Here is a 57,671-nt window from a genome sequence, read left to right on the forward strand (position 1 = left end):
CCACCTCTTCCCATTCCGAACAGAGAAGTTAAGCCCAATCGTGCCGATGGTACTGCAATTATGTGGGAGAGTAGGTTACCGCCGTCTTTAAGCAAGAGCGCCTCTAGTAGAAATACTACAGGCGCTTATTCGTTATATACAATACACTACTCACGAAAACATAAAACTAATACATAACAAAAGAACCTAAACACCATACACTACATACGAAAATATAATACTAATACCCCTCATACAACGCAAACTAAAGTGAAACTGAAATTTTAGACTATAGATAGGGATAGATAAAAAGCGTGAATAAGCATATCAGTATTTTTTATCATAATTTACACTCTTAAATAATGCTCTTTCATTATTGTATTATATCTTTGTTAAATCATCAAAGTATTTTCTGATAGTATGTTTTGTGAGAAAACGATGTCAGATTAGAGAGTATTAACAAGAATTGTAAAACAAAATAAATATCATTATTATGTTAAGTAAGAAATTAGAAGATGCATTAAATGCGCAAATCAATGCTGAATTATGGTCAGCATACCTATATTTATCAATGTCAGCTCACTTTGCAGCAGAGGGAAAACCAGGATTTGCAAATTGGTTCGAGATTCAATTCAAAGAGGAACAAGATCATGCGATGAAATTTTTCAAATATATTATAGAAAGAGGTGGCAAGGTTGAATTAAAACCTGTGGCAGAAGTTCCATTGTCATGGAAATCGCCGTTAGATGCTTTTGAAGATACCTTGAAACATGAAAAAGTCGTAACAGGTCTTATTAATGATCTTGTATCTTTGGCTAAGGAAGAAAAAGATTATGCTACCGAAAGTCTATTGAAATGGTTTATAGACGAGCAAGTAGAAGAAGAAGCTACTGCTACAAGTTTTATAGATTCTTTGAAATTGATCAAGGATAATGGCTTTGGTATTTATACCCTTGATAAAGAATTACAAGGTCGTGCTTATTCTCCAATTGCTGAGTAATTGGATATACTATACTAGAATCACTCCAGAAGTTTTCCGGAGTGATTTTTTATATAATAAATAATCAAAAGCAGAAGAACATTGCTGAAAGTCGATAACATATCAAAATCATACGGCAGTATTAAAGCATTATCTGATGTGAGTTTTACATTAGATAGGGGGAATATTGTCGGGCTATTAGGTGTAAATGGTGCAGGAAAATCGACTTTAATGAAGATTTTGGCAGCAATCATTCATCCTGATAAAGGTGAGATAACCTATAAAGGAAAAGATGTATTTATCGATACTTTTGAAATAAGAAAACATATAGGCTATCTTTCTGAAGATAATCCTTTATATGAAGATATGTATGTGAGGGAATACCTCCAATACGTCGCTGATATTTATAAAGTAGAGAAAGATAAAGTATCTTCCGTTATAGAGCAAACCGGCTTACAGAAAGAATATAAGAAGAAGATAAAAACTTTGTCGAAAGGTAATAGACAACGTGTAGGCATTGCACAGGTTTTGGTGCATGACCCCATGTTTCTCATTCTTGACGAAGCAACAAGCGGATTAGATCCTAATCAGCGAGAAAGTCTGAATAATTTATTTGTCGAATTATCAAAAGAGAAAATGATCATTTTTTCGACTCATATATTACAAGAAGTAAAAGATATCTGCTCACGCTTTATACTTATGGATAAAGGCCTAGTTGTTGCGGATCAGGATATCGATACGATAGAATCTATACAAGAAACTTTTCACCAGTTGATCAATGAAAATAATAGCAGATAAAAATATTCCTTTCTTAAAAGGCGTAGCAGAGAATTATGGCACAGTAGAATACCTTGCCGGCTCTGATTTTACACATGATAGTATCAAAGATGCTGATGTACTTATAGTACGAACTGTTACTCATTTCGATGAAAAAATGTTGAAAGGTACCAATGTGAAATTAATCTGTTCGGCGACTATCGGTTACGATCACATTGATACAGATTATTGCGATGCTCATGATATTATATGGAAGAATGCACCGGGATGTAATTCAGGCTCGGTACAGCAATATATTGTTTCGTCGTTGATCACTATTTCACGCAAGAAAGGATTCGATCTGAGAGACAAAACAATCGGTATAGTAGGTGTCGGTAATGTGGGCAAGAAGGTTGCAAAAGCTTGTCGTTTATTAGGTATGAAAGTTTTACTTAATGACCCACTAAGACAAGCAATAGAAAATGATAATAGTTTTGTAAGTCTCGAAACTATTCAGCAGGAAGCAGATATAATAACCTTCCATACTCCGCTAACTAAGAATGGAAGCTATAAAACGTATCATTTAGCAGATAAAGACTTTTTCGTATCTCTAAGGAAAAAACCTATTATAATTAACTCAGCACGTGGCGGTATAATTGATACAGAGGCTATCAAAAATGCAATTAAGCTGGGTGAGATATCGGGTGCTATAATAGATTGCTGGGAAAAGGAACCGACTATTGATCTTGAATATATGAATTCAGTAGATATTGCCACTCCCCATATAGCAGGCTATTCTGCCGATGGAAAGGCAAATGCCACACGTATGTCGTTAGAATCTATAGCCGATTTCTATCAGTTAAGTAAAGAGCCGATTTCAGCAATAAAAGAACCTGAACCAATAAATCTGCTTATAGACTTAGCTACTTATCCAACTTCTGACAATCGAGTTTACGATGCGATATTGGAAACATATACACCAATGGGTGATTTCGGGCGTTTAATTGCTGCACCGGACGCTTTTAAACAATTAAGGAACGAATACCCACTTCGACGCGAATATAAAGCATACGCTGTTGTAAACGCGTCAGAAGATGAGCGGATATTGTTAAAGGAATTAGGATTCAGATAATGATGCCTTTTCAATATTTTTATTCTGGATCGATCAGACTCCAGTTATTCAGTTGTTTCGCACTATTCTGAACCTTGGTAGTATAACCTGTATTCCCGAAAAGCTTCAATTCTCTTTTCGGACCTGATAGTGGCGTGTCATCCAGTTTATTTATAAAGTCTATTAGGGTACTTTCTCCCATATTATTATGATAGAGTGATACCTCGTGAAGCTGATGATTGTTTCCTGATGTAATTGTAGTCAGATTTGTACCGGAGATACGTAAAATCTCCAAATTAGTAGCGTTTTCTATATTTAATGATTCTAAAGCATCTTGCTTATTTCTGGCTATATAGCTTAGAAGGAATAGATCTGATAAGTCTTGGCAATCAAGTGATTTTAGTTTGTCACATAAACCTATTTCAACAATAATTAGATTTTTTATACCTCCAAATTTAATGCTCTTAAGAGCTTGTAGGTTACCTAGTTTTAATGTTGATAAATTTTTACATTTGCTGATATCTAGAGAAGTAATGCGATTTTGAATTTGGTTGAATTCTGTTATTGCCATATCCTGTGCACCTTCTCCTAAATTTATAGGTTCTTTGGTTTCAATATTAGTTAAGGATAATGTGTATAATGATGTAATGGTACTTAAATCTAGTTTTTCTATTGTTATATTTATTATTTTCAATGTTTTAAGGCTAGATAACTCCTGTAATTGGATGTCTTTTATTTCAGCTCTTTTAGTATTTTGTATATCGATCGGATTGTAATTTGATATATGTAAATAATTAAGGTTTTTGCATGCTTTCAAGTCTAATTTTTCAATAGTTATCAGATCAATAAATCTTACAGTTAGACCCAGTATGTTGTTATTATTCAGGTTTATACTTCCAATATTAGTCCACAAATCAAGGCTTACGGATGATAACAGGCAGTTGTTGAGTTGTTCAAAATTAAATTCGCTGTTGACATCCATTCTTAAATATCGGATTTTAGAGTTAGATGGTATTTGTATTTTTTCTAATCCATTACTGATGAGTTTAACGTCTCCTATTTCTATGCTTTCACCGATATACAAGCCTTTGATAGTCGAAAGTTCTGATAAATCACTATAAACATCTCCATTATCAGCTAGGGATTGGATATCTATAGCTTTAATTGAGATCGTATACGTTTTGGAGTTTTTATATTCATGAGTCAGTTCTGTCGAAGAAGTGGATCCCGGTAGCTGTTGTATTTCCCCGTCACCCCAATCGATTGTTATATCCTTGGCTTGTATACTGAAGCCGGAAAAAGTCGAAAATGAGCTTGCATCATAAATGAGTTGTATTTCTCCATTTTTGGGTTGCCCCGGGATTATAAGATCTTCCTGATCGTTATCGCTGGAACACGATATTGTGAATATTAGTGCGAAAATGCACAATAAATGTATTTTTTTCATGGTTTCATAGATTTAAATATTTGATAAAAATATGAATATTTATATATATTGTGTTTGGTTTAAGGTTAATTAAAGTTAATTAAATATTGTGTACTAACTTGTAAAATAAAAAAAGCTCCAAAACTTGGAGCTTTTTTTATTTATAGAAAACTGTTTCTTAGCAAGACGTACAATTAGTCGGTTTTATTTGTTGAAAGAAATCATTCCCTTTATCATCTACCAGAATGAATGCAGGGAAATCTTCTACCTCTATTTTCCAGATAGCCTCCATACCCAATTCAGGATATTCCAGACATTCAAGGCTTTTGATATTAGTCTGTGCCAGAATAGCAGCAGGCCCACCGATGCTACCTAAATAGAATCCGCCATGCTTATGACAAGCATCCGTAACTTGTTGGCTTCGGTTTCCTTTGGCGATCATAATTAAACTGCCACCATGCGATTGAAATGAGTCTACATAAGAGTCCATGCGCCCCGCAGTAGTCGGTCCCATCGATCCGCTGGCATATCCTTTCGGAGTCTTAGCAGGACCTGCATAATAGATAGGATGATCCTTTATATATTGTGGAAGACCTTCGCCATTGTCTATTCTTTCTTGAAGTTTAGCATGGGCTATATCGCGACCTACAATGATTGTTCCGGTAAGAGACAAACGAGTCGATACCGGATATTTTGTAAGTTCGGCTAAAATCTCGTCCATTGGTCGGTTAAGGTCGATTTTTACACCGCCTCCTTCTCCTGCTTCACGCAGTTCTGCAGGGATAAGACGTGTCGGATTATCTTCCATTTTTTCTAACCAAACACCATCTTTGTTGATTTTTCCTTTGATATTACGGTCAGCCGAACAAGATACTCCCATGCCTACAGGGCAAGAAGCACCATGGCGAGGCAAACGTACAACGCGTACATCGTGAGCAAAGAACTTACCTCCAAATTGAGCTCCAAGACCAAGTTCTTGAGCAGCTTTTAGTAATTTGTTTTCCATTTCTATATCACGGAATGCTTGTCCGCCTTCGTTGCCTTCGGTTGGCAGATTGTCATAATATTTGGTAGAAGCAAGTTTCACCACCTTAAGATTCGATTCGGCAGAAGTGCCACCGATAGCGAATGCAATATGATAAGGAGGGCAGGCAGCTGTGCCTAACGATTTCATTTTCTCGATCAGAAATTTCTCTAGTTTTCCCGGAGTAAGCAATGCTTTAGTTTCTTGGTACAGATATGTTTTGTTCGCAGAACCGCCTCCTTTAGCTACAAAAAGAAATTTATATTCGTTTCCGTTTATTGCATAAAGGTCTATTTGCGCAGGAAGATTTGTTCCTGTGTTTACTTCCTTATACATATCTAACGGTGCATTCTGCGAATAGCGCAGATTGTCTTCGGTAAAAGTGTTGTATACGCCTTTAGATAGAGCTTCTTCGTCATTGCCACCTGTCCAAACGTTTTGTCCTTTCTTACCCATGATGATTGCTGTACCTGTGTCTTGGCAGAAAGGTAAAATACCTTTAGCCGAAATCTCAGAATTGCGAAGGAAAGTAAGTGCCACAAATTTGTCATTGTCGCTGGCTTCAGGGTCTGATAAGATTTTCGCTACTTGTGCCTGATGTTCGGGGCGAAGAAGAAATTCAACATTATGAAAAGCATGTTGCGATAATAATGTTAAAGCTTCCGGTTCTACTTTCAGAATTTCTTGTCCTTCGAAACGACTTGTTGATACATAATCTTTCGATAATAAGTAATACTCGGTCGTGTCTTTTCCCATCGGGAACGTGTCCTGATACTTGAATGGAGGTGTTGCCATGATGTTGTTTTAGTTGATATTTTATACCACAAATGTAATGAAAATATCCCTTTGAGTCAATATACCTCACTTATTTAAAAAGTAGTAAATCGCTGTTTCTTATACTAATTTTGGTTATGAGTAAATGTCTTTACTAAAAAACTTGTATATTTGCGTTGTATATAGCGACCATACGTGTTGGTGGCAAATGAATATAAAAGAATTAAGCACAAATGAATACAAGCAGAAACATATTTTTAGTATGCATAATGCTTTTGATTCCGGTCTGGGCTATGGCTCAGATAGGGAAAACGAAGATCATCCTTAGTACGGGTGATACAACCGTTCTTGTGAATAACCTAAGTAGTGGTTTACAAGGAGAAAAGGCCAGGTTTCTAAATAGAGATAAAAGATTTAAAGAAGAGCAAGTATTCTTAGAAATGGATACTAAATATCAATCTCTTGAAGAAGCAGCCCTGGATGTTAATAAACTATTGGATAAAGTAGCTAGAGAGCATACCGCAAATATAACAGTAAATGAATCTTTAGGTTTTCGAGCATCACAAGTAGAAAGGATGAAGCGAAAAAAAGAAGTTGTGGCTACTAGTCTTGCCGATAGTATATTGGCGGAATCCACGGCTCTTAAATTAGCTGAATTGTATGCTAAGTTTGGCGACAGGCCAACTTACTATATAAACGGGATAGAGGTTGATCCTGTTTTTATCGATTTCTTGCGTCCTGCCGATGTGTTAAGCCGTACAGTAAAGGCAACTAATACGCTTTCGGGTAATCCCAATGGTGAAATTTGGGTTCAAGTCCTGCCTGAAGTTGCTGAAAGTTTATTTGTCGGAGCTGAATATTACCCATCAGAAGAGGAAATGTCTCCAATTGAGGAGCCGGTACTAATTGACGATTTGATAAAGGTTTCGCCTTCCAACAAAAATAAATCTAAAGAGATAGATTCTGCCCCTCGGAAAATAGGTCAAGATGGTGAGACGATCAAACCGGCTCAAAGAACCGAAATTAAGGTAGAAGAAGTAAAAAGCGATAAAGGCGAAAAGATAAAAATAGAAGTAGAGAAGAAGGACGAGCCTAAAAAGTCTGTCCGGAGAATCAAAGAAAATAGAAAACAGAAAGCTGAACAGGATAAAAACGATTAACCGTTTTTATCCTTAAGAATGCTTTCGATAATAATAGGGAAGTGCGTATATTCTAATATATGCACTTTTTTTGCGACATCTTCATAAGTGTCATCCTTGCCCACTTGGCATTTTGCCTGGAAGATAACACCACCTTCGTCATAGTTTTCATTTATATAATGTATAGTTATTCCCGATTCTGTGTCGCCTGCCTGAACAACGGCTTTGTGTACATTATCTCCATACATACCTTTACCTCCGTGCTTGGGTAGTAGAGCAGGGTGTATATTCACAATTTTGTTAGGATAAGCCTTAAGTATATTATCCGGTACTTTTAACAAAAATCCGGCAAGAACAATGAAGTCGATATGCTTATCTCTTAGATAATTAACTACTTCATTTGTGTTCTCAAATTCATTTTTAGAGAATGTAACGGATTCTATACCAAGCGTTTTGGCTCGCTCGTGTACGAATGCATCTTTTTTATTAGATACAATAAGAGAGATTTCTATATTACTGTTTCCTTCGAAATATTTAGCAATATTCTCAGCGTTAGTTCCTGATCCTGAGGCGAAAATGGCTATTTTTGTCATAAACGTGTTTAATGTTGTCTGCACAGAAATAAAAATAATGTGCAGTTTTAACTATTTTATCAATGAAATATTTGTTTCGTATGTATAAAAAACTGTTACTTTGCATCGACAAAATTAGAAATAAAAAATTTATTATTAATTAAAACTAAGAATTATGTCGGAAGTAGCATCAAAAGTGAAAGCAATTATTGTTGATAAGTTAGGCGTAGAAGAATCTGAAGTAACAAATACTGCCAGCTTTACAAATGATTTAGGAGCTGATTCACTTGACACAGTAGAATTAATCATGGAATTTGAAAAAGAATTTGGTATTTCTATTCCAGATGATCAAACTGAAAAAATCGCTACAGTAGGAGACGCTGTCTCTTATATTGAAGCAAATGCAAAATAATCTTTTTTCCAATAATTACTTATGGAGTTAAAAAGAGTAGTAGTAACAGGTCTGGGGTCGATAAGCCCTATTGGTAACAATGTAGCCACTACGTGGAACAATGCTATCAATGGAGTGAGTGGTGCCGGACCTATTACTCATTTTGATGCGTCTAAATTTAAAACGCAATTCGCTTGTGAAGTTAAAGATTTCGATCCGTCTGTTTATTTGGATAGAAAAGAAGCTCGCAAGTGTGATAGATATACATTACTTGCAATCGCAGCATCAGAGGAAGCGATAGCCGATTCGAATTTCGATTTTGAAAAGGTGAACAAAGATAGAGTCGGAGTTATATTCTCGGCAGGTATCGGTGGTATTAAAACTTTCGAAGAGGAAGTTGCATACTACTATACTCACGAAGATATGGGTCCTAAATTCAATCCGTTCTTTATTCCTAAGATGATTTCTGATATTGCAGCAGGACATATTTCTATTAGACATGGTTTACGTGGACCTAATTTCGGAACAGTATCTGCATGTGCCTCGTCGACCAACAGTGCTATTACAGCATTCGATCTTATCCGTTTGGGTAAAGCCGATGCTATGGTAGTGGGTGGTGCCGAAGCTGCAATTACTCCGGCCGGAGTTGGTGGTTTTAATGCAATGACTGCATTATCGACCCGTAACGAATCTCCCGAATCAGCATCACGTCCGTTTAGCGCTAGTCGCGATGGGTTCGTAATGGGTGAAGGAGCTGCTTGTTTAATCCTTGAAGAAATGGAGCATGCAATTGCTCGTGGTGCTAAAATTTATGCGGAAGTAGTTGGAGGTGGAATGTCTGCCGACGCTTACCATTTAACAGCATCGCACCCCGAAGGATTAGGAGCTAAACTTGTTATGAGAAATGCACTTGAAGATGCTAATATGAAGCCCGAAGAGCTTGACTATGTAAATGTACACGGTACATCTACACCGGTAGGAGACCCTTCTGAAATCAAAGCAATTAAAGATGTATTTGGTGATCACGCCTACAAACTAAACATTAGTTCTACAAAATCAATGACCGGTCACTTGTTAGGTGCTGCCGGAGCAATAGAAGCTATGTTCTGCGTACTAGCTGTACAGAACGACATAGTTCCTCCTACAATCAACTACACAGAAGGTGATGAAGATGCTGACATTGATTATAAGTTAAACCTTACATTCAACAAAGCTCAGAAGAGAGTTGTTAATGCTGCTCTTTCTAACACGTTTGGTTTTGGTGGACATAATGCTTGCGTAATCATTAAGAAGTTTAAAAAATAAGTAGAAGTGCTTAAAAAACTATATCGAAGTATGAGGCTTCTTCCTAAAAGAGGGAAGGAGCCTTATGTTTCTTTTTATAGGATACTAAACTTTACCCCGTACAATATAACGCTCTATGAACAAGCGCTTTTGCATAAGTCTTCTTCGATAAAGATGAAGGATGGGCGTTGGATAAATAATGAACGCCTTGAGTTCTTAGGTGATGCGATTCTCGATGCTATAGTGGCTGATATTGTATTCAAAGAATTTGAGTATAAGAAAGAAGGCTTTCTTACCAACATGCGCTCTAAAATAGTTCAGCGTGAAACTTTAAACAAACTTGCACTCGAATTGGGTATCGATAAACTCATCAAGACATCTGCCCGTAGTACTACACCCAATACACACATGTATGGAAATGCTCTGGAAGCATTGATTGGTGCTATTTATCTTGATCAGGGATATAGGATGGCTAAACAGTTTGTTTATGAACGTTTGATCCAGCAATTTCTAAATATAGATACTGTCGCCGAATCGGAAGGTAACTTTAAATCACGATTGATAGAGTGGAGTCAGAAAGAAAAGATTGCCGTGAGTTTCGACTTAGTTGATAGCTTCGTAGATGAGAACAATACGCCGATCTTCAAGACGGTGGTCAGGATACTTCACGAGACAGTTGGTGAGGGAACAGGCTATTCAAAAAAAGAATCACAGCAGAAGGCCGCTCAAATGGCTATGGCGCGATTGAAAAATGATTCTGAATTCATACACTACATAATGAATAAACATAAAAGTCATGTAGAAAGCTTGATGGAATCTAAAAATGTAGAAGTTGAAGAGTCATAGAGGATTCTATGATAGATGAAATAAAAAAGGAGGAAAGCTAAAACTTTCCTCCTTTTCGTTTAATCAATATTTAAAACTACTTCCTCCTAAAAACTCTCTCAAAAGAGATGTTGGGGGCAGTTCTCTATCGCTGATGTAATTGAAATACCCTAAAAATTTCAATAGACGATGTGCTTCTGCATATTCGGGGGCATTGTTTGGTACTTGTGTAAGTATAGGCTCGGCATAGCGGCGTAAAGCTGCAAGCTCGTATATCATAGCCGAGTTGAACATCACATCGGCATTCTCCTGATAAGGGAAAATCCATTTCTCCTCACCTTTGCGAACACTTTGCCAGCGTGATAGTGTATCGATAGCCGAATAGTTGCGGTAACGGTAGTCGCGTATCAAACGGCGAAGCAATCTGTTATCAGTAGTTGGTATCCAGTTATGATTATCCAGTGAAATGGTGGTCAGAGCCGAAACATAAACTTTGAATTTTTGTTCGTCCGGTATATTTACAGTCAAGTCCGGATTTAAGCCGTGTATTCCTTCTATAACCAGAATGTTGTCTTCCTCCAATTGTAGTTCATCACCTTTGTATTCTCTTTTTCCTGTTGTGAAATTGTAAGTAGGTAGTTTAACTTTTTCACCTGTTAATAAACGCTCCAAATCTTCATTAAATTGGGCAATGTCAAGGGCATGCAGCGATTCGTAGTCGTAGCCTCCATCTTCGTCAAGAGGTGTTTTTTCTCTATTTACAAAATAGTTGTCGAGAGATAAGCCAACCGGTTTTAATAAATTGACCATCAGTTGTACTTCCAGACGCATGCGGAAAGTTGTTTTACCGGACGATGACGGTCCCGAAATAAGAACGATACGTAGGCCGCTATCTACTCTTGCTGCTATTTTTCCTGCAATATTTGCAATTGTTTTTTCTTGTAACGCCTCAGATACTTTTATAATATCCGGCATTCTATGCTTTTGGTTAGCTTGGTTGAGATCACCGACATTGCTTAGCCCTATTATGTTGAGAAACTTTAATTGCTCCCCATATACATTAAACATTTTGGCTTGGTCAATAACCGGTTCTAATTCTACGGGGTTACTTCTGTTTGGTACACGAAGTAGCAATCCGTCATGATAAAGTTCGAGATCGAATATATTTATATACTTTGTCGATGGAGCCAGGCAACCATAGAAATAATCTATAGAATCTCCCAGTCTGTAATATTTAGAATAGAGTGCTCCTGATGTTTCCAGAAGTAGTGCCTTATCTTCAAATCCTTGTGCCCTGAATAATTCTACAACTCTGGATGTTTCTTCCTCCACACCTTCGAATGGTAGATCGGCAGCAACATATTCTTTCATTTTGGCTTTTATGGCCTCTATATCTTTAATTCCTAAAATGCCATTACCTATGATCTTACAGAAATATCCTAACGAAATCGGATGTTCTATATTTAGCTCGGCATTAGGTAATACTTCGGATACCGCTTTGGCTAATAAGAAGCATAGTGAGCGTACATATGTTCTCATGCCCGATGATTCATTGATACTAATGAATTTTACGGTTTTGTTATTATAAGCTTTATAATCGAGAGGTTCTGTCTTGTTGTTTACTTTCGCGTTTATTATCGGATATTTTGATTCGATATTAAGTTCTTTAAGAATCTCAAGAAGACTGATTCCTGCCGGGAAATCGGTACGAGTGTTGTTGTTTGTACAGTAAATCGTAATTCTGTCATTCATAAATTCAGTGTCTTAGTTTTAGTGAAAAAAGAGGATGTTGCTTTAGGCAGACATCCTCCAATTAGTTTTTTTATTTAAAGTTCATGAGTACATTACTCCATGAAGCTTACTTTTCCAGTTGTCATGTCATAAACACCACCTACAATTTTAACTTCACCTTTGCTCTCCATTTCTTTAATGATAGGGCTCTTAGTTCTGATTTGGTTGATTGCAAGTTCTACGTTGTGATCACAAACTGCTTCTACGAAAGCTGGGTTTGCAGATGTTTTGTCACCGTCGAATTTTGCTTTAGCACCATCTACAGCAGGTTTGATTTTGTTAAGTAATCCTGTGATGTTACCTAGTTCTACACCGTCGATAGCTGCCATTACAGCTCCACAATGTTCGTGACCTAATACAACGATTAGTTTAGCACCAGATACTTTAGTTGCAAACTCAAGACTACCGATAAGGTCGTCGTTTGCGATGTTACCGGCAACTCTACCAACGAAAGCATCACCAATACCAAGATGGAAAACATCTTCTACCGGTACACGAGAGTCAAGACATGATAGGATAGCTACTTTAGGGAATTGACCTAATGAAGCTTCTCTTACTCTAACTGAATTGTTTCTCACAGTTAGATTGTCAGATGTAAACTCTTCGTTTCCTTTTTTAAGACTATTCAATACATCTTGTGGAGTAAGTTTGTCTTGATCAGCTTTTGTCAATACAGTGCTTGTTAAGATCTGGTCATTTGCGATCTCAGTTGCAGTTGCAGTTGTATCTACAGGTGTTGCAACTACTTCCTTTTCTTTGCTATTACATGAGCTAAAAAGTAGTGATAGGGATAGCAAACTTGCTGCTCCTGTCAATAAAATAACATTTCTTTTCATAAATTTCTCTGTTGTTTATTTGTTTATTAATCTGCGAATCGTAACTATTTTTATAAAGAAGCTTTGAACATTAAGATTGTAAATAACTTATTTCCTTAAAACATACTTATCTGCTAAGTTTCCTACTATCCTATTCCCTTCCATGTCTAGTTGAATAAGAGTGTTTTCTCCAACGAAGTATTGATTAGGAGAATCAATACCATCGAGTGTAATTGTATTACCTTCGACATTCCAGCTGAAATTACCTTTCTCTTCACTAGTGCTATCTTTTTTTCCTATGTATGTAGTAGTTTTCGTAAATGCATTGTCGTTAAGAGTTATTACAACTTGCATTCCTTCGCCACTAGCTGTAGGCAATGTCCCTTTGTACGTTCCTATAATGTCAAGTGAATTCTTGGCATTATGTTCATCATTCATGTTTTTAGCAATTTTCGAAAATTCATCTACTGATGCTACTTCCTGCTCTGATGTTTTGGAGGAGTTTCCACAGCTATATAAAACTAGCATAGCTAAGGGTAAAATTAATAGCTTCTTCATCTTCATTCTGTTTCTTCGTTGTTATGTACAGTGACTTCATAGCCCAATTTCTCAATAGCTGTCTGAAGTTTTTCTACCGATGTCTTGTCTTTCTTGTATTCAATCTCTACTGTTTTATTCGGTAAATCAACACTCATATCTGTTACCCCTTTTTCGTAAGCAATATTTTTTTCGATACGCTTTTTACAATTATCGCAATGCATAGAGACATCGAAAAGAACGATCTCCTTATCGTCTTTCTTATTCTTTTTGTCTTGGGCAAAAGATACTCCTCCGATTGTTAATAAGAGGGTGAGAACTAATGAAAAAATCTTAATATTCATAACTTAACTTTAAATTTAATAGTTATCGTTCCATAGTAAACGATTTACAACGCTATTCTGTTTAGATTAAAATGTTAATTTTAAGAAAAAATTATCCCATATCGCAAAGGCAACTGATCAAATTGCGGTCGCCATACGCATTATCGATGCGGGCAACATTTATCCAAAATTTGTTATTCTTCACAAAATCAAGTGGATACGCTGCTTTTGAGCGTGGGTATGCATGTTTCCATTCATCTGCGCATATCTCATATTCGGGATGTGGTGCATTTATTAAAACATTGTCTTCTTTGCTGTAAACGCCATTTTCCACCTCTTTTATTTCCTCCCAAATCTGATTCATAGTTTCGATGAAGCGATTTAGCTCTGCAAGGCTTTCACTTTCGGTTGGTTCTATCATCAGTGTACCATGTACCGGAAACGAAAGGGTAGGAGCATGGTAGCCGTAGTCCATAAGGCGTTTTGCGATGTCACTCTCTGTGATGCCCGATGTTTCTTTTACGTTTCGGCATTCCAGTATCAGTTCGTGACCGACTCTGCCCGTTGTTCCTCTATAAACAATACCATAAGTATCTTTTAAGGCTTCAGCCAGATAATTAGCATTTAGTATTGCTGTTTTTGTTGCATTTGTCAGTCCGTCAGCTCCCATCATGCGAATATAACCGTATGTGATAGGGAGGATGCCTGCGCTGCCATAAGGGGCAGAAGCAACAGTATTGAGCGTGCTGCCGTCTGTCTGTGGATGGTGTGGCAGGAACGGAACTAAATGTTCTGCAACGCAGATAGGACCTTCGCCCGGACCACCGCCACCATGTGGTATGGCAAATGTTTTGTGTAGATTAAGATGGCATACATCTGCTCCTATAAAGCCCGGATTGGTAAGACCTACCTGAGCATTCATATTTGCACCGTCCATATATACTTGTCCGCCATTGTCGTGTACAACCTTGCACATTTCTTTTATTTCTTTCTCGAAAATTCCATGTGTAGACGGGTATGTAATCATACAGCCGGCAAGATCGGATTTGTGTAACTCTGCTTTCGAAACAAGATCTTCCATATTGACATTGCCCAGTTCGTCGCAGGCAATTGTTACAGTCTCGTATCCTGCTTGAATTGCTGATGCCGGATTGGTTCCATGTGCCGAAGCCGGTATCAATATAATACTGCGATGTCCTTCTCCTATACTTTCAAGGTATGTGCGGATGGTCATTAGCCCTGCATATTCTCCGGCTGCGCCCGAATTAGGCTGGAAGCTTACATCAGCAAATCCTGTTATTTCTTTGAGATATTCTTTCAGTTCGCCTATTAGTTCGGTGTACCCCTGTGTTTGAGACTCGGGTGCAAAAGGATGGATGTTTTGAAATCCACCTAACGACAATGGCAATAGCTCCGATGCTGCATTCAGTTTCATTGTACATGAGCCTAACGAAATCATGGAATGTGCCAGAGATATATCTTTTCTGTCGAGGCGTTTTATATAGCGCATCAGTTCAGTTTCGGTATGGTATAAATTATACACCTCGTGTTGCAGATAACTGCTTTTACGGATAAATTGCTCCTTTATAATACATTTTTCAGGAAGATCGTCTATCATAAATACTTCCATTCTGCCTTTTGCCATAGCGAAAACAGCAAGAAGTTCGTGCGCTTTATATTCGGTGATAGTTTCGTCTATGCTGATTCCTATTTCGCCTGTTGTAAAATATCTTAGATTGATATCGCGCATTTCGGCCATATCATGAATCATGTCCTGTGTTATTCCATCAGGAAGTGCAACTTTCAATGTGTCGAAGTATTGCTCGTTCTCGCAAATATAACCCAACTCTTTTAGTTCATCGCTGATAAGAGCGGTTGCAGAATGGATACGTTTTGCAATATTTTCTAAGCCTTTCGGTCCGTGATATACTGCATAAAATCCTGCCATTGTTGCTAGTAATGCTTGTGCAGTACATATATTAGATGTCGCTTTCTCTCTTTTGATATGTTGTTCGCGGGTTTGAAGAGCCATGCGATAGGCTGCTTTTCCATAAGCATCTTTCGATACACCTATGATACGTCCCGGAATGTTACGTTTATATTCTTCTTTCGTAGCGAAAAATCCTGCCGATGGTCCACCGTAAAACATTGGTATACCAAATCGTTGGCTGCTACCGAATGCGATATCTGCTCCCCAATCTCCCGGAGGTGTAAGTAGGGCTAATGCCATAAGATCTGTGGCAACAGCAACTTTACAATCGGCACTGTGTGCTTTTTCGGTGAAAGCGGCATAATCTTCAACGCTTCCATTCGAGTTAGGATATTGTATTACGGCAGCGAAATAACTATTGTCTAATGCTATTTCTCTGTAACTACCTATTACCACCTCTATTCCTTGCGGTTTCATGCGTGTTTCTATAACAGCAAGAGTTTGAGGGAAAATATATTGGTCTACAAATACTTTGTTTGCTCCGTTTTTAATCTGATCGCGGCTGCGTAATGCATACATCATTGTTACGGCTTCAGCTCCTGCTGTCGATTCGTCTAGCAACGAGCTGTTCGATAACGGTAATCCTGTCAGATCACTCACCATTGTTTGAAAGTTCATCAAAGCTTCCAGCCGTCCTTGCGATATTTCGGCTTGGTATGGTGTGTATGATGTGTACCATACCGGATTCTCAAATACATTGCGGATGATAGGAGCAGGAGCAACGGTATCGTACCAGCCCATTCCTATATATGATGCACTTATTCTGTTTTTAGATGCCATGAGCGCCATTTCTTCGGCATATTCATGCTCACTTAGTGCTTCCGGCAAATTCAATTTTCCTTGTAACCTGATGTTTTGAGGAATGGTTTGGTCTATCAGTTCGTCAATCGATTTTACACCGATTTTAGCCAACATTAGCTTTTGATCTTCGGCATTGATACCAATGTGACGATACTGGAATTTTTCGGTCTCCATAATTTTTTGTGTTTTTATTTATTGTAGATATGGGTTATTCTTCGCTTCGTATCCTATTGTAGTTGTCGGTCCATGTCCGGGATATACAATAGTCTCGTAGGGTAACGTTAATAGTTTTTGTTTGATGCCTGTAATCAACTGAATATGGCTACCTCCGGCCAGATCGGTTCGTCCGACACTGCCTCTGAATAGTACATCTCCCACAAATATACATCCTGCATCCTGATTGTAGAATACTACACTACCGGGAGAATGTCCGGGTACTTCTAATACAATCATTCGTTGTTTTCCGAATGTGATTACATCATTTTCTTTAAGATATTTTCCTATTTGAGGGGCTTTGGTATTCGCATCTTTAAAGCCAAACATTTGCAATTGTTTTGGCATTTGCTCCAATAAGAATTCATCATTTTTGTTGGCTTCCGTTTTTATCTGAAATTGCTCTTCTACAAAACTGCTGCCGAATACATGATCGAAATGAAGATGTGTATTAATGAGATGTTTTACTATAAGCTCTTTATCGGTAATGAAATTGAATAGCTCTGCTTTTTCATCGGGATAGAAACATCCCGGATCGATTACCACGCACTCGTTGGTTTCGTCGTAAGCTATGTATGTATTTTCGCTTATTGGATTGAATTCGAATGTTCTTACAATCATATTTATTATTCTATTTTTATCGGGTTTGAAATATAAGATTAAAGATACAATTTTTTCTATCCGAGGCTATTTCTTTTAAATGATTTTATAGAAAAAGAGAGAGTGTCACAAGTAATTCTTCGTGTGATTTTATCATTCTGAACGAAGTGAAGAATCTCTTATCAAGAGTGGGGATTCTTCACTTCGTTCAGAATGACAAAAGAGAGTAACACTTAGATAATGTGCATTTGCTTATGAAAGACCCACTTATATGTTGCTACGAATTTTTCGGTCTTAATATCCGGCAGTAAATCTTTGACGAGAAAACTTATGGTTTTCTATTTCGTCTACTACTGCCACCGCTAAATCTTCTACTGATAATTTAGAATGTCCGTTGCTGTCGAAAACGGGGCTTTCTGTTTCAGTGCGGTATTTGCCTGTGCGACCTGTTTTAATACCAGAATGCATCTCAATTGCAGGAGAGAATACTGTCCAGTCCAGTTCAGTTTCTTTTTTCAGTAAGTTCAGATAATCCCTCGCAGCTGTAGCTCCGCCTTTTATTTCGGCCGGAAAGTCTTTACCATCTACTATTTGATTGCCGTTTATGAATAAACTGCCTGCACCGCCGATAACAAGATAGCGTTTTACTCCCGCTGCTTTTACTGCTGCTTGTATCGCCTGCGATCCTTTCATGAAATCGTCATAAATATTCGGGTTTGACCATCCTGCGTTGAATGCGCTAAGTACAATGTCATTTCCTTTTATTGCCTTGGCTAAAGCCTTCGGATCGGTAACATCTGCGCTTATTGTTTTTGGCTTTCCGTCTTTTACGGGAATCTTTTCTGCCGAACGGGCAATTGCAGTTACCTCATAACCTCTCGATAATAGTTCTTGTAATAGGTGTGAACCTACGAATCCTGTTGCTCCTAGTAATGCTACTTTCATAATCTTTATTACTTAAATTTGTAATCTATATTTTATTTTGTTACTGTTTTGGCGAAAAATATTATTGAAACTTATTACTTAAATCAGCTAAAACTGCACAGCTTATCTGATTGGGAGCCGCTAGTATATTACCGAGTATTGTTTCTGAATTTACCCTCTTTGTTTATAACAATTCCATGTCGGCGAAGGTTCGGTAGTTCTTTTCTCATCAACAGGTGCTTTAATAATAAAATAATATCTTTGCAGATCTTATTTATAATTGACTTCTTGATGAGCACAAGGATATACTTATTTTTACTATTTACTTTTTATTTTTGTGGGTATATCTATTCACAGCCGAAGCCCAAAGCAAATTACAATTATCTGCTGTATCTGCCTAAAGACTATTCTGAACAAACCAAAAATTACCCTCTCGTAATCTACCTTCATGGAGGTTCGCAGAAAGGAAACGATTTAAATAAGCTGAAAGAGTATGGATTGCCTTATTTGGTGGATCAGGGAAACGATTTCGATTTTATTATAGTTTCACCTCAATGCCCTGATAATAAATATTGGTCATCAGAAGATTGGTTTGAGCCACTATATACAAAAATACTAGCCGAGTATCGCATTGATATTAACAGAGTTTATCTCACTGGTATAAGCATGGGAGGATATGGCACTTATATAGTTGCGATGGATTATCCTGATAAATTTGCTGCAATAGTGCCGTTGTGTGGAGGTTGTAATGATAGTGATATGCCCCGTGTTTGTAATCTTAAAGACACTCCAATATGGACATTTCATGGAACAGCCGACGATAAAATACCTATCTCTGAAACAGAACGTATTGTAGATGCTCTGTCTGAATGTAAAGGGGAGATTAAGTTTACAAAATTAAAAGGCGAAGGGCATGGGATACAGTATCTTTATGAGAAATATCCTCAGATGTATGAGTGGATGCTTAAGCAAAGTCGATCGGACAAACCACAAATAAATGCGGCAAGTTCTGACTAAAGTTTTCAGATCGAGTTGTTACCCATCCAAGTAAGTAGCCCTTCTGGGAGGGATTAGAGCGGCTTAAAATGAGTTGCTATATACGATGTTTAATTAAATGAGGACGTAAACGATTTTCTTAGTCTCGAAGTATTCTTCTTCAAAATACATTGTGAGATCGTCTGCTTCGGCACTTTTCTTAAACGGCTTCATTTCTGCGTCGAGGTTGCCGCCTTTCAAACAGATCAATCCATTTGGGATGGCATTCTTCTGCTCTTTCGAAATGTTTTTGCGGATAATTTTCACTAAATCAGGCAAAGGCATTACAGCACGGCTGACTACAAAGTCGAACAGTCCTTTTTCTTCTTCGGCACGGCAATGACGGAATTGTATGTTTTTCAATCCGATGGCTTCCGATACTTCGGTAGCTACTCGTATTTTCTTACCAATACTATCTACTAACAAAAACTGACACTTAGGAAACAGTATAGCTAAAGGTACTCCGGGGAAGCCTCCGCCTGTACCAACATCCATTATTTTTGTACCATCGGTAAACTTAATGAGTTTAGCTATAGCCAAAGAATGTAGAACATGGTGAGTATATAAATTCTCAATATCTTTTCGCGAGATTACATTGATTTTAGAATTCCAGTCAACATACAAATCGTATAGTGCCGCAAACTGTCTTTTTTGTTCCTCGCTGATATGAGGAAAGTATTTTAAGATTATATCCATAGTTATTTTCCGGAAAGGACTGATATCGGTGAATTTTCGCTCAATAGATTTTCTATTTCGTTGTAAGAAATAAATATACGGATTTCGCCCAAAGATGGAGCTGCTATTTCTCTCTGATTGTATATATAGGTAATACCTTTATTATCTACATAGAAATTGCCATTGGATGTAAGATCTTCTATACCATAGTATCCAAATTCAAGCAAGTCTTCCGGTTTTTGTACTTTGTTTTGAGCGACTATCTTGTTAATAAGTAATGTATTCAGTAATTTTTTGTAGTTGGGAGAAAATATATCCTGTTCTTTAATAACATTTCCTGTATTGAGATCGAATACTATATTTTGATATAAAGTAGATGAGTTAGCACCACCTTTATAATCCATCATTTTTATCTGATAAGAAAGAATGTTTGCTTCATTAAACAGTATCTCGCTGCTAAGCGTCTTGTAGAATGAAAAGTAATCTTCAGTTTCTCCCGATTCTTCCCAGTTCCCAAATTGAGACTCTACTTCTTCTTTGTAGTTTGTTATATAGTCGTTGACGTATTTATTAACAGCATCTATAGGCGTAAGTGTTTCGTAAACATCTCCTTCCATAAATACAAAGTTCAATTCTTGCTGAATTTTGGCAAGTACATCTGCATTCTCAAACTGATTGGGGTAGATATAGTCAATCTTCAACGAGCAAGATGGTTTTGTAGAATCATTGTCAAGATGGTATACCCTCGCCACGTTAATCGTGTCGAACGCTATCAGATTGGCTTCGTGATTTCCCTTTTTTGTACAAGAAGAAAGTAGGAGAATAACTCCCAAAATAGAAAAAGTAGAATTAAGAAATAAATTTTTCATGACCATCTTAATAGTTTTGGAGGTACAAATATACTATAAAAACAAGAATACCCCCCTTGAGGTTTAGGGAATTCAAACCTTTTTTTTTGAAAGGGTGTGGTAATTATTTAGATTTTATATAAATAGTATGGTTTGATTGCTGTGTAACTTATTGTTATGCTCTATTTTATAAATAATTACAGGCTGTTGTCGCAGTAGAAAACAGCCTGTAATTATATATCCAATTTTGAGTGGTTTTATTTAATACACTGTAATTTCATCGAGGAAGTACCAGGCAGGATTTCCTACTCCGTAATGCCATGGCGGACATAATCCGATTGTTCCGATTTTTACTTTTATATAGCGGGTACTTATGGCTTTTTCCGATTTTACTGCAATATTTACATATTTTACTTCAATATCCCGATCTTCGGGTATATCTACATGCCCCATTAAAGTGAAATCTTTATTGTTGGTAGATGTATAAGCTGTCATGCTCTTAGGTAGCAGAATCCATGCACCTAGCTTATGAAGAAAATCTCCTTCAACACTTGTTATCTGTTTTGTTTCTCCCAGATCGATAATAAATTCTGCATCTTTCAACCAGCCTACCCAAGCCTCGTTGAAAGTGGCGCCACCATATAAACCATCGGTTAATGCTGTGCCGGCAATTTTATCGTAAGGGGCATTTGCCGGAACAATGAAATCTATCTTAGCCCCTTGTGCCAGACTTTTTTTATCGTGAGACAAATTGCGTTGTATGTATAAATCGCAATATTCTTCGACTGTATTATTACGTTCATTAAGGCTGGTTACGCCGAAATCTGCTGCCCGTTTACGAAATAGAGCCAGTTTCGTTTTTAAACTTTCAGTGTCTTCAATCGGTTTGGTACGAGCTATTTCTAATTCTGCATATTGGATCGGCAGACGCGCCATTCTCACTCTGTCGAGATAGGTCGGATTTGCAGCCACAGCTTGCTCTGCTTTGTCGAAAAGAGCTTTGTAACGTCTCATCATGGCATCGTTTAGCATACCCGATTTGTGTGTTACTGGAGTGTCGTATATCCAAAGGGGTATATTGCTGCCGATAAGAGCGCCCTGCTGAGTTTTCATATATTCGTACAGGTATGGGGCAGCCTCTTTGCCATAATATCCTTCGAGGAAAGATTGTATAATTGCATCCACATCGGCATCTACGTTCCATAATAGCTTAGCTACTACATAGCTGCGAAGTTCGGAAAAATCCCCACCTCTGATACTGGCTATTTGTGAGAAATGCATTGTCGCTCCATTTTTCTTGAATAACTGCATATTGGGTTGCAGTATGTGGAAATTAGGAAAAGGCGACACATAATTATCGAAGTTAATACCATAGTCCCAAACAAATATATTATTGGTGATCTTTGCCCATCCTTCCATATCTTTTACAAAAGCTTGTCCCGAAGGGTTTTCGGGTAATGTAACCTCCCTATAACAATCGATGTCACATAACATAATGTTTACATTGGGTAACGGTTTAATATGCTTCGGAGGCGGAACAGAATATAGGTAAGCAAGTGTAGAGAATTCTTTATCGGGGAAACGTTCGGCGAGCTTATTCAGAAAATAGATGATTGTTCCCGATGGGCTTCCTTCTTTTTCGTCTATTGCTTTACAAGCATCACAATAGCAATGTGTCTGACTATCGTTCTGACTGACTGAAATTATGTTCTTATCAGGGTTCTTCTTGAATATGGAATCTAAGCGATGTGATACGATATCAAAAACTTCGGGGTTTGTCAGACACCATTGGCTAGCTGTTCCGGGCCTGCGCTGACCGTTTATGAATGAGTAATATTCGGGGTGTTTCTCTCCAAATTCGGAAGCGGGAAGTAAATGGTTGAATGTATGTACCCATAGATTATCGGCAAATACTTCGTTTGGTTGTTCAAGTCTGTGCCATAATTTATAGACAGGGTCATTTTTTAGGCTGTACGACTGTGTCTGACGATATCGAAACGAGGGATTGTCAATTCTGTGAATGTTACTATCTACAATCATATCTTTACTCTTGTTGAGGCTATATGTGTTTTCTGCAAAGTAACGAATGCCAAAATAGTCTTCGAGAAGCGTTACTACTCCGTATATTGTGCCCTTGCCTTTATTGCCTGCTACACGTATATAGCCATCTTTGGTGGAGAGTATAAAACCATCTTCTGTAATTTTTGACTGATCGATGTCGCTTGTCGGTAGCTGAAAGTCACCGATTAATATATCGCCTTTTTTAATCTTATTATTATTTGATACAATTTCCAACTTTGCACCCGTTATCTTCTCTGAGAAGTTCTGCATCAGCTTTGCAGCTTGCATATCGATGCTGTCTTTTTCGTTGACTACAATGCGGGACTGGGGTTTTCCATCTTTTACAATTGCTATCTGAGCATAACTGAATAAACAAATGGCATAACAAATAGCCAGTAGAGTAAATCTGTTTTTCATTTTATTGAGGGTATTGATTCGGTATACCTACAAAGGTATTGATTTATCTTATTTATTAAAAATATTTAGGATATAGAAATTAGATTAGAATGAAGTATTTATACTATTTTTATTTTGAGAATAAGACTCTTAAGTCAAATATTATTACTTTTAGATAAAATACGAAGAATAACCTAAATCTTATTTTATGAAAAAGTTTCTAATACTTCTTTTCGGTATCACGGCAATTTTATCATCCTGCGACAAAAAAACATCGATAGAATGGGTCGCCACTACATCCGATAGTTCGTGGATTTATTCAAGTCAGGGCTTGGAATATGTAGATAGCGAGCAGTTCGATGTCGAAATAGATTTGAACAACCCGCAGCAAACGATCGATGGGTTCGGTACATGTTTCAACGAACTGGGTTGGACTTCGCTTTCTTCACTAAGTGCAGAAGATCGCGAAAGCATTATGAAAGAACTATTCGAGCCGGGAGTTGGTGCAAATTTCACAATATGCAGAATGCCTGTTGGTGCAAATGATTTCTCTAGAGAATGGTATTCGTATAATGAAACAGATGGCGATTTTGACATGAAGAACTTCACTATTGCAAACGATATGGAGACATTAGTGCCTTTTATAAAGAATGCTCAAAAATATAATCCGGCATTGAAGGTGTGGGGATCACCATGGTGTCCGCCTTCGTGGATGAAATACAATAAACACTATGCTTGTGCAGTACCGCCAAAGGATTTGGATGAGAAGTATCACAATGGCCTTGATGTAAATAAGCAAGGGGCAGAAGGTTCAAATATGTTTATTCAGGAAGATGCCTATTTTAAGGCATACGCTCTGTATTTTTCAAAATATGTGGATGCTTACAAGCAACAAGGAGTTGACATATTTGCTGTAATGCCTCAGAATGAGTTTAATTCGTGTCAGATTTTTCCTAGCTGTACGTGGACTGCCGAAGGAATTAATAAGTTCGTAGGAGAATACTTAGGTCCACAGATGCAGAAGCAAGGTGTGGATGTGATGTTTGGAACAATGGAACGTGCTAACGCTCTGTTAGTAGATACATTACTGCAAGATGCCAATAGTAGTAAGTATATTAAAGGAGTTGGTTTTCAATGGGCAGGAAAAGGAGCAGTAGGTAAAATACACGAAGATTACCCTGCACTTAAAATATATCAGACAGAACAGGAATGTGGTGATGGAAGAAATGACTGGCAGTATTGTTGCTATGCTTGGGAATTGATGAAGCATTATCTCAACAATGGAACAAATGTTTACACCTATTGGAATACATCGCTCGACAAAGGGGGCATCAGCAGATGGGGATGGAGTCAGAATTCGTTAGTTTCGGTAGATGTAGCGACAAAAACGTACAAGTATAATTATGAATATTACTTGATGAAACACTTTAGCCATTATGTGCTTCCGGGAGCTAGGAGGCTCGCTCTTTCGGGTGATTTTACAAATTTGATGGCATTCCGAAATACGGATAATAGTATTGCAATAATTATTCAAAACGATGAGGATATACCTAAAACTGTGAATGTGAAAATAGGGGATAAGCATATTGCACCGAACCTTTCGCCACAATCATTTAATACTATCTTGATCAAATAAATCTTATAGTTTATAAGGTAGTTGAAAGACATAAAAAAAGCTAACAATCAATCGTTAGCTTTTATATTTTAAAATATAAATCAGTTAAATGTAACAACTATAGGGCGGGTGGTACCGGGCTTCCCATTGATCGTACTTACCAGCATGACTGCTGTAGTTTTAGACCCGTTTATCTGAACATTGGATTCTCCTCTGGGAAGATCAACAGTCAGATAATCTACTCTTCTGCCGGGAGTATAAACAGTACAGTAAACTTTTACTGAAGTAACACCCCATACCTGATAGTTAGCCCATTTGTATTCGAGCGAGCTACTGGTTTGTAATTCGAAAGTAACAGTTGCAGCCTGAGTACAAGTAACTTTAGCTGTAAAGATATCACCGGATTTATTCTCAGACCCGAAAGATACGTCCTGTGCTTTTAGATTACTATTTGCTGCTGTAAAAATTAATAAAGTGACTAGAATGAAAAAGGATTTTTTCATGATGCTTAGGATTTAGTTAACATTTATAATGGTATTATCTTTTATTTTAACAATTAACCATTAATAAAGTTCAATTAAACCTGTCTTTTTTTTATTTAGTTGCTGTTTTTATTGTAAAAAATATGGTATTTGGTGTTGATATATTATCATATATTAATAATTAAAATAACTTCTGTTGTATTACTATTGAAAACTCGCATAGTGGAAAATTATATGTTTTATCCTTTGTAAATGGCTTTTTCTTTCTGAGCCATACAAAATATATAATTAAGAATGGAATCCAACAAATAAGCATAATCTGTAATTTTTGTATTTAACTCAAATATATAAATAAAAGCAGAAATATAACGCAGGCAGAGCTGGTATCTTAAAATGCTTTGTCTGTTAGTGGCTATTCCAGACACAAAATAACTCGTCCTATATCCACAATAAAAAAGCTATCCAAAATATTCTGGATAGCTTTTTATATAATTTAGACAGGCTTTCTTAATAAGAGAAATTGGTAGCTTGCCCTTTAGTCATAGTTTCCGGCTCGTATTTTAGATTTACCGAAGAAGATCCCAATGTTTTAACAAAGAAAGATTGAAATGGTGCTGCGTATACATCTGTACTGCCAATAGGAGTAAATGTGGCACCATCTTTTATTTTCCAAGTTGTTCCGTCGTTTCCATTTACCAATCCGATAAAGTTATCTGAAGTACCGGACCAAATTTTATATTCTTGGGCTAAAACACTTGAGTTAACTTCCAGGAATTTTTTAATGTTGAATGAAGTTGGGAATGGGTTTACAACAAGAATATAAGTTCCGCTGTAAGTGACAGTAAACGATCCGTCTGTTGCACTCAAATCTGTTGCAGCCTCGAAAATGAAACGTCCTTTGCTAACATCGGTAGAGCCATCTACACGAGATAAGGTCTCAGATGCCTGCGTTCTTGGTTGCATACCTAAAGCATTGTGCATATTGTATGTATATTGATTTGTTCCCGAAGGGAATAATAATCGAGGATTTTCAGCATACTTTCTATCGGCATATAGCATAAATCCTTGCCCTAACGGAAGATCGCTTTCAATTTTACCAAATGGGCGAGTCAGTGTAGAGCTTTCTGCCGTAGATGCTGAATTATCAGGATTCATCTTTTCATAGAAACTCATATACATCGCTTTCTTGATCTGATTGTTGTCGGCATCCATTGGAAGATAGTCGCCGGCATAGGTCTTACGCAGAGGCGCAGACAATACCATCCATTTATTCTGCTCTACATTCTTCAAAATTAGTTCTATATCTACACCATTGTAAGTCAATTTATGGGCATTTGCGATCATCGCTCTATCCTTCAGGCTCAACTGAGAAACTTTACTATCTTTATTTAGTGATGGATAGTTTGTAGTAACCATTGGTATAATAGCATCTACACAACCGGTAGGAGCAAAAGTAGCTTCCGCATTAGCTTCATCTACCCAGTTTGCCGGATTGTACCAATCAGAACTTATTTTACCGGTCCATTGCAGTTTTTTAACGTCACCTTCACTGCCGGTAACAGTCTTGATAGACAAGTCGCCTTGAGGGAAAGATAGTTCGCTATACTCAACATAATTTGTAGGAACTACAGGCTTGATCTTGTAATTCATAGTGGTGGTAATGTTTGAGATAACAATCGATTGTTGAGGATTTGTTCCCACTTCCGTTGTTCCATCCACTTCATACCAACTATATTCAACTCCCGATGGAGCGTTTTTAAGTGCTGCAGTGTAATCCTCGTTATAACATGCGGCAAAGCCACCCAGATCGCTTTGCAGAATAAAGATGTAGACATTGGCAGTCAAAATTTTTGTCGCACCACCTGTACTTTTATAGCTCAGTTGATAAGTAAACTTATCGATACCATTAGCTAAAGGAGCAGTTCCCGTATGTGTATAGATTATATTACCTGTCAAATTAGATCCTGTGAATTTTAAAGTACCACTTGTTGGAGCTGCGGTAATGATAGCACTACTAAATGTTGCTACAAAGTCGAGTGGTAGAATATCATTACTCAGAATATTAGTCGTAATAGTGCCGTACTCTTGTAGCGTAAGGGCATCATCATTCAACTTGAATTTAGCAGCACGTGCTGTTTGGTCAGACCAGTCACAATCGCGGAAAGCACGTGTAGCAGTTCCCGTGAAATTAGTTTGATCATTCATTCCAGCTTCATTAGTACCAAAATGCCAACTAATATTTGAGAGGTTAGCAAAATTGGAGTCATCACTCAGACGGAAAATATACGAACCAAACTCGTCTTCAATAGGGATATTGAGTAGTACTTCTTCTCCTGCTCTTATTGCCGATGCACTTAATCCACAATCTTTTAATGTTATTTTCTTCAGAAAAGTAGTGCCACCTATTTTATCATTGTAGACACTGATAGGTGTATTACTAGAGATATCTGTTTGAGCTGTACTCTTATTGCCGACATAAACCTGTATATACAGTTTGTTGCTGATAGTTACAATTTTAGGCCTTTTATTAGTATTCGCATCTTTCTCGTTTATAAGATATGCTTCTGTCAGGAATATAATCGGTTCGAACATATTATCATAAATCGTTCCATTATACTCTCCCTGATTTGTCATGAATTTAGGTAATTGCCCCAGAGTACAGTTATATGGATTATAATTCTCTATAACTTTAGTTATTGTGCCATTTGCATCCCTAACCACTTTCGTAAATTCGTATTCGCCTTTTAGACGATTTATTGCCTTACCGATAGGTGTTGTCATATCTTCGTTTATCTTGAATGGATCGTACATAAACTGATTCCAGACAGATAGTGCGGGTGCAAATTTATCGCCATTGGTACCAACTGCAAAAGGGAATCCAAACGCATAATCCGAACCTAACTGGTTACGTCCGATAACTACCATCTCGGCAGATGAATCATTATCTATATCGGCAATTACAGGATATTCGAAACCTGTAAATGAAATCACAGGCTTACTAAATAAGATCACATTAGGATTGCTCGTTTCTGTATATGACAGCGGAACATAAGGTTGAACTCCTGCTTTTATGATTCGCAATGTTGCCTCATCCCTGTAACATATCTCCTGCATTCCATCATTGTCAAAGTCGAACATCGTAAAGCCGGTATTAATAGATCTATCATTATGTTCCAGCACGAACGATGTTTTCAATTTATTCTGAACATTAGTTTCTGCAGGGTCAAAAGTAAACCCAATAAGAACTCCTTGTCCTGCAGAAATTGTTGTAGAGGTCGGAAATCCTAATCCATTGATATTAGGATGCTGAACTAATTGAGAGCCTCTGATGCGTCCACTTAGTATAGCTATTTCTGGTAGTCTGTATTTCTTTCCGCCCACAGTTTGTTCCCGTCCATCTATATCCCCGATGTATACGTAAGAGTTATTCCCTTGCGCTGTAGCATTGGTGTCTATATTGAATGTTAGTTCTGCAAGTATAGTTGGAACCGGAGTTGTCGCCGGATTTTTTATTATCGTTTTCCCGTCGGATGGGTTTATTATCCAAAAATTTGGATTCCAAACAACAATCTTGATTTGTGTGGAGGATACTCGATTCACCACTACTACATCTGCAATACCATCTCCATCTATATCTGCAATACCGGTACGACCATCTCCCACTCCGGGCATTTGTAGAATTTTATAAGTGCCACTGGCGAGATTTAAATCATAGTATATTTTACCCCCGGCAATAACTTCGTAATTTCCGTCTAAGTCGATATCGTAAATATAGCTAAAAGGGATATTAGTATCACCTCCATCTGTTAGAGCTCCTGTAGTAGCCTTTGCATCCGCTCCTGTATAGGCTGTGGAGCCTAGTGTTTCTAATGCAATTAATAAAGCACCTGTTTTTGCATTGTAAATCTTATTTTGAACTAACACTTCTGGCACTCCATCTCCCTCGATATCTACGATCTGAGGAATTGTTTTCCCATATAAATGTATATTTGTGGCACCACTATTATAATTATTGGCTTTCCATTTTTGTTGTAACGAATATGTCTTTGATACTGCATTATAAACTAAGTTAAAAGACATAAGAGAACTTGTATATTGTGCAAGTCCTGCCCCTATATTTCTAGAAGGAAAAGCAATAACGACCTCTACCGTACCATCTCTATCTGAATCTACCAATGCCATGATTGATGGGGAAGTATGATAATCATAATTAAAGAAATAGGCTCCGGCAGTTAATCCCGGATATTCCAAATTTGATATGAGTTCCCCTGTTTGTCCATTATAAATTAGGAGCCCTTGGTGCCATCCGTAAATACTTCCGTCGGCATATGTTCTACTTGTAATAATTTCCGGATAACCATCTCCATTTAAATCAGCTACCAGTGGGATACTAAACCCATAAGAACGAGGATTGGCTGCTGCTGTTCCATTTGTTGGTGAATAGAACCTATATGCAGAAGTGAACTTCACAGATCCCATATAATCGAAACATGTGAACGACCAATTGTCGGGGTTAACATATCCTGGAGGATAGATGCCCGAATCTTTTGTATTTTGAGGTGCCAGCATTAGTGGCTGTCCCAATAGAAAAAGAGGGAAGCTCAACAGGTAGCTTATTATAAATATTTTAATTTTCATTTTATATTGTATTTCTTATTTTTTACGCTGAAAGAATTGAATGTAATTGTACTGATCTGTTAGTCTTTAAGTTTACATCTAACCGTTAGCATAGATGACTTGGATGCATCGCCGCGATAAACTCCATTGTCTTTGTGAGATAGACCACGGTATCTTACGTTTGCGTCTCCACCTATAGGCGTGAATACATCATTGCTTGTCCAGATGTTAGTGTAATTTCCAAAAGAGCTTTGTGCTGTTCCAGATTCTAATGAACCAACTAATAGCGCTGCAAAACCGGCATTAGCATCTTTGCTTTTCGATGCCAACTCGTGTGCTATACCATTTACAATTTTTGTAGATCTCATATTTTGTCCCCATCCAGTGCTGCTGTCAGCAGGACGTCTCCATCCCATCATTGTTGCAAAGTCTTTGCCTGCCCACGATATCGCAGTTGTATTAGTCGAATATTGCGCCGGGTTTTTTGCTATTTCTTCTTCCAGTATATTCCAATCCGCTTCGCTTGGTAATACCCATCCGTCAGGGCAGATACCTTGAGTACTAGATACTGTTGTCGAAGTTTCTGTAGATATAAATGTTTCTGTAGCTAACGATTTTGCCATCGCGGCATTCCATGTGTACAGATAGCCTTGCATAGGATCGGTCGACGACTGATTCGGCTTGGCATAGTATGCTTCTGTTTCATCAGTGCTATTTACATTTTCTACCAATGTAATTATAGAGTTCTTTGTAGATATAAGATTTTGAGTCATCCAACATCCGGCATTGCCAAATGTAGCTGTTTGATAGGCGTTACCTTCTCTGTCTCTTAACAAGTCTCCGCATCGAGCAAATTCTTCAGTAAGTTTACAGCGAACAGAAAGCATATCTGTCGCCTTTGCAGTATTTCGATCAACAGTCTTTTCGTCTGCTGTCAGTACTCTTTTCCATGCTTGACCTCCTCCTCGCGAACTGGCTGTCCAGAATGCGCTATATGCACCCATGCCTGCAGTTGTAGAAAGATCAACTATTTCACCCGACATGTATGCCGCGAAACCTCCTTTGTTGATAGAGTAGCTTTTACCATCAGACAGTTTTGCGATCTCTATCGGATAACATGCTGCTCTCATAGCTTGACTATAATCACCTCTTTTCCCCAGCACAACAAGGTTGCCTGTTGTTGAGGCGGTTGTAAGAGAAGAATAATCTGAATAGTGTCTTCTTATCTCATCTTCCAAAATATTCCACTCTACATCACTCGGTAGATGCCAACCGACAGGACAGATTCCTCTGGTGCCTGTTGCTAATTCGTTTGCTGTGCCTTCTCCTTCATCGTTGTTTGCAACATCATCTGAACCGCTAGCCGCATACCAATTAAATAAATAGCCTAATTCTGGCTGGTTATCGTACAGTTCGGGATTTAAGGGGCTTCCTCCATTCTTGGTCGGATATGCCCATCGTTTAGTTTTATCGGTGGTTGATGTTGACAAAGACGGTGTGCCACCTATTGAAGCACCCTCTCCTGCATATTTATTTGCATGTAGGTTTTCGATCATCCACTCTCCGGCTGTACCGAATTTTCGAGCCTTAAATGTGCTTCCATCTCTGGAATCTGTATGTATATTAACATCTGTAGTTGTGCCTGTAGTGCTTCCCGGTTTGATCAGTGGTTTCCACGATAAACCATTCCAGACAAATATTCCTCTGGAAAATTCTGTTCCTAAAAGACACTGATTGGTGTTAAATACTAACAGGCCAACATGATTTTTGTCCTCACCTGTTTTTTTGTCGTTAGTGTTAGATGCATAGTCTGCATCGTTTGTAAACATCGGGTACAGATTTTTGGCGTCTGTCAATTCTACTCTCGGGGGCATAAGTCCTAGAGTCGAATTTACACCAGTTTCATCTGTTTGTTTCAAGTCTAACAAGCTTCCGGGGTTGGGTTCTTTGCCGCTTCCTATTGTTACTTGTGCTACTAAGCTTGAGGAAGCTAGTATGGTAGCAACAAACGCAATAAGCGTTAATAAGATACAATTTCTCATTCTTTATAAATTTGTAAAGTTTTGTCGATTAATATTGTTCTCCATTTTGCAATGAAAATGGCTATAATTAAGACGTTACATAGTCCCAATTACACAATTAATGGTGTACTTAGTCTTTTTTTAACATGTGAGATGAAATTATCAATAAATGCAATTTTAAATGTGTGCTGCTAATTTATAGAGTTTTGTGAGTCCTTATACGAATATTTTACAAAGATATAACTTTTTTAGAAAAAAAAGAATATTACATGTAAGAAATACTCCGTAAGGGAGTCATTATGTGGTTAAGATGCCTCTTATATCGTGTCTGCATAAGTGATAAAAAAATGACGTTTTTTTTTCTTTTTATAAGAAAAATTGCTATTTGGAGTGAAATATCTTCAAAATAATGCACTTATTTGCCCATGAATAGTTCTTTTCATTTTTTTTATGAAAATGACTTCTTGAAGATGGATAAGGGGTGTTAAATGCTCCCAGTAATCCAGTTTATGCCAAAGTTTACGCAAGAATTTTTATCATTTATTCTCAAGGTTAAACTATGAGAAGAAGGAGGATATAAGAATATCCCAAGCTAAAAAGATCCATGCATCTATAAGTCCGCAAATGCAATAAAAATGAATAATAATTATTACTTAAACAAAAATCATACCTTTGTTTAAAACTCTAATAATCATATGGAAAGTAAACTAATAGCTTTTATCTGCATAGTATTCAGCATTTTGCTTTTGGGGGCATGTGCTCAATCTGAGCAAACCACAAAACTATTGACACAGGCAGATTCTATTATATATTCTCATCCGGATAGTGCTAAATATATTTTAGACAAAATTGCGGATAATGAACTGACAGATAAAGAAAAAGCTGACTATTGGCGATTGCGTACAACTTCACATGTTTTGAAAGGAAAGTCTACAATCGAAGACTCTACAATAATGGTCTCTTTAGACTATTACAAAAATCACGATATGCAAAGAGAATTAAAAGATACCTATATGCTGGTTCTTAATCATTTATTCTGGAAAGGCGATACGGCAAACTATAAATACTATATGGCAGAGGCATCAAGTCTTGCTGAAAATACAAATGATAGCCTTTTTACATATAAAATACTTCGGTCGGTAGCAAGTGACTTTTATACAAAGAATGAGTATGAGTTAGCATACAATTATTATAAAAAAGCTATAGAATATAATGACTCTGTTCCCTCAACATTCTATATGGCAGGCTTAGCTTATTGTCAAATTCATAATAACGACACGATAGATTATTGGATGCAAAAGGCAATCGCTCTTGCTAAGCAACAAAAAGACACTGTAAGTGCTCTACATTATTACCGAAACTATACAGATGTACAAATAATTGCTAAGAACTATGATAAAGCTCTAGCCAACATGAGAGAGATGGAACAGTATAAAGCTAACTCATTTCATAATTTAGTGCCTTATACAACAGCGATAATATTCCTACAACAACACAAATTAGATTCGGCACAATATTATCTGGATAAGACCATTGAGCAACATTCGGGCAACGATGCAGATAGAAGCTTTTTAGCCACAAAAAAAGGATTGTCTTTTTTTCAGAATCTTATAGATTATGGAAGGGGTGATTCGTTTAATTTTAGCTTAATTGGACAGTATACTGATTCTTTAAGGGCTGCACAAAAATATGAAATGATAAAATTTGAGGAGCAATTGTTGGCTAAGCAAAAACTCTCTGAGCAAAACCAAGCTCTCATTATAAAAAAACAGCGTACCCAACTATTGTTATTGAGCATCCTTTTTCTAATATCGATAGTTGCCATTACAACATATATTTATATAAAGAAGAAAAAAGAAAAACTCTCTCAGATGGATGAGAAGATGGAATCTCTCCATCAATTGTTGGCCGATGTCTCTGACGATCTGAGAAAGAACAGAGAAAATAGCTCATATTTCAAAAAGGTTCTACTGCAACAGCTGGGGCTTATTCGCCTGACTGCATCTAACCCTACAAATCAGAATCAGGAAATGTTGCAACGTATAGCAAAAATCACGAATGACGAAATTCCTGTCGATTCACTTATCGTATGGGAAGATTTATATACGTTGATTGACTCACTGTATGACAACTTTTATACAAGAATGCAAAAATCTTATGGAGATGTCTTAGCCGAAAAGGAAATTCAATTATGCTGCCTGCTTTGTGCTAATTTTACAACAAAAGAAATAAGCGTCATAACCCAGCAAAGTATCCGGACTATCTATCAGCGAAAAACTACAATACGAGAGAAGCTTGACATGCAACAAGCCGAAGATATTGTAGAATTTATTAGCAAATAACTTATTCTTTTCATCAATATAAAGTTCATGTCGTCAGATATAAACTATTTAACGGAGTCTATCTGTTAAGTTGCTGATATTATGATGTTTGATTCTGCTTGTTGCACCCTCGATTCTATCGTGATATAAATATGATTTAGCCAGTTTTGCTCTTACTTTGAATAAAAAGTAAAACGAGTAAAAATTAAAATTTAACATCATGAAAAGAATTAAGAGATCATTTAAGATTGTATGTTGCTGTCTGGTTTTTAGCCTTACTACACTAACGGCAATATCCCAAAACGCAAACGACTTCAAGACAATTGCTGTAGACAAACGAGTAAAAGATTTTCCTGAAAAATATTCTAAAGCAACTCCGATAGATGCTTTTATCTCAATAAGCAATATAGCTGCGAACGGGAAAATGAGTATGAAGAGAGCATATAGCTCTTATAGTATTTATCAGTCTTTTTCTAAACAAAGAACTCCGGATAGAGAAGTTCCTGAAGAGTTGAAAAATAAAATATTAAACTGGAGAATAAAGGAATGCATCATTTATAGAGATTCAACAGCAGCTGTTATTAGCACAATGGATGATGCAAACTCATTTCATTTGATCATATATTTTAGTAAAGAAAATGGAGAATGGTTGCTTGCAAAAGAAGATGGAGGAGGGGATTTTGTTGATGCTCAAAATAAAGCAACAAATCATTTACCTACACTAGCTTCTTATATCCCAAGAATGGAGTTTCTAAAACAAACGCCGAAAGATACTCTCAATTTTACAAAATATATAAAAACATATGGTAAACAGCCTAAAAACTATGTGCTTGAGAAACTTGCCAAACATAAACTTGTGATCTATGGAGAAGCGCATAGAAGAACAGTTTCGTGGGATCTGTTGAGGCAGATTATCGCTGATCCTAAGTTTGTGGAAACTACAGGAACAATTTTTATGGAATTTGGGGCTTGCAATCAAAAAGAGTTGGATCGTTTCTATGAACAAGAAGAACTGGATAAATCTATCTTATTAAATATTTTTGGTTGTCAGCAGTTAGCTGGTTGGACGGATAAAGGTCAATTCGATTTTATGATTGCATTGAGAGAACTCAATAAAAAATTACCTGATAATAAAAAAATAAAAGTGATATTTGCCGATGAGCAGCTTGCGTGGCCATCTATAACAACAGCAGAAGAATTCCAAAGCCAATCAAAGAAAAGTAAAGATAGAAATACGCAGATGGCAGATATTATCCAACAGACAATTCAATCGTCCAAAGACAGAAGAAATTCATTGTTTATTGTTGGATTTGGACACGGATATAAATCTCATATCTCTGGTACATATTCGACACCTCCGGGGCAAATTCCGGCTTTATCAGCTGGCGCACAACTAGTAGAACGTTTTTCAGGTAATGATATTTTCTCAATTTTTCCGCATTGTCCCAGTATCGGAAATAAAGGGGAAATGGGAGGACGAATAAGAAATGGTCTATTTGATTATGTGTTTGAGTTGAACAGAAATGTCCCTACTGCCTTTGATTTGAAAAACAGCCCGTTTGGCAAAGAGCCTTTTGATGGAATGATACCTATGAAATTCGATCCAAGAGCCGGGAGTTATAGTAACAACTATGATGGATACATCTTCTTTGGAAAGCTGGAGGATGAAGAAAACTCAACACCCCTTCTGGAACTGTTTACAGATGATTTTGTAAACGAATTAAAAAGACGGGCAACTATAACGGGTATGGTAAATTTGTATGATGTTCCAATAAAGGATCTCAATAAGGAGCATATAATTAACCTGTTAAAAAAGCACGGAACTGGTAAATTCTGGAATTTAGATGAGTAATATTTAAGAGAAAAATGTAATAGTTAAAGAGAGAAAGCGATCTTAACCGGTCGCTTTTGTATTGTCTGGATTTTCCAAGAAGTTTGTTATACCTCCATCTAAGAACAAAGAGGCATACCTATATCATTTGTCTTTAGTTTATTTTTAGATACGCTAGCCTTAGCTCTCTTTATGCATCATCTTATATTGGTAAGCTTCTTGCCCAAAAAGAAAAACCGCTAGTCATCATTATGATAACCAGCGGTCTGTTTCTCGTATTGTTGTCTCACTAGGATTCGAACCTAGACAGGCAGAATCAAAATCTGCAGTGCTGCCATTACACCATGAGACAATCCTATAACCTCGTAAGGCAGTGCAAAAGTATAATGTTTTTATTAATTTCCAAAATTATTGGACAACAATTTTCATTTTACTATCAATAAGAAATAATTCTTCTTGCCTCGTTGCGCTATAATGTATTTACCTGCAATCAGATAAGAGTTGTTTATGATGTCATCGAAATTTTCAATTTTTTCTTTGTTTAGCATCACACCGCCGGCTTGTACAGTCTTTCGCATCTCACCTTTCGATGGAAACACTGCTGCACTCTCCGTTAATAGGTCTACAGCTTTGATTCCTGTCGCTAATTCATCTTTAGATATATCGAATGTAGGTACACCCTCGAACACTTGCAGGAAAGTCTCCTCGTCGAGTTTCTTAAGGGCATCGGCAGTCGAATTGCCGAATAGAATATTTGAGGCATCTACAGCCGCATTATAATCTTCTTCCGAGTGAACCATCACAGTGACTTCTTTTGCCAGACGTTTTTGCAGTGGGCGCAAGTGTGGCGCTGCTTTTTGTTCTTCAACCAAAGCTTCTATTTCGTCTTTGCTGAGAGCCGTAAATATCTTGATGTATTTTTCTGCATCCGCATCGCTGACATTCAGCCAGAATTGGTAGAATTTGTAAGGCGAAGTATATTTACGATCTAGCCAAACATTGCCCGACTCTGTTTTTCCGAATTTGCCGCCATCAGCTTTAGTTATCAATGGGCATACAAGGGCAAAGGCTTCGCCTCCGCTTGTTTTGCGTCTGATAAGTTCGGTTCCGGTGGTGATATTCCCCCATTGATCCGAACCTCCCATTTGGATTCTACAACCCATTGTCTTATATAAATGATAGAAATCGTATGCTTGTAGTAGCTGATACGAAAACTCAGTAAAAGACATTCCTTCCGACGCTTCGCCACTCAGTCGCTTCTTTACCGAATCCTTAGACATCATGTAATTCACTGTGATGTGCTTACCTGTATCGCGGATAAAGTCGAGAAAAGAAATATCTTTCATCCAGTCATAGTTGTTTACCAACAATGCTGCATTAGGCTTATCTGACTCGAAATCTAAAAAGTTAGCGAGTTGCTTCTTTATCGAATCCTGATTATGACGTAGTGTCGCCTCGTCCAGTAGATTGCGCTCCTGCGATTTCATCGAAGGGTCTCCGATCATACCGGTAGCTCCGCCAACAAGGGCTATAGGGCGGTGTCCTGCGCGTTGGAAATGCTTCAGCATCATTACACTCACCAGATGGCCGATGTGTAACGAATCGGCAGTGGGGTCTATCCCTACGTACCCCGAAGTCAATTCTTTTTGTAGTTGTTCTTCTGTTCCCGGCATGATTTCTTGAATCATACCTCTCCATCTTAGTTCTTCAACAAAATTCATCGAATTAATACTTATGTTATTAGTTAGTTCTTTCTTTATAAGAAGGAAACAAAAGTACGACCTTTTTTGTAAACAAAAAAAGTTATAGCTTAAATGTTAGGAGCGATAAAATGTGAATCGTGATCTTAAAATCGGATGAGGTGTTTAGAGTCGGTTGGGTATTCAGTATTTGCTGCTCGCTATCTTTTCTATCTGCTGCCCAAATCTAAATACATATTTTGAAAAAATGCCTTCGCTTTCTTCTCTAATGTTTTATCGCCCGATTGTTCTATAATACTATTCTTATCATTGTCATAAATAATACTACCGTCTATATTTACCATTGAGAATCCATTGACATAAGAATAGAAGGCAAATTTGTTTGCGTCAGGATTAAACATGTTTTTGCTGAACTTAAAGTCACTATGGTTTATATTCATCTGCGATAGGAGAGTAGCGGCAATGTCGTTTTGCGAACCGTAATCGAGAACATCGGCCGGTGCTTTTACGGCTCCTCCGAGCCAGATCATCGGAATGCGAAATCGCTCGGGCGAGTTGTTGTCTACCCCCGAAGGGTACGACTGCATACAGTGGTCGGCAACCAGTACGATAAGCGTATTCTTCCAGAGTTCTGTGGTTTTTAGCTTGTCAACAAAGCTGCCAAGGCAACTGTCTGTATATGCTACTGCATTGATAAATGGCTCGTCGAATCCTTTGGATGGCACATCGAATGGCTCGTGGCTGCTAAGTGTCAGCACGGTCTTCATAAACGGTTCTTTAGGTTGCTTCTCTATAAGGTCGCTGTAAACTCTGTCGATGAGTATTTGGTCGGGAACACCCCATTTAGTGAGACGATCAGATAATGGGAATTCTTCTTCGGATGTTATATCACAAATCATACAACTGCCTACAAAATAAGAGCGCATGTTTGCAAAGTCGGCATCACCACCATAATAGAAAGATAAATTATAGCCACTTTCCTTGAGTGATGCAGGTATTGCCGGAAGCGATTGCGTCTTTTGTGGATATTTCATTATAGCAGTTGTCGGGTGTGCCGGATAACCGCTAAGTATAGATACCAATCCTCTATCGGTACGGAAGCTGTTGGCGTAAAAGTTTTTGAAAGAGATGCCTTCTTTGGCAAACTTATTCATATTAGGTGCTATGAGCGAATCATTCGCTACGTTTGCTGAAAAGCTCTCGAGGATAAAAAATATAATGTTGGGTTTATCTGTATTTAATAGCTTGATTATACTATCGTTTTTAGGTTGCTTGTTTAATTCGTCAAAAATTCGGATCGCCTCTTGTTTATTAAAGAATTGATATTGGGATGCAAAGTCTTCCGATTTGAAAAATGAGTACATAAGATTGAAATGGGGATTGACTGCGGCGTGATTAAGAAACATATTGTCGCTGAAATATACTTTGCCTACATTCATAGTAGATACACTTAAGCCACCTCTGATGGGTAGAATTAGCATTGCCATGAGAACAATCATCACTAAGCATGTTTTACCTATCGATTTCGGTATTTTCAGTTTTAGTATTTGTCGTTTGATGATGTAGCTGTATCCTAAATAGATAATTGAAATAAAAATAGCAGAGAGTAATATGCCTGCAAAAATTTCTGTTGCTGAACCACTACCAATTGCTTCTTCCGGATTTTTGAGATAAAAGAATACAGTAGAATCGAAATGGAATCCCCAGTGAGGATAAATAAAAATGTCGGCAATACTAACGATCGTAATAAGGCTTAGTACGAAAGAAAAATATATATTGCAGATCTTGGCTATTGCTTTTGGGTTAAACCATATTGAGAGAATAAGGAATAGCGCCGGTAGTACGCTTAGATAGCCACTCATCGACAAGTCGAGCGGAAGTCCATGATAGAGCACCTCTAATATATCATTAAGAGAGAAGGATTCGGACATAGACATACTTGTGTGGGCAAGAATGAAAATTACTTTCCCAATAAGAAATATCAAAATGAAATATAAGAATATACTGACAAATATGAAGATTCTATTTTTCATAGTTAAAGTAGTTCAGCAGATAAAACAGATGTGGTAATCTGCTCTATCTCGTTTATTTCTAGGCTTTTTTCGTTCGATGATGTTTTGGATTACAAAGATAAATGAAAATAAGTGGACATCCTTTATGGATTTCCACCAAAATATTCATCTAAAGAATAAAGAATAAATCTTTAACAAATGTTTAACCTTTCAAACACTTAATATCATGGCTAATATAAATTCAGAAAACAGAGGGGGTAACGGTAAGAGAAACAAAATGACACGGAAACTTTTATCAGTCGATTTTACTCCGATGGTGGATATGAACATGTTGCTAATATGCTTCTTTATGTTTTGTACTACGCTAAGTATGCCGCAAGTGATGGATATTGCAGTGCCTGCAAAAGATACCGAAAATACAGGAGCTACTGAAATACCGCAATCAAGAACACTCACCTTTATACTGGGCGAAGACGATAAAGTATATTACTATGCAGGTATAGCTGATTATGACAATTTTGCTTCTCTCAAAGCTACCGATTACGAAGGTATGCGAAACGTATTGCTGGAGCGCAATGCTGTATCTATCGCAAAAATACGCGAATTGAAACAAAAACGGTATCAAAAACAGATATCAGATCAAGATTATAAGATAGGAGTTGAGGCTATTAAGAAGTCGGATGAAAGTATTATTGCTGTTATAAAACCGACAAACGATTCCTCTTTCAGAAATCTGGTAGATGCTCTAGACGAAATGCAGATTTGCGGAGTAGGAGTGTATGCACTTGTCGACATGGCTGAGGGTGATAACTATCTAGTAGAAAATTATAAAACAAAAGGTGCACTTACAGCAGAAAACAAATAAACCTTAATAACACATTTATATATGACAAGAAGGCTTGCTGACTGGATGTAGCAAGCCTTCTTAATGTTTATTTAATGGCAAGATACTGTATTTCATATTTCGGATAGCTGATACTTTCGTATCGTCTTGTATCGGTAAAAAAATATTTATAACTTGTCAACAAGTTTCTCTTAGCTTCGTCTAATACATTTTCAGCATTCGTTTTTGTAAGTTCCTAAATGAAAGTAGGGGACTTCTAAAATAAAAATATATGAATAAAATAGCACTATTAATTTTTGTATCTATTTTCAGTTTGGGGCTATATCCGGCATCTGATCAAAAAAAAGATAAAGTCGAAAATACCTTTACAAACCCTTTGCGCAAAGGAGCCGATCCATTTATAGTAAAGCATAATGGAAAATACTATACGATCTTTAATAAAGGCGGTGGATTTGCAGTAACAGAATCTCGTTTCCTCACAAAGTTTGAGAAAGAAGAAGTTGTATGGATGCCTCCTCAAAACGCGTGGAACAGCTATAATCTTTGGGCACCCGAAATACATCCCATCGATGGTAAATGGTATATCTATTATGCCGGTTCTGTACATAAAGGAACGCCATTTTATGCGCAACGTGCCGGAGTTTTGGAAGCAGATAATCCCTTTGGACCATACACCGATAGAGGAATGTTTTATACGGGAGACGACCCCGAAACTAAAAAAGATAACTGTTGGTCTATCGATATGACTGTCCTTCAGCACAAAGGGAAGAATTACGCTATCTGGTCGGGGTGGAATGCCTTGCATGATCATCACGACGTAGATCAATACCTTTACATAGCAGAACTGGTTAATCCGTGGACACTGGGAAAACGGGTGCTCCTATCGAAGCCCGAACTGGAATGGGAAAAAGGAGATCAGATTATTTTACAGGAAGGTCCACAGGTACTTCAACATAACGATGATGTCTTCATCCTTTATTCAACCCGTGGTTCTTGGAGCGAACATTACAAGCTGGGGCAGCTTCGCTTGAAATCTTCCGACAGCGACCCGCTTGATCCCAATTCGTGGATCAAATCGCTGAAGCCTGTTTTTCAGGGAAATTCTGCCGTTTATGGTGTTGGACATGCCAGTATGACCACATCGACCGATAATAAAGAATATTGGATATACTACCATTCCAAACTCAATCTGGAAGGTGGATGGAATAACCGTCATGTCTATTTGCAGAAATTTACTTTTGATGCCGATGGTAATCCGCTATTTGGAGAAGCTAAAGGCGGAGGGGTAATGATACGCCCTTCGGGAGAAGTTGAAATTGAAAAACAAGACAGAAAAACCAAGAAATAAGATATACAAATAAATAAGGCTTGCTACATCAAAGTAACAAGCCTTATTTTATTTAATGAGCTCAGTCTATTTCACTTTTTTAGAAGTATCGGATTCATCTTCCACCAGTGCGAAATCCAGTTGCTTGCGTTCCAGATTAGTCCTTGCTACTTTTACTTTAATAGCATCTCCTAATTGATATTTACGCTTGTTGCGACGGCCACGCAGGCAGTAGTTCTTTTCGTCAAATTCGTAGAAATCATCGTCCAGATCGCGGATAGGAATCATACCCTCACATTTGTTTTCGTTGATTTCGGCATACAGTCCCCACTCGGTAATTCCCGATATAACGGCATCGAATACCTGCCCAAGCTTGTCGGACATAAATTCAACTTGTTTGTATTTGATAGAGGCTCTTTCGGCGTTAGCAGCCAATTGTTCCATATCGGAACTATGCTTACACTTATCTTCATAAAGCTGTTTGCTCACACTCTTGCCTCCATGCAGATACTCGGTAAGCAAGCGGTGTACCATCATATCCGGATAACGGCGTATGGGCGATGTGAAGTGGGTATAATAATCGAATGCTAAACCATAGTGACCAATGTTTACGGTCGAATAAATCGCCTTAGCCATTGCACGAATTGCGATTGTCGATATCAGATTTTCTTCCGGTTTTCCTGTTACTTGTTCCAGTAGATGGTTTATCGATTTCGACACAGCCATCTTATCTCCGGTTGTTTGTATTTTATAACCGAATCGGCGAATAAATTCCGAAAGGTTTTCCATTTTTTCGTTGTTTGGCCAGTCGTGAATACGATAGACAAACGTTTTGGCATGTTTGCCTTCGGGAACTTTTCCGACAAATTCAGCAACCGTACGGTTTGCCAAAAGCATGAATTCTTCGATAAGTTTATTCGAGTCTTTTGCATATTTGAAATAAACACTGATCGGTTTGCCTTTTTCGTCTATTTCGAATCGTACCTCATGGCGGTCGAAAGCGATTGCACCATCAGAAAAACGTTTTCCTCTTAGCTTTTTAGCCAATTGATCAAGTTTAAGAATCTCTTCTTTGAAATCGCCTTCGCCACCTTCTATTATGTCTTGGGCTTCTTCGTATGTGAATCGTCTGTCCGAATTGATGACTGTGCGTGTGATGCGGTGATTCTTTATGTCGGCATTCTCATCCATTTCGAATATGGCTGCGTAGCAAAGCTTTTCTTCATTTGGTCGTAACGAACATAATCCATTGCTCAAATGTTCGGGTAGCATCGGCACGGTTCTGTCTACAAGGTAGATCGAGGTTGCTCTTTCTTCACCTTCTTTGTCTATGATGTCACCTTCTCTTACGTAATGTGTTACGTCGGCAATATGCACTCCTACCTCCCAATTGCCATTAGACAATTTTTTGATAGATAATGCATCGTCAAAGTCTTTAGCATCACGAGGGTCTATCGTAAATGTAGTAGTCTGTCTGAAATCTTCGCGGCGGGCTATTTCTTCTTCTGTTATTACGTCCGAAATCTGATTTGCAGCTTCTTCTACTGCTTTTGGATATTTATATGGTAGACCAAATTCGGCTAGGATAGCATTCATTTCGGTATTGTTATCTCCCGGTTTTCCCAGAATATCAATAACCTTTCCTATCGGGTTCTTTGCTTTTTGAGGCCACTCTACTATTTCTACAATAGCCTTGTCTCCATCCTGCCCATTTTGCAGATTTTCTTTTGGTATGAATATATCATTAGCCAGTATCTTGCTGTCCATTACCAAGAATGCAAACTGTTTTTGTACATCGAGTGTACCTACAAATCTGTTTTGCTTGCGTTCAAGTATATCTATAACTTCACCCTCAGGATCGCGTCCTCTGGCTTGTGCTAATACTTGAATGCGTACACGATCTCCATTCATGGCATGCATAGAATTGCGTTCGGCCACAAATATGTTCGGATTGCCATCTTCGGGTACAAAGAAATTCTTCCCGTTGCTTCTCCTTTCGAAAGAGCCTTCGAGTAGTATACCTCTGTTGTTCGATTTATATTTGCCCTGACTGGTTTCTACGATGAAAGCATCTTCGATCAGGCTATGCATTATGTTTTGTACTATTTGTCTTTCGGCAGATCTGGTGAAACCGAGTTTTTCATTTACTTGTTTGGGGCTAAATGAGTCCCCCGAATTTTTGTTGAAAAAATTGATGACAGCATTTGCTATATCTGATTTGCTTTTTCTTTTATCTGTTTTATGTGGAATTCTTTTTTTTGCCATAATATAGATTGTTTTCTATTTGAATGTTTTAATGAATTGGAATGAATTTCTGCATATTCCGATTCTTGTTAGGTCAAATGTACGAAAAAAAGATGTTTTTAACATAATTGACCGGCTTAATAATTTTAGATGTCGGGTTATGAGTGTTAGTATTCGATTGTATATTTTAATTCTCTTGTCATAGAACCTTTGTTGATATTACACCTTTAACCAAGTATAGACGCTTGATTTGAGCCTTCTTGATTATAGCATCGTCGTACGACTCTGTGTTTTTGGGAATCAGGCGTAATATTGAATTGTCATTTTCAGCAGTCCTTATATACTTGATGGTGCTGTATGCATCTGTTACAATGAGATACATCTCGCCGGGAAGTATAGATTCAATATTTATCTCTTTTAGCGTGACAATCGCTCCGGAGGGTATCTCCGGTGCCATTGAATCTCCGACAAAAAGAGTAGCGAAGTCACAATTCATCAAGCTTGGGACTTCTATATAATATGAAGGTTCGTTTTTTTTGCCATCAGCTATCGGCTCTATGTCAGTATATACAGAGTCATAGAACGGTATTTTTTTGTAGGACGACGAATGTGTGTCTTTTTCGTTGTTTTCAATATACATGGATCCCTCGCCTGTGAGCAACCATGATTTACTTATGTTGCAATATTTTGTTGCAATAGCGTCGGCTAAATCTTTACTGATCGAATTTTTACCCTTTTTTATTCTGTATAGGTTTTCAGATCTTTTCAAGCCAATGCTTGAGGCAAAAGCATTGGTTGTTAAACCTGTAGATATAATAACTTCATTTAGTCTATTCCAGCTATCCATGTAATTTTAATATTTTTTTTAAAAAAAATAAAAGAAACATTTTTATTTACAATTAATGATTGTATATTTGCGAATATTATACAATTTAATATTGTATTTTAATGTTTCAGTTTTGTTTTATAACGAGTGTTAGGTATAATAAATAGTCTTTACAGGCTAAGCATATTCGTTTTTTTACGATTTGATAATGCAGCTATATAAATTCAAAAATTAAAACCCTTATCTCTTAAATGCTACAATAATGAAAATCGGAAAACGCAACAAAAAGTAAAGCCTGTAATGACATATTCAGTCTCACATTGTTTTTTTTAAGAGTCGCAAATTCGTTGAATTGACGATTTTCGGGTAAACAAAAACAAATGCTCAAAGAGCGATGGAGGCCAGAATTATGTCTGAGCTACACAAGTGAATGCGGTGGGAAATCCATCTCATTTTCAGAATATTGATGCGTGCATTTTTAATACATATTCATTTAACTAAAAACTAAAATCTAGCAAAGGTATGAATTCTTATTGTTAAAACTATATTATCTATACTCCTATAAATTTAATATAATAGCCTATATAACACTTTTAAATATGAAACGTTTTTTTTATTAACTATTTTTTTATTATGAAGAAAATTAAATTTTACATTCCTGCACTAGCTCTTGTTGCGGGATTATCATTGACAACCTTATCATGCGTTGATGACACGGAGTCGTCTACCGTAACAGCTTTGCGCGGTGCCCGGGCTGAACAACTAAAAGCAGAAGCAGCGTTGAAGAATGCTCAGGCAGAAGCTACAAAAATTACATCAGAAGCCGATGCAGCATTAACTTTAGCCGAAGCTAAGTACAAAGAGGCTGTAGCTAAGGGTGAAGAAATACAGTTGGCTAGGACTCAGGCTGAGGTTGACTTGGCTGTAGCGCTAGCTAAGGGAGATTTGCAAAAATTGCAAATTAGTCTGCAAACAGAATTGTTGGCTCTGCAACAAGCTTTAGACATGGCAAAAAACGGTGATCCTGTATTGGAGGATGCTATCGACAAGTACAAAAGTCTGATTGGAAAAGTAAACGACCTGAAGATTAATATTGAAATGGCAAAAGTAGATATTGTAGGTGCTAAGGGTGTTCTTGCTGCATTAGAGGTTAAAGCACCGAACGCTTTGGAATCTCAAATATTATTTATCAAACATAATATTGCAGATTTAGAAGTAGATATTGCAAAAGATACAAAAGAACTTGCATATTGGAATAATCTTGTTGTATCGAATGATGTAAAAGCATTGAAAGCGGAAATGACCAGGCTGAAAACAGCTGAAGATAAGATCAACTTTACAGAACTGCCTCCTCTTGAAAAAGCTGAAGATGCAGCGGTTACAAGCTACAATAATGCAGTGGACTTGCTGAGAAAATTCCGCGATAATGGTGCCATGAAATATACGAGTGGCTGGAATAATGAGCTGGATATGATGGGTGCTGTTTATTATTCTATTGCAGAATTGGATATTGAAATCAGAAATATTGAGGTTGAACTTAAAAATGCCGAAGTAATAAAAACTAAGGCTGAGGCTGATTTTGCTGCTGCTAACGCTAAAATAGACGGACTACATGCCGCCCTGAAAGCTGCTACTGCCAAAACTGTTACAGCTCAAACAACTTATAACAATGCTTTAGATGCACAAGCTAATTTGCCGGCTAATGCTACTCCTGCACAAGTTGCTGCTGCGCAACAAGCTGTTACTGCTGCCGGTGTAGCTCTTGCTGCTGCTCAAACAGCTGAAAGTGATGCGGATATTGCTTATGGCGATCAGCATACAATTGTAATTACGAATCAAAATACAATTACTGCTCAAGCAAATATTGTAGCATCGTACAATGCTGATCTGGCAGCAATGAAAGAAGTGAAAGCACTTTATAAAGACGACAAAACTCCAGCAACATTAGAAGCTTCTGTGAAAACAACTTTAGCCGCTAAAACAAAAGCTGTAAAGGCTGCAGACGATAAGAGAACTGAAGCTCAAGTATTGAGCGATAGCTACGATTCTTTGGAGGGTCTTACGTTGAATGGTGCTCAATTGCTGTCTGAATACAAACCTACCAAGATAAAAGCGTTGGAGTTGAGTATTGCTGATAATAAAGATGCTGTGGCTGGGATGAATGTATATATTGCAGAATCTAAAGCTAGCAATACAAATGCTGTTCAAAACCAAAAAGCAATTATTGCTAATTTAGAAAAACAACTTGCACAAGACGAAGCTGACTTGAAGGTACAAGAAAAATTACTTGAAGCAGCTAAGAAAGTTGTAGACGATAAGTTGAAATAAGAAGGTTAATCTATCCAAATAGAGTTCCGGAGGTAAGATAGTCTTGCCTCTGTCTCTATCGGGATTAAAACAGTAGCTAAGAATGAAAAAAATAATATGTTTAGTAATGCTCCTGTCTTTTGCCTTTATGGTTTCGGCACAAGGTAACGATTTTGAGCCCCTTAAGAAAGGAGACCTGATGGTCTCTCTCAATTTGGGAGTAGGATCGTATATCGGAAAGTCGGCTCCGGAACCCAATTTGTCGGAATATACGCTGTCGGCTCCCATGTCTTCATGGTTCGACAATAAAATGATACTCAGTGTTGAGGGTCGTTGGTTTTTGACTGATAAATGGGCTTTAAAGCTTACAGGAGGATTTGATAATAGCCACAATCCCGGTTATACCGAAGTTACGGGAACAGGTGATGAGTTGGGAGATGTCCCGACATACAATGCTGTGCCAAGTAGCAATAGCATGCAGTTTTATATTGGTGCAGGTGCCGATCATTATTTCAAAACACGTTACGATCAACTCTATCTGCGTATAGGAGGAGAGTTCGGGTTTGCTTACGGAAGAATGAAAGCTAATGGTTCTGATAGCGAAAAATATATGGGTGCATCGGTAGGAGAGGCGTACTCGTGGAAAGTGGCTCCCGTGGTAGGTGCAGACTATTTCTTCTCGAATGCTTTATTTGTAGGCTTCGATGTACGTCCTGTATCCTATCAATATTCAGTATATAATATACGCCCTCAAGCAGGATTGGGTTTGTTGTCATCCGACAATCATAATATATCAGTAATTGCACAGCCAATGCTTAAGCTGGGAATACGATTCTGATTTATAAATCGGGTGACTTTCACTAGTTGTTTAAAATTTTAATTCGCAAGAGACTGTTTCTTATTAAGGAACAGTCTCTTGTTTTTTATTCTACAAGGTATAGTAAAATAAAATGCTGCCGATATCACTTTTTCACTATCACGATTACAATTATTTGCTATTTTTATGTTTCTTGTCCTTTCGGTAATATAGACATGTCTAATAATTTGTGTAATTTTGCATCCGCTATCGTTTCCCTTTTAGATGTTTATCTATTATAAAGGAAAAGGAATATAGAGGTGTTACTATTATCATCTTTTATTGTTAGCTGATAGGCAGCTTATTCAAAATTTATAATTCGTAATTGCTACATGGCTTGTATATTACATATAGAAACAGCAACAGAAGTTTGCTCGGTTGCCGTATCGAAAGACGGTGAGTTGATTTTTCAACGAGAAGAAACCAAGGGGCCTTCTCACGCTGTGCTGCTTGGCGCATTTGTCGACGAGGCTACGAAAGAACTTCGATCTAAAGGATTAAAACTCGATGCGGTTGCAGTCAGTTGCGGACCCGGTTCGTATACCGGTTTGCGTATTGGAGTATCCGAAGCAAAAGGCTTATGTTATGGATTGAATATTCCGATGATTGCTATCGGAACGCTTAGACTTATGGCATCGGCTGTGGCAAAAAAAGGTCTGGTTGATCCGGCTATATTGCTTTGCCCGATGATCGACGCCCGTCGTATGGAAGTGTATGATGCACTATTCGATTCGCAACTCATGCTTATTCGTGATGTTGAGGCTGATATTATTGATGAGACTTCGTTCATAGAGATATTGAAAGATCAGAGAATAGCCTTTTTCGGTAATGGGTCTGCTAAATGCAAAGAGGCAATTCAATCGCCAAATGCAATTTTTATCGAGAATGTTTATCCCTCGGCTATTGATATGGTTGACTTGGCGGAAGATGCTTTCGCTAAAAAAGAGTTTGTCGATTCTGCTTATTTCGAGCCATTTTACTTGAAAGAATTTGTTGCTACAATAGCTAAGAATAAAGTATTGCCGCCTCATCAGAATGTAAAATAATTCTTATTTATATAATTATAGCTTTTTGAATGTTTCATTTAGAAGGCTATCTCATCAAAGAGGGTGTATGGATTAACTGTGAGTTTATACCCCATCTCTTTGTTATCCCTACGCATAGTAACGGATCTGTCTGGTCTCTCCAATCCTCTCCAAAGAGGTATTTAATTCTTACCAATCTATTTTTTATTCATTTCTTCAAAAAAAAGCTACTGAAAATTTGCTCGTTACGAAACTTGATGTATATTTACGAAAAAATAGTAGTTTTACGTTTTTAAAATAGATCACATGGAAAAGCTAACTCATCAGGAAGAAATAATTATGCAGCACATTTGGCAATTGCAAGAATGTGTGGTGAAAGATATAGTAAATGCAATGGATGAACCCAAGCCGCCTTATACGACAGTGGCCTCTGTAGTTCGGAATCTTGAGCAGAAAGGTTATCTCAACTCGAAAAAATATGGGAACGTATATGTATATAGCCCCCAGATAATAGAAGATGATTACAAAAAATACTTCATGTCTAATGTTGTGAAGAGTTATTTTGAAGATTCGTATAAGGAACTCGTTTCCTTCTTTGTGAAAGAAGAGAAGATATCCCCAGAAGAATTGGCTGAGATTATCCAAATGATAGAAAAAGGAAAGAAATGCTGATCGTCTAAATTTTACAGTTATGGAAAATGCTATAATAATTTATCTGATTAAAGTTACAATATCGTTGGCTATCTTTTATGGACTATATATGGTCTGTCTGAAGAAAGATACATTCCTGAGGATAAGAAGAATATATTTTTTATTTGCTATATTTTTCTCCTTGCTCTATCCTGCTGTTAGTTTCGAAGTAGCAGCGGCGGAAAAAACTCAAATTCCTGCTTTTTGGTTGTCTGAAATAGAAGGAGGTGTAATGCCTGTCGAAAAAAATACAAGTGTATCAGTGCAGAGCTGGATACTTATCGGTCTCTCATTTATAGCCTTGATTATGCTGTTGAAGTTCGTTTTTCAAATGAGTAGTATTATAAGACTTAAGATTGTGAGTGAATCGGAAGAATCGGACGGGTGTTGCATTATAAAATTGTCGGGAAAGAAGGTTTCTCCATTCTCATTTTTCAATTGGATATTTGTTGGTGCTAATGTCTGTAATGCAGAAGCAGTAGAAATAATTGCTCACGAACGTGTGCATGCCAGACAATGGCATTCAGTCGATGTCGTGTTGGCTCAATTGCTCTGTGCTTGCTTTTGGTGGAATCCAATTGTGTGGCTGTTGAGGAGAGAGATGAAAGTCAATCTCGAATATCTTGCCGATAAAGGAGTGTTGGACGAGGGCTTTAATACTACGGCCTATCAATACGTACTTCTGCAGGTTTCAAATGAAAATACCGGTATTTCTATAATTAATAATTTTAATGTATCACAACTTAAAAAACGTATTACCATGATGAATAAAGAGAAAACTTCTGTTCTTAAGTCAGCAAAATATTTGTTGGCTATACCACTTGCAGCAGTGCTGCTGCTCGGTAATGCCGTACAGGCATCACCCGAATTGGTAACCTCTCCGTTGGAAGAAATGTTGACTCCGCAAAGCAATAATGAGCAATTGCTTGTAGAAAAGGTAGGTGTTGATCAAGCTCCACAGAAAAAAACGACTGAACCATTTAAAATTGGAGAGAAAAAAGGAGATACATATGTAACAGTCGAACAAATGCCTACCTTTCCTGGTGGTGAATCTGAAATGCATAAGTTTATAGGAGAAAATCTTAAATACCCAGCTGATGCTGTTGAGGCGAAAATACAAGGGCGGGTAACTCTCCGTTTTATCGTTAAAAGTACAGGGGAGGTTACAGATGTGTCGATAATAAGAGGTGTGCATCCTAGCTGTGACAATGAAGCTTTGCGTGTCGTGAAATCGATGCCGAATTGGAATCCCGGGAAGCAAAACGGGAAGGCTGTAGATGTTTATTTTACATTGCCGATCGTATATAAATTGAAAAAGGATAATAACGTGACACCGTAAAGAATATCTACTGATCAGATTGTCTTGGTGCATGATAAATGAAAGAGCTGTGTAAATATAATAATGCAAATAGGCTAATGTGAAAAAAGGTGGATATTAAATTCACCTTTTTTTGTTCAATCTTATTGTTAATATATTAATTTATGTGCGAATTGTAAGAGCCTTTCTCTTATTAGATTAGAGGGTGTGTCAGTTGGTTTCTTATTGTGATTTTAGTAATGTTTAGTAATAAATATTGAGCCATTTATATCTGTCCATACTAATAAATATTAAAAATTATTCCCATTTTATAATAAATTATAATAAATTTTTTTAATTTTGTTCTTTGTAAGAAATATAAAATAACATTTCAATGCGCGATTTTCATCAAAATAAAATGATTCTTTCTTCCATCTTTTCTCCTGAAAATTTGGTAGTTAACTCTATTTTATTAGAGAGAGAGAGAGAGAGAGAGAGAGAGAGAGAGAGAGAGAGAGAGAGATTAATACGCTGTATACCAATATGTAATCTTCTGTTTTGTGCTGCCTTTACGCAGCTTTCATATAAACTACCCACCAATAATATACGAAAAATAGTTCATATAATAGTACTCCCTGATGTTTTTTCAGGCTTGTTTCTCTATTTATCTGCGTCCAGAATTATTTCCACCTCATTTTATGGCCTTTGTGAAAATTTGTTTAAAACGTCGATTGCTTTTAATAATAAAGTGATTTTAGTCAGTCGTATCCGAAAATATTTTTTTAAGATACAATCCCTTTTACATATTAATAAACTAAATACGTTCGAATGCTCTTTGAGGCAGCAACCTGTTGCTAATACTGCTCTTTATACTTTGTCTGGTTACGTCTCCCAGACAACAAGAAGTCTTTGTCATAATAGATAAAGACCTTTTCTATTTATTGTTTTATACATTAATTACTAATTACAATGAAGAAAAATGTTGTTAACTTATTGCGAATAGCTTACTCCTTGAAGCGGGTATCATTTGCATATCTCTTTTTCTTAACCATTGGTTCTGTCGGCTTAGTGTCAGCTGGCAATGTCACGATGGAAGGAGATAAAATCATGGAAGAATTGCAAGATGGCAAACAGATTGCAATAAAAGGAAAAATTATTGATGAGACTGGGGAGCCCTTGATCGGTGTAACAGTTAAAGTTAAAAACTCAACCGCCGGAACTATTACAGATGTGGATGGAAATTTTTCATTGACGGTTCCTGGTAGTACATCCGTTTTAGAAATTTCTTATGTGGGGTATCTTACCCAAAATATAACCATAGGGAATAAAACTTCGTTTGATATAACAATGGATGTAGACTCCAAAATGCTGGATGCTGTTATTATTACAGCGCCTATCGGTGTGCAACGTCCACCAAGAGAAATTGGTTACTCTGTAAGTTCTATCTCTGCAAAGCAGTTGACAGAATCGGGAACAACCAACTTTGCATCGGCTTTGTATGGAAAAGCTGCCGGGGTGAAAATTACAACAGCTCCTGGGGGCGCAACAAGTGCAGTAAATGTGCAAATAAGGGGTGTCAATTCATTGAATTACAATCAGCAGCCATTGTATGTGGTTGATGGTGTAATGGTTCGTAACGATGGGCAAAACGGGGGATCGGGCGCTAATAATGATGGTTATTGGAGCGATCAGAGAATTAGAGGAAATGGGATGTTGGATATAAATCCGATGGACATCGAATCTATGACAATTCTGAAAGGGGCATCGGCATCGGCATTGTATGGTTCGGATGCATCCAGTGGTGTTATTGTAATAACAACCAAAAAGGGATCGAGAGATCAAGGACTGGGTGTAGAGGTCAACTACAATGGTATTATGGAGAATGTAGCTTTTTTACCAAAGTATCAAACGATATACGGTCCGGGATATGGTCCTACGACAAATATGGCTAATGGTGCGACAGCCGAAGGTTGGGTTCTAGACTCAAATTCGCCTTTGAATGGGGGGTACCGCCCTTACTTCAGAGCATATGGTCAGTTTGGTCCAAAATACGATGGGCGCGAAGTTACTTGGTGGGATGGCACTCAAGGTACTTATGATGCCAAAGGAAAAAACAACTATGCAGATTTATTTCAAACAGGATTTACTTCTAATGTTAATCTTGCTTTATCTAAGCAAACAGACCTTGTAAACTATCGTTTGTCATATACAAGGCTGGATTATACAGGTATCCAAAGGGGAAGCGAATTAGCAAAAAATACATTTAACCTCAATACTGTAGTTAATCTTAGGCGGAATATAACTTTAGATGTGGTTGCCAACTATATAAATACGAATACACATAATAGGGCTACGTCTACTAATCGCCTGTTGGCCAATTTTGGTGGTATGTTTAGTAGAGCTGAAGATGTATCGACTTTTTTGAATAATTATCAAACCTCGAGAGGTTTTAAATATGTTAATATCGATAATGCAAAGAGAAATCCTGAAGAGGCTTTCATCTATAATATACGTGCTTATGATGTTTTAGATTATTTCTGGGACAGGTTGAAAAATGAATACGACGAAACGGAAAATCGTTTGATAACAAGTGCTACTTTAAACTGGGGTATTACAGATAAACTTAAGTTGAGAGGGCGTATCGGGAACGATTTTACGGCTGTGAATATAGAAGATAGGCGCTATAATGAATATCCTGTGGCATTCAATACTGGTGGTAGTACTGGTATGTATGGTTTGCAGAAAAATCAATACTCTATCCTTTATGGGGATGCGATGCTTACCTATTCAGATAAATTTACTCCTGATTTTGGATTTACTGTAGCAGGAGGTTTTCAGGGCCGTCAAGAGGAATATAAAGAACAATTTTCGTCGACCAGTAGCGGGCTTAATGTCGAGAACTGGTTTACCCTGTCCAATTCTTATGGTGTGCGCACAGCAACATCAAGTAAAATGGAACTCCTTAAATATGCTTATATCGGAGTGGTGAACTTAGCTTATAAAGATATGTTATTCCTTGAAGGAACTGCTCGCCAAGAGTATGCATCTACACTTCCGCCGGCTAATAATCATTATTTTTATACATCAACAAATGGTAGCTGGATATATAGTGAGGCATTCAAAATGCCATCGTGGATGACTTATGGTAAATTAAGAGCATCGTATGGTGTGGTAGGTAATGCACCTCCCATGTATGAGGCTAATATAGCTTTTACTCAATCGCCGTTACAAACAGTTACAGGATCTATTCCTTCATTTTTGATGAGTGGAAAATATGGCAACATGGATTTGAAAGCCGAGATGAAGCATGAGTGGGAGTTTGGTTTAGAGAAACGTTTCTGGGACGATCGTGTAAGTCTGGATATAAGCTATTATACCAATAAGGTGAAAGGTCAGATTATGAATATTGCTGTGCCATTATCTAGTGGAGCTAATAGCCAAACTGTAAATGTTGGAGAGATCGGTAATCAGGGTCTCGAAATTGCAGCAAGCGTAATGCCTCTTACAGGAAAATTGAAGTGGACAACGCGTTTCAACTTTGGATTCAATTCGGCTAAGGTTAATTCATTGGCAGATGGTATCAATGAAGTTCAATTCTGGTCTGAAGACGAAGGAAGCATAAAGATATCGGCTGTGGCAGGAGAAACACTAGGTAGCATTTATTCTTATGTTCGTAAGACAAATGACAAGGGTGAATTCTTGATTAACGATAATGGATATTATGTTATAGATCAATCTAGATATGAGAAAGTTGGTAATATTATGCCGAAAGTAGTTGGTGGATGGTCAAACAGTTTCAACTATAAAAATTTCTTGTTAGATTTTACAATTGATTACCGCTTTGGCGGACAAATCGTGTCTCCTCAATCTAAATATAATATGTCTGCCGGTATGTTCGAATCGACGATGCAGTATCGTGATGCCGAGAACGGTGGTATACCTTGGGTATATAAAGGTACAGATGGTAAATCTTATAACCGCAATGATGGAGTTATTATTTCGGGGGTAAATGAGAATACAGGTAAGGCGAATTCAACCATTGTTTCGGCAGCTGATTATTATAGCAATACTTATGCATGGGGTGCTTCGGGATGGAATGACGGTATGGTGTACGATAATAGTTTTATTAAGTTCCGTGAGGTAACAGTAGGTTACAGAGTACCTGATGATATTGCGAAAAAAATGGCTTTGTCTGGGCTTCGACTAACAGTGTATGGAAGAAATCTATTCTATGTATGGAGAAGTTTAGAGAATATTGATCCTGAAGCTCCTATCGGAAGCAGATGGTGGTCGCAAGGAGTTGATAATGGAGCGTCGCCTGCGGCAAGAAGCGTGGGATTCTCAATTAATGCCAAATTTTAAAAGTAAGAATTAATGAAAAAGATATACAGACTAATTAGTATACTGTTAGCAACGTCGTTGATGATGATTGGTTGCGATCCGGCTGATAAGTTCAATAACCCGGAAAAGACAGAGATAGGAAGTGTTCCGGCATTATTTACCTCAATGCTTAATAATGCCCGGATGAGAACAGAATATTGGAATGTGAGAACGGTTTTGATTACCCATCAGGCTATTTATACTCAAACTGTAACGTTGGTAAACAGTTCATCACTATATAAACAAAATGATAGTTATCTGGGGCAATACTGGAGAGATTTCTATACAGCTGAGTATGGTGGTGCAATGGGTATGTACCGTCAGATGCAACGTGTAGCAAATGATTTGCCATCAGACCAGCAAGCTGAAAATGAGATATTTTTTCAAGCGGGTAAGGTTGTGATGTACGATTTTGGTTCTCAATTGGTAGATATGTTTGGTGATATACCTTTCTCCGAAGCCGGAAGCCTCTCTTTGACAGCCCAAAATGTGCCGGCTAAGTTTGACGACCAGCAAGAGCTTTACAAAATGTTTATAGAAGATCTCGATAAAGTGGCTACTTATTTCTCGACAGCCGCTACCACAGCATCATTTACACGTCAGGATATAATGCTGGCTGGAAGTGTGAAGAAATGGCAGAAATATGCAAACTCGATCCGTTTGAGATTATTGATACATATCTCTAACGTTGAGGAGGGGTATGCGAAGCAAGAGATAATGAATATGTTGAATAATCCTGCTAAATACCCATTGATAGATGGCGATAATAATGGGAATTATGATCCGAAGAGTGTAGATGTGTTGAATGTTCCTCTTACAACTTATACTAGTAATCTATATGATGCCTTAAATGAAGGATATGCCAGCCTAGCTCCTGATTTTATGGTGAATAATTTAATGGTTCCAACCGAAGATGTGCGTTTGCCTGTTATGTTCGATAAGAACGGTCAGGATCAATATGTTGCAGCTCCGATTACGGCTACAAGTGAAAGCTTGGCCGATTATAAGAAAGTAACAGCCAACTGGGATTCAGTGTCTATCTGGCAGAATAATAAGTTGCCGGGGATCAGAATTACAGCATCGGAGATAAATCTTATTAAAGCTGAAGCATACGAGCGTTGGGGTAGCTCTGCTGATGCAAAAACTGCTTATGAAACAGCTGTAAAGCAATCGGTATCATTCTATTTCTATCTGAATAGCATTAATTTGGATGGAGATAAAGAGACTAAGCCATCGGATCAAGAGATAAATGATTTTATTAGCACCCGAATTGCATATCAGGGAACTCGCGATCAAAAACTGGAGTTGATAGGAACGCAAAAGTGGCTGCATCTAGGTTTCTTACAAGGGCTCGAGTGTTGGACCGAACTGAGGCGTACCAAATACCCTACATTGCTTCCATTTCCATCAGAAGGAAAGGAAAATGGTTTTGAGACTCCTCCAACCAGACTATTATATCCTTCATTAGAGAGGAATACAAACCCCAATTATAGCACTGTACAAAGTAAAGATACACGTACAACAAAGATTTTTTGGGATGTTAATTGATTAGTTCATATTAAGAACACTTGAAAAAAGCTGCCTGTGAAGGTGGCTTTTTTTATTTTTAAAAATAATTGTTTCTGTACTTAAAAACGTTTATATTTGTAACCGTTTTTTAATATATACTCTCTAAAAGAAATCAATGAATCATGATTTAGTTACAAGAATATCGTATTTCTTGGAGACATATACCTCGGTTATGTTTTCGAGAAATGTACTACATTGTTGTTAATCTAGTCAGTATTTATGTGATTTACTTGAAAGTGAAAAAGCCACCTTCACAGGCAGCTTTTTCCAAGTGTTTTTTAATATAATAACTAACATCTCTGAAAATCAAGGTTGAGCAAGTAAGAAATACTATACAACCAAGGGTTCGGAGGTGTTATCTTTTGCAACCGATCAATAATAAATCGGTTGATAGGTTTTTATAAACTACACTTATATAATTTAGTGAAATTGATCTGA

At 37.5% G+C, this 57,671-nt stretch carries 40 protein-coding genes and 1 rRNA gene; 21 read left to right on the top strand and 20 right to left on the bottom strand.

What is annotated here, in order from left to right:
• The 4 genes from rrf to pdxB all read left to right on the top strand — a co-directional run.
• Positions 1-87: ribosomal RNA gene (rrf, locus tag G7Y56_RS12790) — 5S ribosomal RNA — on the top strand; the annotation flags it as partial.
• A 385-nt stretch (positions 88-472) separates the two neighbouring features.
• Positions 473-979, top strand: coding sequence for a ferritin (locus G7Y56_RS12795; RefSeq protein WP_165044021.1), 507 nt, complete (start codon positions 473-475; stop codon positions 977-979).
• 81 nt (positions 980-1,060) lie between these two features.
• Positions 1,061-1,756 carry an ABC transporter ATP-binding protein gene (locus tag G7Y56_RS12800; RefSeq protein ID WP_165044023.1) on the top strand — a complete coding sequence of 232 codons (696 nt, stop codon included), beginning with the start codon at positions 1,061-1,063 and terminating at the stop codon, positions 1,754-1,756.
• The gene (gene pdxB / locus G7Y56_RS12805; protein WP_165044025.1) at positions 1,737-2,846 is read left to right on the top strand and encodes a 4-phosphoerythronate dehydrogenase PdxB; all 1,110 of its coding nucleotides are present in this window, start codon (positions 1,737-1,739) and stop codon (positions 2,844-2,846) included. The genes G7Y56_RS12800 and pdxB overlap by 20 nt, the downstream gene beginning before the upstream one ends.
• Before the next feature lie 19 nt (positions 2,847-2,865).
• Here the strand turns inward: pdxB and G7Y56_RS12810 are convergent, their stop codons facing one another.
• Positions 2,866-4,272, bottom strand: a complete 1,407-nt coding sequence (locus G7Y56_RS12810; protein WP_165044026.1) for a hypothetical protein — start codon at positions 4,270-4,272, stop codon at positions 2,866-2,868.
• A 157-nt stretch (positions 4,273-4,429) separates the two neighbouring features.
• Entirely contained in the window at positions 4,430-6,070 is a 1,641-nt protein-coding gene (locus tag G7Y56_RS12815; protein ID WP_165044028.1) for a fumarate hydratase, read from the bottom strand.
• Between the two features lie 212 nt (positions 6,071-6,282).
• On the opposite strand from G7Y56_RS12815, the gene G7Y56_RS12820 reads away from it, so the two are divergent.
• A complete protein-coding gene (locus G7Y56_RS12820) occupies positions 6,283-7,209 on the top strand; it encodes a hypothetical protein (RefSeq protein WP_165044030.1) in 927 nt (308 codons plus the stop codon).
• Here G7Y56_RS12820 and G7Y56_RS12825 read toward each other — a convergent pair.
• On the bottom strand, positions 7,206-7,781 hold the full coding sequence (locus G7Y56_RS12825) for a phosphoribosylglycinamide formyltransferase (RefSeq protein ID WP_165044032.1): 576 nt from the start codon (positions 7,779-7,781) through the stop codon (positions 7,206-7,208). The two genes, G7Y56_RS12820 and G7Y56_RS12825, sit on opposite strands and share 4 nt — an antisense overlap.
• Before the next feature lie 154 nt (positions 7,782-7,935).
• Here G7Y56_RS12825 and G7Y56_RS12830 point away from each other — a divergent pair, with 154 nt between their 5' ends.
• From G7Y56_RS12830 to rnc, 3 genes are read left to right on the top strand one after another with little or no spacing between them, the layout of a single operon-like run.
• Complete coding sequence (locus G7Y56_RS12830; protein ID WP_165024864.1) at positions 7,936-8,172, top strand: acyl carrier protein; 237 nt, start codon at positions 7,936-7,938, stop codon at positions 8,170-8,172.
• 21 nt (positions 8,173-8,193) lie between these two features.
• A complete protein-coding gene (gene fabF, locus G7Y56_RS12835; protein WP_165024866.1) occupies positions 8,194-9,456 on the top strand; it encodes a beta-ketoacyl-ACP synthase II in 1,263 nt (420 codons plus the stop codon).
• Positions 9,457-9,486: 30 nt separating this feature from the next.
• Complete coding sequence (gene rnc, locus G7Y56_RS12840; RefSeq protein WP_165025005.1) at positions 9,487-10,281, top strand: ribonuclease III; 795 nt, start codon at positions 9,487-9,489, stop codon at positions 10,279-10,281.
• 63 nt (positions 10,282-10,344) lie between these two features.
• Here rnc and G7Y56_RS12845 read toward each other — a convergent pair whose 3' ends face one another.
• From G7Y56_RS12845 to G7Y56_RS12875, 7 genes are all read right to left on the bottom strand, one after another.
• Positions 10,345-12,012 carry a nucleoside kinase gene (locus tag G7Y56_RS12845; RefSeq protein WP_165044034.1) on the bottom strand — a complete coding sequence of 556 codons (1,668 nt, stop codon included), beginning with the start codon at positions 12,010-12,012 and terminating at the stop codon, positions 10,345-10,347.
• 92 nt (positions 12,013-12,104) lie between these two features.
• Entirely contained in the window at positions 12,105-12,887 is a 783-nt protein-coding gene (locus tag G7Y56_RS12850; protein WP_165044036.1) for a carbonic anhydrase family protein, read from the bottom strand.
• Positions 12,888-12,974: 87 nt separating this feature from the next.
• Positions 12,975-13,424 (bottom strand): copper resistance protein NlpE, encoded by a 450-nt coding sequence (locus tag G7Y56_RS12855; protein ID WP_165024872.1) that lies wholly within the window; start codon positions 13,422-13,424, stop codon positions 12,975-12,977.
• Positions 13,425-13,426: 2 nt separating this feature from the next.
• Positions 13,427-13,747: a heavy-metal-associated domain-containing protein gene (locus G7Y56_RS12860; RefSeq protein WP_165024874.1), complete on the bottom strand. Its 321-nt coding sequence runs from the start codon at positions 13,745-13,747 to the stop codon at positions 13,427-13,429.
• A gap of 91 nt (positions 13,748-13,838) precedes the next feature.
• Positions 13,839-16,691 carry an aminomethyl-transferring glycine dehydrogenase gene (gene gcvP, locus G7Y56_RS12865; protein ID WP_165044038.1) on the bottom strand — a complete coding sequence of 951 codons (2,853 nt, stop codon included), beginning with the start codon at positions 16,689-16,691 and terminating at the stop codon, positions 13,839-13,841.
• Positions 16,692-16,709: 18 nt separating this feature from the next.
• Positions 16,710-17,351, bottom strand: coding sequence for an MBL fold metallo-hydrolase (locus G7Y56_RS12870; protein ID WP_165044040.1), 642 nt, complete (start codon positions 17,349-17,351; stop codon positions 16,710-16,712).
• A 273-nt stretch (positions 17,352-17,624) separates the two neighbouring features.
• Positions 17,625-18,275, bottom strand: a complete 651-nt coding sequence (locus G7Y56_RS12875; protein ID WP_185153939.1) for an NAD(P)-dependent oxidoreductase — start codon at positions 18,273-18,275, stop codon at positions 17,625-17,627.
• Between the two features lie 270 nt (positions 18,276-18,545).
• Between G7Y56_RS12875 and G7Y56_RS12880 the strand changes: the two genes are divergently transcribed.
• The gene (locus G7Y56_RS12880) at positions 18,546-19,271 is read left to right on the top strand and encodes a prolyl oligopeptidase family serine peptidase (protein ID WP_165044042.1); all 726 of its coding nucleotides are present in this window, start codon (positions 18,546-18,548) and stop codon (positions 19,269-19,271) included.
• 93 nt (positions 19,272-19,364) lie between these two features.
• Here G7Y56_RS12880 and rsmG read toward each other — a convergent pair whose 3' ends face one another.
• The 3 genes from rsmG to G7Y56_RS12895 all read right to left on the bottom strand — a co-directional run bounded on the left by rsmG (position 19,365) and on the right by G7Y56_RS12895 (position 23,290).
• Positions 19,365-19,985, bottom strand: a complete 621-nt coding sequence (gene rsmG, locus G7Y56_RS12885) for a 16S rRNA (guanine(527)-N(7))-methyltransferase RsmG (protein WP_165044044.1) — start codon at positions 19,983-19,985, stop codon at positions 19,365-19,367.
• 2 nt (positions 19,986-19,987) lie between these two features.
• Positions 19,988-20,833 (bottom strand): RsiV family protein, encoded by an 846-nt coding sequence (locus G7Y56_RS12890; protein WP_165044046.1) that lies wholly within the window; start codon positions 20,831-20,833, stop codon positions 19,988-19,990.
• Between the two features lie 240 nt (positions 20,834-21,073).
• Positions 21,074-23,290, bottom strand: a complete 2,217-nt coding sequence (locus G7Y56_RS12895) for a DUF4838 domain-containing protein (RefSeq protein WP_165044048.1) — start codon at positions 23,288-23,290, stop codon at positions 21,074-21,076.
• A gap of 187 nt (positions 23,291-23,477) precedes the next feature.
• Here G7Y56_RS12895 and G7Y56_RS12900 point away from each other — a divergent pair, with 187 nt between their 5' ends.
• Entirely contained in the window at positions 23,478-24,905 is a 1,428-nt protein-coding gene (locus G7Y56_RS12900; protein ID WP_165044050.1) for a glycoside hydrolase family 30 beta sandwich domain-containing protein, read from the top strand.
• A gap of 80 nt (positions 24,906-24,985) precedes the next feature.
• Here the strand turns inward: G7Y56_RS12900 and G7Y56_RS12905 are convergent, their stop codons facing one another.
• The 3 genes from G7Y56_RS12905 to G7Y56_RS12915 form a co-directional block, all read right to left on the bottom strand.
• The gene (locus G7Y56_RS12905) at positions 24,986-25,387 is read right to left on the bottom strand and encodes a hypothetical protein (protein ID WP_165044052.1); all 402 of its coding nucleotides are present in this window, start codon (positions 25,385-25,387) and stop codon (positions 24,986-24,988) included.
• Between the two features lie 486 nt (positions 25,388-25,873).
• Positions 25,874-30,004 (bottom strand): VCBS repeat-containing protein, encoded by a 4,131-nt coding sequence (locus G7Y56_RS12910; protein WP_165044054.1) that lies wholly within the window; start codon positions 30,002-30,004, stop codon positions 25,874-25,876.
• Positions 30,005-30,063: 59 nt separating this feature from the next.
• The gene (locus tag G7Y56_RS12915) at positions 30,064-32,025 is read right to left on the bottom strand and encodes an FISUMP domain-containing protein (RefSeq protein ID WP_165044056.1); all 1,962 of its coding nucleotides are present in this window, start codon (positions 32,023-32,025) and stop codon (positions 30,064-30,066) included.
• A gap of 674 nt (positions 32,026-32,699) precedes the next feature.
• On the opposite strand from G7Y56_RS12915, the gene G7Y56_RS12920 reads away from it, so the two are divergent.
• A complete protein-coding gene (locus tag G7Y56_RS12920; protein ID WP_165044057.1) occupies positions 32,700-34,346 on the top strand; it encodes a hypothetical protein in 1,647 nt (548 codons plus the stop codon).
• Between the two features lie 199 nt (positions 34,347-34,545).
• Positions 34,546-36,177, top strand: coding sequence for an erythromycin esterase family protein (locus tag G7Y56_RS12925; RefSeq protein WP_165044059.1), 1,632 nt, complete (start codon positions 34,546-34,548; stop codon positions 36,175-36,177).
• Between the two features lie 404 nt (positions 36,178-36,581).
• Here the strand turns inward: G7Y56_RS12925 and tyrS are convergent, their stop codons facing one another.
• On the bottom strand, positions 36,582-37,877 hold the full coding sequence (gene tyrS / locus G7Y56_RS12930) for a tyrosine--tRNA ligase (RefSeq protein ID WP_165044061.1): 1,296 nt from the start codon (positions 37,875-37,877) through the stop codon (positions 36,582-36,584).
• Between the two features lie 188 nt (positions 37,878-38,065).
• Positions 38,066-39,787 (bottom strand): LTA synthase family protein, encoded by a 1,722-nt coding sequence (locus tag G7Y56_RS12935; protein WP_255498750.1) that lies wholly within the window; start codon positions 39,785-39,787, stop codon positions 38,066-38,068.
• A gap of 307 nt (positions 39,788-40,094) precedes the next feature.
• Between G7Y56_RS12935 and G7Y56_RS12940 the strand changes: the two genes are divergently transcribed.
• Together G7Y56_RS12940 and G7Y56_RS12945 are read left to right on the top strand one after the other, a co-directional pair.
• Positions 40,095-40,733 carry a biopolymer transporter ExbD gene (locus G7Y56_RS12940; RefSeq protein WP_165044065.1) on the top strand — a complete coding sequence of 213 codons (639 nt, stop codon included), beginning with the start codon at positions 40,095-40,097 and terminating at the stop codon, positions 40,731-40,733.
• A gap of 250 nt (positions 40,734-40,983) precedes the next feature.
• Positions 40,984-42,060 carry a family 43 glycosylhydrolase gene (locus tag G7Y56_RS12945; RefSeq protein ID WP_165044067.1) on the top strand — a complete coding sequence of 359 codons (1,077 nt, stop codon included), beginning with the start codon at positions 40,984-40,986 and terminating at the stop codon, positions 42,058-42,060.
• 66 nt (positions 42,061-42,126) lie between these two features.
• Here G7Y56_RS12945 and rnr read toward each other — a convergent pair whose 3' ends face one another.
• Positions 42,127-44,304 (bottom strand): ribonuclease R, encoded by a 2,178-nt coding sequence (gene rnr, locus G7Y56_RS12950; RefSeq protein ID WP_165044069.1) that lies wholly within the window; start codon positions 44,302-44,304, stop codon positions 42,127-42,129.
• 178 nt (positions 44,305-44,482) lie between these two features.
• On the bottom strand, positions 44,483-45,130 hold the full coding sequence (locus tag G7Y56_RS12955; RefSeq protein WP_165024923.1) for a S24 family peptidase: 648 nt from the start codon (positions 45,128-45,130) through the stop codon (positions 44,483-44,485).
• 612 nt (positions 45,131-45,742) lie between these two features.
• On the opposite strand from G7Y56_RS12955, the gene G7Y56_RS12960 reads away from it, so the two are divergent.
• The 7 genes from G7Y56_RS12960 (at position 45,743) to G7Y56_RS12990 (ending at position 57,212) form a co-directional block, all read left to right on the top strand.
• Entirely contained in the window at positions 45,743-47,437 is a 1,695-nt protein-coding gene (locus tag G7Y56_RS12960; protein WP_165044071.1) for a hypothetical protein, read from the top strand.
• Between the two features lie 82 nt (positions 47,438-47,519).
• Positions 47,520-48,254 carry a BT1926 family outer membrane beta-barrel protein gene (locus G7Y56_RS12965; RefSeq protein ID WP_165044073.1) on the top strand — a complete coding sequence of 245 codons (735 nt, stop codon included), beginning with the start codon at positions 47,520-47,522 and terminating at the stop codon, positions 48,252-48,254.
• A gap of 350 nt (positions 48,255-48,604) precedes the next feature.
• Complete coding sequence (gene tsaB, locus G7Y56_RS12970; protein WP_165044075.1) at positions 48,605-49,318, top strand: tRNA (adenosine(37)-N6)-threonylcarbamoyltransferase complex dimerization subunit type 1 TsaB; 714 nt, start codon at positions 48,605-48,607, stop codon at positions 49,316-49,318.
• Between the two features lie 285 nt (positions 49,319-49,603).
• The gene (locus G7Y56_RS12975) at positions 49,604-49,969 is read left to right on the top strand and encodes a BlaI/MecI/CopY family transcriptional regulator (protein ID WP_165044077.1); all 366 of its coding nucleotides are present in this window, start codon (positions 49,604-49,606) and stop codon (positions 49,967-49,969) included.
• A 19-nt stretch (positions 49,970-49,988) separates the two neighbouring features.
• Positions 49,989-51,326 carry a M56 family metallopeptidase gene (locus tag G7Y56_RS12980; RefSeq protein ID WP_165044079.1) on the top strand — a complete coding sequence of 446 codons (1,338 nt, stop codon included), beginning with the start codon at positions 49,989-49,991 and terminating at the stop codon, positions 51,324-51,326.
• Between the two features lie 927 nt (positions 51,327-52,253).
• Positions 52,254-55,646 (top strand): SusC/RagA family TonB-linked outer membrane protein, encoded by a 3,393-nt coding sequence (locus tag G7Y56_RS12985; protein WP_165044081.1) that lies wholly within the window; start codon positions 52,254-52,256, stop codon positions 55,644-55,646.
• Between the two features lie 12 nt (positions 55,647-55,658).
• Complete coding sequence (locus G7Y56_RS12990) at positions 55,659-57,212, top strand: SusD/RagB family nutrient-binding outer membrane lipoprotein (protein ID WP_165044083.1); 1,554 nt, start codon at positions 55,659-55,661, stop codon at positions 57,210-57,212.
• Positions 57,213-57,671: the final 459 nt, after the last annotated feature.

It is taken from the genome of Dysgonomonas sp. ZJ709, from assembly GCF_011039195.1.
In the GTDB taxonomy this organism is placed as follows: domain Bacteria; phylum Bacteroidota; class Bacteroidia; order Bacteroidales; family Dysgonomonadaceae; genus Dysgonomonas.

Excerpts from the sequence above, each read along its gene's own strand:
- G7Y56_RS12795 (WP_165044021.1), top strand. The coding sequence starts at position 473 with ATGTTAAGTAAGAAATTAGAAGATGCATTAAATGCGCAAATCAATGCT.
- pdxB (WP_165044025.1), top strand. The coding sequence starts at position 1,737 with ATGAAAATAATAGCAGATAAAAATATTCCTTTCTTAAAAGGCGTAGCA.
- G7Y56_RS12810 (WP_165044026.1), bottom strand. The coding sequence starts at position 4,272 with ATGAAAAAAATACATTTATTGTGCATTTTCGCACTAATATTCACAATA.
- G7Y56_RS12815 (WP_165044028.1), bottom strand. The coding sequence starts at position 6,070 with ATGGCAACACCTCCATTCAAGTATCAGGACACGTTCCCGATGGGAAAA.
- G7Y56_RS12820 (WP_165044030.1), top strand. The coding sequence starts at position 6,283 with ATGAATACAAGCAGAAACATATTTTTAGTATGCATAATGCTTTTGATT.
- G7Y56_RS12825 (WP_165044032.1), bottom strand. The coding sequence starts at position 7,781 with ATGACAAAAATAGCCATTTTCGCCTCAGGATCAGGAACTAACGCTGAG.
- G7Y56_RS12830 (WP_165024864.1), top strand. The coding sequence starts at position 7,936 with ATGTCGGAAGTAGCATCAAAAGTGAAAGCAATTATTGTTGATAAGTTA.
- fabF (WP_165024866.1), top strand. The coding sequence starts at position 8,194 with ATGGAGTTAAAAAGAGTAGTAGTAACAGGTCTGGGGTCGATAAGCCCT.
- rnc (WP_165025005.1), top strand. The coding sequence starts at position 9,487 with ATGAGGCTTCTTCCTAAAAGAGGGAAGGAGCCTTATGTTTCTTTTTAT.
- G7Y56_RS12845 (WP_165044034.1), bottom strand. The coding sequence starts at position 12,012 with ATGAATGACAGAATTACGATTTACTGTACAAACAACAACACTCGTACC.
- G7Y56_RS12850 (WP_165044036.1), bottom strand. The coding sequence starts at position 12,887 with ATGAAAAGAAATGTTATTTTATTGACAGGAGCAGCAAGTTTGCTATCC.
- G7Y56_RS12855 (WP_165024872.1), bottom strand. The coding sequence starts at position 13,424 with ATGAAGAAGCTATTAATTTTACCCTTAGCTATGCTAGTTTTATATAGC.
- G7Y56_RS12860 (WP_165024874.1), bottom strand. The coding sequence starts at position 13,747 with ATGAATATTAAGATTTTTTCATTAGTTCTCACCCTCTTATTAACAATC.
- gcvP (WP_165044038.1), bottom strand. The coding sequence starts at position 16,691 with ATGGAGACCGAAAAATTCCAGTATCGTCACATTGGTATCAATGCCGAA.
- G7Y56_RS12870 (WP_165044040.1), bottom strand. The coding sequence starts at position 17,351 with ATGATTGTAAGAACATTCGAATTCAATCCAATAAGCGAAAATACATAC.
- G7Y56_RS12875 (WP_185153939.1), bottom strand. The coding sequence starts at position 18,275 with ATGAAAGTAGCATTACTAGGAGCAACAGGATTCGTAGGTTCACACCTA.
- G7Y56_RS12880 (WP_165044042.1), top strand. The coding sequence starts at position 18,546 with ATGAGCACAAGGATATACTTATTTTTACTATTTACTTTTTATTTTTGT.
- rsmG (WP_165044044.1), bottom strand. The coding sequence starts at position 19,985 with ATGGATATAATCTTAAAATACTTTCCTCATATCAGCGAGGAACAAAAA.
- G7Y56_RS12890 (WP_165044046.1), bottom strand. The coding sequence starts at position 20,833 with ATGAAAAATTTATTTCTTAATTCTACTTTTTCTATTTTGGGAGTTATT.
- G7Y56_RS12895 (WP_165044048.1), bottom strand. The coding sequence starts at position 23,290 with ATGAAAAACAGATTTACTCTACTGGCTATTTGTTATGCCATTTGTTTA.
- G7Y56_RS12900 (WP_165044050.1), top strand. The coding sequence starts at position 23,478 with ATGAAAAAGTTTCTAATACTTCTTTTCGGTATCACGGCAATTTTATCA.
- G7Y56_RS12905 (WP_165044052.1), bottom strand. The coding sequence starts at position 25,387 with ATGAAAAAATCCTTTTTCATTCTAGTCACTTTATTAATTTTTACAGCA.
- G7Y56_RS12910 (WP_165044054.1), bottom strand. The coding sequence starts at position 30,004 with ATGAAAATTAAAATATTTATAATAAGCTACCTGTTGAGCTTCCCTCTT.
- G7Y56_RS12915 (WP_165044056.1), bottom strand. The coding sequence starts at position 32,025 with ATGAGAAATTGTATCTTATTAACGCTTATTGCGTTTGTTGCTACCATA.
- G7Y56_RS12920 (WP_165044057.1), top strand. The coding sequence starts at position 32,700 with ATGGAAAGTAAACTAATAGCTTTTATCTGCATAGTATTCAGCATTTTG.
- G7Y56_RS12925 (WP_165044059.1), top strand. The coding sequence starts at position 34,546 with ATGAAAAGAATTAAGAGATCATTTAAGATTGTATGTTGCTGTCTGGTT.
- tyrS (WP_165044061.1), bottom strand. The coding sequence starts at position 37,877 with ATGAATTTTGTTGAAGAACTAAGATGGAGAGGTATGATTCAAGAAATC.
- G7Y56_RS12935 (WP_255498750.1), bottom strand. The coding sequence starts at position 39,787 with ATGTCCGAATCCTTCTCTCTTAATGATATATTAGAGGTGCTCTATCAT.
- G7Y56_RS12940 (WP_165044065.1), top strand. The coding sequence starts at position 40,095 with ATGGCTAATATAAATTCAGAAAACAGAGGGGGTAACGGTAAGAGAAAC.
- G7Y56_RS12945 (WP_165044067.1), top strand. The coding sequence starts at position 40,984 with ATGAATAAAATAGCACTATTAATTTTTGTATCTATTTTCAGTTTGGGG.
- rnr (WP_165044069.1), bottom strand. The coding sequence starts at position 44,304 with ATGGCAAAAAAAAGAATTCCACATAAAACAGATAAAAGAAAAAGCAAA.
- G7Y56_RS12955 (WP_165024923.1), bottom strand. The coding sequence starts at position 45,130 with ATGGATAGCTGGAATAGACTAAATGAAGTTATTATATCTACAGGTTTA.
- G7Y56_RS12960 (WP_165044071.1), top strand. The coding sequence starts at position 45,743 with ATGAAGAAAATTAAATTTTACATTCCTGCACTAGCTCTTGTTGCGGGA.
- G7Y56_RS12965 (WP_165044073.1), top strand. The coding sequence starts at position 47,520 with ATGAAAAAAATAATATGTTTAGTAATGCTCCTGTCTTTTGCCTTTATG.
- tsaB (WP_165044075.1), top strand. The coding sequence starts at position 48,605 with ATGGCTTGTATATTACATATAGAAACAGCAACAGAAGTTTGCTCGGTT.
- G7Y56_RS12975 (WP_165044077.1), top strand. The coding sequence starts at position 49,604 with ATGGAAAAGCTAACTCATCAGGAAGAAATAATTATGCAGCACATTTGG.
- G7Y56_RS12980 (WP_165044079.1), top strand. The coding sequence starts at position 49,989 with ATGGAAAATGCTATAATAATTTATCTGATTAAAGTTACAATATCGTTG.
- G7Y56_RS12985 (WP_165044081.1), top strand. The coding sequence starts at position 52,254 with ATGAAGAAAAATGTTGTTAACTTATTGCGAATAGCTTACTCCTTGAAG.
- G7Y56_RS12990 (WP_165044083.1), top strand. The coding sequence starts at position 55,659 with ATGAAAAAGATATACAGACTAATTAGTATACTGTTAGCAACGTCGTTG.